Below are 57,671 nucleotides of genomic sequence, written 5' to 3'. Positions count from 1 at the left end.
CGGCGTGCACCGCCTCTACGAGATGCACCGCGCCGGCACGCTGCTCTTCCCGGCCATCAACGTCAACGACTCGGTGACCAAGAGCAAGTTCGACAACAAGTACGGCTGCCGGCACTCCCTGATCGACGGCATCAACCGGGCCACCGACGTGCTCATCGGCGGCAAGATGGCGGTCGTCATGGGCTACGGCGACGTGGGCAAGGGCTGCGCCGAGTCGCTGCGCGGCCAGGGCGCCCGGGTCGTGGTGACCGAGGTCGACCCGATCTGCGCCCTCCAGGCGGCGATGGACGGCTACCAGGTCGCCACCCTGGACGATGTGGTCGAGCAGGCGGACATCTTCATCACCGCCACCGGCTGCTTCGACGTCATCACCAACGAGCACATGGCCCGGATGAAGCACCAGGCCATCGTCGGCAACATCGGCCACTTCGACAACGAGATCGACATGGCCGGCCTGGCCAAGCGCTCCGACGTCGAGCGGGTCAACATCAAGCCGCAGGTCGACCTGTGGCGCTTCGCCGACGGGCACGCCGTCATCGTGCTGTCCGAGGGACGTCTGCTGAACCTGGGCAATGCCACCGGGCACCCGAGCTTCGTCATGTCGAACTCGTTCGCCAACCAGACGATCGCCCAGATCGAGCTGTTCACCAAGACCGAGGACTACCCGATCGGCGTCTACGTGCTGCCCAAGCACCTGGACGAGAAGGTGGCCCGCCTGCACCTCGGCGCGCTCGGCGCGAAGCTGAGCACGCTCACCAAGGAGCAGGCCGCGTACCTGGGCGTTTCCCCGGAGGGCCCGTTCAAGCCGGACCACTACCGCTACTGATCGCACTCCCCGCACCGGGTCGGCTGTTCCACAGCCGGCCCGGTGCGTCGTTCCTTCCCCGCCCCCGCGATCTCGCCCTCGCCCCCGCCCCCGCGATCTTGCGGTTTCGGTTGGTGATTTGCGCCTCTCGACCCCGTATGTCGCCGCAGAAAGTGCAAGATCGCGCGGGCTGTGGGCGAGCGGGGCGGGGGATGGCAGCAACTTCACCGATGTTGCTGCTTCCGGCGCGTCTGAGGCAGCAACATCGGTGATGTTGTGAGGATCTTGGGCGCGGGGCGCGAGGATCTTGGGCGCGGGGCGCGGGGCCTTCCCACGCCGATCTTGCACTTTCTGCGCGGACTTATTTCGCGAAGATGGACATGTCGGCGTCAGTAAGTGCAAGATCGGCGCGAGGGCGCGAGGGCGCGAGGGCGCGAGGGCGCGAGGGCGCGAGGGCGCGAGGGCGCGAGGGCGCGAGGGCGCGAGGGCGCGAGGGCGCGAGGGCGCGAGGGCGCGAGGGCGGTTAGCGGCGGGGAGTGGGGCGGAGCCAGGTCCAGGCGCACCAGGCCAGCCAGCCCAGCGACACCACGGTGGCCAGTGCCCGCTGGCGCAACGCGCTGAGCAGCAGCACCACGGCCAATACCGCGAGCCACGGCAGGAAGGCTTTCACGCCGGGGATCCTCGCACAGCCGAACGGTCAACGGTGTGCGCCCGGTCGTCGAAGGCCAGCTCACGGGAAGAGTGAGGTTGCCAAGAACAACTTGACGAGCCCTGTGAACAGGAGGAAGGTATGGCTGCCCTAAGTTAGCGAAGGCGTGCCTAATGAACACGGAGCGGGGATGTTCGCCACCTACCTGATCGGCCTGCGGGAGGGCCTGGAAGCGACCCTGGTGGTCAGCATCCTGGTCGCCTTCCTGGTGAAGTCGCAGCGCCGGGACCGGTTGCCCCAGGTCTGGGCGGGCGTCGGCCTGGCCGTGGCGCTCTCCGTGCTGTTCGGCTGGCTCATCGAGTACACGTCGACCTCGCTGCTGGCCCGTTCCGAGGATCGTGAGCTGTTCGAGGCGATCACCTCCGTCGCCGCCGTGGTCTTCGTCACCTGGATGATTTTCTGGATGCGCAAGGCGGCCCGCACGATCGCGGGTGAACTGCGCGGCAAGCTGACCGAGGCGCTCGCCGTCGGGTCGCTCGCCGTCGCCGGGATGGCCTTCCTCGCGGTGATCCGCGAGGGCCTGGAGACCGCGCTGATCTTCTACTCCGCCGCCCAGGGCGCGGCCGGGGACAGCGGACCGCTGCTCGCGCTCATCGGCGGCATCGTCACCGCCGTGGTCCTCGGCGTGCTGCTCTACGCCAGCGCCCTCAAAATCAACCTCAGCAAGTTCTTCACCTGGACCGGAGCGCTGCTGATCCTGGTCGCCGCCGGCATCCTCAAGTACGGCGTGCACGACTTCCAGGAGGCCGGTGTCCTGCCCGGCCTCGGCGATCTGGCCTTCGACATCACCACCACGCTCGACCCGAGCACCTGGTACGCGGCGCTGCTGGCCGGCATGTTCAACGTGACCCCCGCGCCCACCGTGCTCGAGACCATCGCCTGGATCGGGTACGCGGTACCCGTCCTGGTGCTCTTCCTGCGCCCGGCTCGGCGTACGCCCGCCTCGACAGCGACCACCGCGGCCCCGGCGGCGCCGGTCGCGGCCGCGACGCCTGAGCCCACGACGCCCGCCAGCACCACCGTCACCGAACGCGGGGCCGACACCGGCGCCGAGGCAGAGGCGGCCTCCGCGCCGCAGCGTGCCTGACCCCACGAGGAGAGACAGCACAGATGCGTACCACTCGATTCTTCGCGCTGGCCGCTGCCGGCGTGCTGGCGACGGCCGGTGTCGCCGCCTGCTCCAAGGGCGACTCCGACAAGTCCGACGCGGCGGGCGGCCCGATCGTGGTCAAGGCCACCGACACGGCCTGCGACGTCGCCACGACCGACCTCGGCGCCGGTACGGCCACCTTCAAGATCACCAACTCGGGCGCGAAGGTCACCGAGTTCTACGTGTACGCCTCCGGTGACCGGGTGATGGGCGAGGTGGAGAACATCGCCCCCGGGCTGAGCCGCGAGCTGCACGTCGAACTGCCCGCCGGCACGTACGAGACGGCCTGCAAGCCGGGCATGAGCGGCAAGGGCATCCGGGGCGCGCTCAAGGTCAGCGGGTCCGCGCAGCCGCTCACCGCCGACGCCGCCCTGGCCGGCGCCACCGACAACTACCAGCGGTACGTCAAGAGCCAGACCTCCGCGCTGCTGGAGAAGACCGAGGAGTTCGTCGCCGCCGTGAAGGCCGGCGACGTGGCGAAGGCCAAGACGTTGTACCCGGTCGCGCGCACCTACTGGGAGCGGATCGAGCCGGTGGCCGAGATCTTCGGCGACCTCGACCCCAAGATCGACGGCCGCGAGGAGGTCATCGAGGAGGGGATGGAGTTCACCGGCTTCCACCGGATCGAGAAGGATCTCTGGCAGTCCGGTGACATCAGCAAGGACGGCCCGATCGCCGACCGGCTGCTGGTCGACGTCAAGGAGATCGTGGCGAAGGCGAACGCCGAGAAGCTCTCCCCGTTGCAGCTCGCGAACGGGGCGAAGGAGCTGCTCGACGAGGTCGCCAGCGGCAAGATCACCGGCGAGGAGGACCGCTACTCGCACACCGACCTGTGGGACTTCGCCGCCAACCTGGAGGGTTCCAAGGCGGCCCTGTCCGCCCTGCGGCCCGCGCTGGAGCAGCGGTCGCCGGAGCTGGTCAAGCAGCTCGACACCGAGTTCGCGAACGTCGAGGCGCAGCTCGGCAAGCACCGCGACGGCGACGGGTGGAAGCTGCACACCGCGTTGAGCAAGGTCGAGCTCAAGGAGCTCTCGGACGGCATCAACGCGCTCGCCGAGCCGATCAGCAAGGTCGCCGCAGTCGTCGCCAAGTGACGCAGGGGGAGTCGAGTCGATGAGCGTACGCAGGTTGACCCGCCGACGGGCCATCACGCTCGCCGGCGCCGGGGTGGCCGGTGTCGCGGGGGTGGCCGCCGGCGCGGGCGCGTTGGTCGGCGACTCGCGTGGCCCGGCCTCGGCCAGTGACCACCCGGCCGGCGCGGTGCCGTTCTTCGGCGAGCACCAGGCCGGCATCGTCACCCCGGCCCAGGACCGGCTGCACTTCGTCGCCTTCGACGTCATCACCAAGGACCGGGCCCGCCTGGTCGGGATGCTCGAGGAGTGGACGGCCGCCGCCGCCCGGATGACGGCCGGCCGGGACGCCGGCGTCCTCGGTGCGGTCGGTGGCATGCCCGAGGCCCCGCCGGACGACACCGGCGAGGCGCTCGGCCTCCCTCCCTCGCAGCTCACCCTGACCATCGGCTTCGGGCCGACGCTGTTCCGCGATGCCGACGGGCGGGACCGGTTCGGCATCGCCGACCGCCGTCCGGCCGCCCTGGCGGAGCTTCCGAAGTTCCCCGGCGACGCGTTGCAGGCCCCGATCTCCGGGGGCGACCTGTGCGTGCAGGCCTGCGCCAACGACCCCCAGGTGGCGGTGCACGCGATCCGCAACCTGGCCCGGATCGGCATGGGGGTGGTCAGCGTCCGCTGGTCGCAGCTCGGCTTCGGCCGTACCTCGTCGACCTCCCGCGACCAGGCGACCGCCCGTAACCTGTTCGGCTTCAAGGACGGCACGGCCAACCTCAAGGCCGAGGAGACCGACCTGCTGCGCGACCAGTTGTGGGTGCAGCCCGGCGACGGGCCGGACTGGATGACGGGCGGGTCGTACCTGGTCACCCGCAAGATCCGGATGCTGGTGGAGACCTGGGACCGGACGTCGCTGGCCGAGCAGGAGGAGATCGTCGGCCGGACCAAGGGCAGCGGCGCCCCGCTCGGGCGCAGCAAGGAGTTCGACGAGCCGGACTTCGCGGCCCGCGGTGACGACGGCAAGCCGCTGATCGCCGAGCACGCCCACGTCGCCCTGGCCCACCCGAGTCGGAACAACGGCGCGCACCTGCTGCGCCGGGGCTACAACTTCGTCGACGGCTCGGACGGTCTCGGTCGGCTCGACGCCGGTCTGTTCTTCATCGCCTACCAGCGGGACCCGCGCCGGCAGTTCGTGCCCATCCAGACCCAGTTGGCCCGCCACGACGTGATGAACGAGTACCTGCGGCACGTCTCCAGCGGCCTGTTCGCCTGCCCGCCCGGGGTGCGCGACGGTGGCGACCACTGGGGCCGGGCGCTCTTCGGCTGATCGCCGCCGCGACCCGTCCGAGCTGCGGTGGCGCCGGACCACGTCGAGGGGGGATCATGGCGCTGTCCGTGCCGGGTGACGCCGGTCCCACCGAACTGAACGGGGATGCAATATTAATCCCATGAGAGCCCGGGTACTGGTGGTCGACGACGACCCCGCACTCGCCGAGATGCTCGGCATCGTGCTGCGCAGCGAGGGTTTCCTGCCCTCGTTCGTGGCCGACGGCGAGCGGGCGTTGGCTGCGTTTCGTGACAGTCGGCCGGACATCGTCCTGCTTGACCTGATGTTGCCCGGAATGAGTGGTATCGACGTGGCGCGGTCGATCCGTGCCGAGTCCGGCGTGCCGATCGTCATGCTGACCGCCAAGAGCGACACCGTGGACGTCGTCCTCGGGCTCGAATCCGGCGCTGACGACTACGTGGTCAAGCCGTTCAAGCCCAAGGAGCTGGTGGCCCGGATGCGGGCCCGGCTGCGCCGCGGCGAGGACGTCGCGCCGGAGATGCTGACCATCGGGCCGCCCGGCAACCAGATCAGCATCGACGTGCCCGCCCACACCGTCAGCCGCAACGACGAGGAGGTGAAGCTGACGCCGTTGGAGTTCGACCTGCTGGTCGCGCTCGCCCGCAAGCCGCGTCAGGTCTTCACCCGCGAGGTGCTGCTGGAACAGGTCTGGGGCTACCGGCACGCGGCCGACACGCGACTGGTCAACGTGCACGTCCAACGGCTGCGCGCCAAGATCGAACCGGATCCGGAGCGACCGGAAATCATCCTCACCGTGCGGGGCGTGGGCTACAAGGCGGGCACCGGATAGCCTGGTCACACTGTGTCGACCTCGCCGCCCCCGCCCCCGCAGACCACCGCAGCCCGCCGGCTCGCCGCCGGTCGGGAGGTCTGGCGTGTGCTGAGCGGCCGGGTCGCGCGACTGCTGGCCCGGGCGCACCAGACCTGGCGGCGTTCGCTCCAGGTGCGGGTGGTCACCATCACGCTGGTCGCCTCCAGCCTGCTGGTGGGCGGTTTCGCGTACCTGATCGCTGACAAGATCACGACGATCCTGCTCGACAACGCGCGCACCGACGTCCAGATACGCCTCAAGGGCGGCGCCGGGTACGCGGCCAAGCAGGTCTCCCTCTACGGCCAGCCGCAGGAGGCGCAGCTCCAGGAGACCATCGAGGGCACGGTCAACTACCTGGCCGGCGGCGATCCCCAACAGACCAGCGGCGTGGTGGTGGCCATCACCGCCGCCGACTACCCGACGATGATCCAGACCCGGACCGCGCCGGCGGCCAACGTGCAGCCCCTGATCAGCAAGGAGCTGCGGGCCGCGGTCGCCAGCGGCCAGGTGGCCAGCCAGATCCAGACCGGCCGGCTCACCGGCGAGCCGACGAAGTACCTGGTCTACGGCTCTCCCGTGCCGACCCGCTTCGGGCAGATCGAGCTCTACTACCTGGTGCCGTTGACCCGTCAGGACACCACCGCCGCGGACGCCCGGGCCACCGTCGTCGCCACCGGTATCGCCCTGGTGATCCTGCTGGGGTTGCTCGCCGCCCTGGTGACCCGACTGGTGGTCAATCCGGTCCGGGTCGCCGCGCGGACCGCCCAGCGGCTCTCCGCCGGCCTTCTCGACCAGCGGATGGTGGTCAACGGCGAGGACGACCTCGCGCTGCTGGCCGCCTCGTTCAACCAGATGGCGACCAACCTGCAACGGCAGATCCTGCGCCTGGAGGAGATGTCCCGGTTGCAGCGCCGGTTCACCTCCGACGTCTCGCACGAGCTGCGGACCCCGTTGACCACGGTCCGGATGGCCGCCGACCTGATCTTCGCCGAGCGCGACGAGTTCGACCCGGCGGTGGCGCGCAGCGCCGAGTTGCTCCAGGCCGAGCTGGACCGGTTCGAGGAACTGCTCACCGACCTGTTGGAGATCAGCCGGTTCGACGCCGGCTTCGCCATGCTGGACGCCGAGCCGACCGACCTGGTGCCGGTGGTGCACCGGGTCGTCGACCGGTTGGCCGGGCTGGCCGAGCGGGTGGGCGTGGAGATCGAGCTGGACCTGCCCAGCACCCCGGTGATCGCCGAGGTCGACCCCCGCCGCGTCGAGCGGGTGCTGCGCAACCTGGTCGGCAACGCCGTCGAGCACGGCGAGGCCCGCCCGGTGCTGATCACCCTCGGCATCGACGAGACCGCCGTGGCGATCACCGTCCGGGACCACGGGGTGGGGTTGAAGGTGGGCGAGGAGAAGCTGGTGTTCAACAGGTTCTGGCGGGCGGACCCGTCGCGGGCCCGCCAGACCGGCGGCACCGGGCTCGGCCTGTCGATCAGCCTGGAGGACGCCCGCCTGCACGGTGGCTGGCTGGAGGCATGGGGAGCGCCCGGCCAGGGCGCCCAGTTCCGGCTCACCCTGCCGGCCCGCGCCGGTGACCGACTCACCACGTCGCCCCTGCGGCTGGTGCCCGCCGACGCGGCGCTGCCGTTCGGCGGTCCGCGCGACGGCGGCCCGCTGGCCATCGGGCCGGGCCCGGCGCCCGCGATCGGCCCGGCGCCAACCGGCAGCGGCGAGCGGGCGGAGGTGCGTTCGTGAGGGCTCGACCACTGCTCGGCGCGTTCGGCGCGGCGTTGCTGCTCAGCGCCGGGTGCGGCATCCCGGCCTCGTCCGACGTGCGGGTCGACGGCAAGGCCGGCACCGCGACCGAGGCCGGATCGAGCAACGGCCGCAGCAGCGAGCCGCCATCGCGGACCGCCAGCGGCAGCGACAACGCGGCCTTCGTGCGGAACTTCCTGTCCGCCGCCGCCGGCGAGCCGGACCGGGCGTACGAGCGGGTGAAGGCGTTCATCGCCCCCGAGCACCGGCCCCGCCTGCAGGACAAGAAGGGCAGCGAGGTCGCGCTGACCGTGGTGCGGCTGCGCGAGACGGTCTTCACCTTCAACAGCGACTCCACCACCACCGTCAAGATCACGGTGCAGCAGGTCGGCGTGCTGCGGACCAACGGCACCCTGGCGCCGCCGGTGGCGACCGAGACGCAGTACGAGTTCCGGCTGCGCAGCGGGGGTCTCGGCGGCGTCGGCAGCGACGAGCGCGCCGGGCAGTACCTGCTCGACCCGCCGAACGTGCTACTGCTCAGTGACGTCGCCCTGCAGCAGTACTACCAGGACGAGTCGATCTACTTCTGGAATTCCGACCGCACCCGGCTGGTGCCGGACCAGCGCTACCTGCCGTACGCGGTGCCGGACGAGCGCCGGGTCAACGAGGTCGTGCGGTGGCTGGTGGGCGGCCCGTCCGACTGGCTGCGGCCGGGTGTCGTCGGTCTGCCGGACGGCACCGAGCTGATCAACAATGCCACCGGCGCGAACAACCGGTGGGAGGTCAACCTGGACATGTCCGGCGACGACCAGAGCCGGGTCGACCAGGTGATCACGCAGCTCGCCTGGTCGCTGGGCGACCTGCCGGGCGAGCTGGAGCTGAAGATCCGGAACAATTCGCAGCCCGTTCAGGACCTCGACGAACGTCGGAAGACCCAGCCGCTATACCCCGTCCGGGAGGACCCGCAGCGGTACGGCGTCTACGAGGGCGCGATCCGTCCGCTCGACTTCGCGGGCGAGCCCAGCGGCGCGGTGCCCCTGACGCCCGAGGTCAACCGCGCCATCGTGTCGGCCGGTCTCGCGCGGGGCGTCAACCGCGTGCTCGCCGCGCTGGTGGTGACCAGCGGCAAGGACCGGCAGCGGCTCGCCGTGGGCGCGGGCGCGGACACCGTGTCCGCGCTCGGCCGCAGCGCCGGGGAGTACGCCTCGATCGGCCGCCCGGTCTGGCTGCGGACCGCCGACACCCGCCCGGCCCAGGGGTTGGTGGTGGCCGACGGCCGCCTGTACCGCTTCGACGAGGCCGCCCGAATGTCGCAGGTGCCGCTCAATCTGCCCACGCCGGACGTCACCGCGGTGGCCTCCGCGCTGGACGGCCAGCGGATCGCGCTGATCGCCGGCGGGCAGCTCTACGTCGCGGCACTCACCCTCGACGGCTCCGGCAGCGGACTGTCCATCGGCCCGCCCCGGGCACTCGTCACGTCCCTGACCAACCTGACGGCGGTGGACTGGATCGGGGAGGACCGGCTGGTGGTGGCCGGTTCGGCCGGCCAGCCGGCGATCTACGAGATCAGCGTGGACGGTGCCCTGGAGACACCACTGCGCACCGACGTGGGCGCCAAGGTCAACCACCTGACGGCGTACCCCACCAACCGCAGCGTGCGGGTGCCCACCGGGGCGTACATGTATGAGGCGAACAAGGTCGCCTACCGCAGCAGCCCGTCCGAACGGATCGTGCCCGAGCAGGTCCGCGACGTACCCACGCCGCCGGCCGGGGTCCGTCCGAGCAACCCGTCGGCCCCGTTCTTCCTCTACTGACGTCGTGCGCGGGCTCTGGGCGGACCTCGCCGACCTGGTCCTGCCCGCGGACTGCGCCGGCTGCCGGGAGCGGCACCAACGGCTGCGGCACGGGGTCTGCCCCTCCTGCGTGACGGCGCTGAGCGCGCTGCGCCCCCGGGCCGCTCGCCCCACACCCGCCCCGCCCGGCCTGCCGCGCTGCGTGGCCCTCGGCCCGTACGCCGGTCCGCTGCGGGAGGCGCTGCTGGCGTACAAGGACCACGGCCGGCACGGTCTGGCCCGTCCGCTCGGCGCGCTGCTGGCCGAGGTGGTCGCGGTGGCGGTCGGCGAGGTGCGCCCGGTGGCGCTGGTGCCGGTGCCGGACACGGCGGCTGCGGCCCGGGCCCGGTACGGCGACCACCTGGACCGGCTGGCCCGGCACTGCGCGGCGCGGCTGGGCCGGAGCGGCTGGCCGGTACGGGTGCACCGGCCGTTGCGGGCGCTGCCCCGGCCCGACTCGGTGACCCTGGACAGCGCGGGTCGTGCCGCGGCCGCCGAGGCGGCGTTCCGCCCCCGCTCCGGCGGCTCGGGTGGGACCGGCCCGGCGGGCAGTGGGCCCGGCCCGGCGGGCAGCGGGCCCGTCGTGGTGCTGCTCGACGACATCGTCACCACGGGTGTGACGCTGGCTGCGGCGGCCCGGGTGCTGACCGCGACCGGATGGCGACCGGGTGTCGCGGCGGTGCTCGCCGCGACCGAGAAAAGACGCCATTCGTAACCCACCGTGTTTCCGTTTCACCCGTTGGTGTATGAGGTGCGAAAAATCCCGGGCGGTCTTGGCGACATGGGGTGACTGCCGGGCGAACAGGAGTTAGCGTTTCGCTGTCAGGGGTAGGAGGTCGTTCCATCCCACCCCCGGCGGTGAGAGGAGGCGTAGCCGTACTGACCGGTCGACGCCAGCGGGCCTTCCTACGGCGCACGACCGGGAAACCGGATCGAAGACGTCCGAACAAGGGAGGTCACGTGGACATCGTGGTCAAGGGCCGCAACGTCGAAGTGCCGGACCATTACCGGGTACACGTAGCCGAGAAACTCGCAAAGGTCGAACGCTACGACCACAAGATTATTCGCATCGATGTCGAGCTGTTTCACGAGCGCAATCCGCGCCAGGCCGATCACTGCCAGCGGGTGGAGATCACCTGCGTCTCCCGTGGCCCGGTGATCCGGGCCGAGGCCTGCACGAACGACTTCTACAGCGCGCTCGACGCCGCCATCGCGAAACTCGACACCCGGCTACGCCGCGCGGCGGACCGCCGGCGCGTACACCGTGGTCGGCACGCGCCGATCTCCGTGGCCGCCGCCACCGCCGACCTGCCGGTCACCGACCTGGTAGCCGCGCCGCTGTCCGCGTCGGGCGTCCGTGCCGGCACCGCCGTCGCGGAGCGCGCCGAGGAGGAGCACGACCAGCCGTGGCACATCGCCCGGGAGAAGGTGCACCCGGCCGAGCCCATGACCATCGACGACGCGTTGTTCCAGATGGAACTGGTCGGCCACGACTTCTATCTCTTCCAGGACAAGGAGACCGGCCGCCCCAGCGTCGTCTACCGACGGCACGCCTACGACTACGGCATCATCTCCCTCGACACCTGAGGCGGGTCCTTCCCGTCGAACACGGGGGTCGTGGCGGTCGCCCGTCACGGCCCCCGTGTTCCGTCAGCGCAGGTCGGCCGGGAGCAGCGCGAAGGTCAGGTCGTCCACGCGTGTGCCGTCCAGGCCGGGCAGGCGTCCGCGTTGCAGGCCCTCGCGCTGGAAGCCGACCCGCTCCAACACGCGGTGCGAGGCGGTGTTCTCCGGCACCGTTCCGGCGATCAGCCGAGCCACACCGACCGGCCCGAACGCCCAGTCGACGAGCAGCCGCAGCGCACGGGTGGCGTACCCCCGGCCGCGCCACTCGGGCAGCAGCGCGTAGCCCACCGACGCCTCGCCGGCTGCCACGTCGGTGTACGACAGCCCGCAACTGCCCGCCGGCTCGCCGGTGGCCGCGTCGATGATCAATAGCCCGGCGATGTCGCCGGTCAACCACGCGCTCTCGGCGAGCCGGCAACGCCGCTGCACCGACTCCCGCGTTGGGGGCACCGGAGGAGCCTGGTTGGCCACCGTGTCCGGCCGGCTGTGCAGGGCATACATCATTTCCGCGTCGTCCGGGCCGCGCCTGCGCAGCGTCACCACCCGATCGGTGAGCACTCCGTCGGGCAGGTCCGGCAGCAGCCGCGGGGTCGGGCCGGGCGGATCCTCGGCGAGGCGTACCCACGCCAGCAGGTCGTACCGGCTGCCGTTCCGGTCCTGACCGGCGGACCGGCGCAGGCCCTCGTAGCGGAAGCCGGCGGCCAGCGCGACGCGCTGGCTGGCCGCGTTCTCCGGCTCGGTGTGCAGCTCCAGCCGGACCGTGCCGGCGGCGAAGGCGTGTTCGGCCAGCGCCCGGGTCGCGGCGGTGGCCAGCCCGCGTCCGCGCGCCGACGGTCGCAGCCAGTACCCGATGTCCATCTGCCGCCGGGCTGGCACCGGGTTGCTCAGGCCGACGCCGCCGAGCAGCCGGTCGGTGGCCGGGTCCGCGATGGCGTACGCGGCGCCACCGCCGGTCCAGACGGCCGGCGCGCCGGCCTCCACCCACCAGCGGGCGTCGACCTCGGTGTACGGGGACGGCATGGTGGACACGAAGCGCTGGCTGAGCGGGTCGGCGCAGCCGTCGACCAGGTCAGCGACGTCGTCGGCGCGGAACGGCCGCAGCCGTACCCCGTACGCCTCGACGACCGGCGGCGCCCCCGTCACGTCAGGTCCTCGGCGAGCAGTGCGCCCACCCACGCGTCGACCCGCTCACCCCGGTGTGGCACCCCACCCCGGGCGGTTCCCTCGACCGTGAAGCCCGCCTTCTCGGCGGCCCGGCGGGACGAGGTGTTGCCGACGTTCGCCTTCCACTCGATCCGGGCCAGGCCCAGGGTGGTGAAGCCCCAGGCGCTGAGCGCGAGCAGCGCGGCCGGCAGGTAGCCCCGCCCGCGCACGGCCGGGGCGACCATGAAGCCCACGTCCGCCAGCAGCGGATCGGCGGGGGAGAGCCGGAGATCCAGCGTGCCGGCGTAGCTGTCGTCCGGGTCGGCGATCACGAAGCAGGCGGAGTCCCCGCGGGCCCAGGCGGCCTGGGCGTAGTCCCGGTACCCCTGGGCGTCGGAGCGGTCGTACGGGTCGGGAACGGTGGTCCAGCGGATCGTCTCCGGGTCCCGGCAGGTCTGCACCACCGCGTCCAGATCGCGCTCCTCCATCGGCCGGAGCCGCAGCTCGCCGCTCGCTGAGGCGGCGAACAGGACGGGTTGCGGGCGACCGAAGACGGCGGCCCGGCGTGCCGCCAGGGTGCCCCGGGCGGCCGGGCCGGTCGACCCGGCTTCGGGCACCTCGCCCGGCAGCAGCGAGCCGATCCAGCCGTCCACCCCGCCGTCCGGTGCCGGGTTCGCCAGCCGTACCCGGCCGTCGATCCGGAATCCGGCCCGGAGCGCGACCAGCCGGGAGGCGTGGTTGCCCACCTCGGCCTGCCAGAGCAGCCGGCGCAGCCCGAGCTTCTCGAACGACCAGCGGGACACCGCCCGGGTGGCCCGCACGGTCACCCCCCGGCCGCGCGCCCACGGAGCCGTCCAGTAGCCGATCTCGCCGGTGCCGGCGCTGTCGATGGAGATCAGCCCGCACGAGCCGAGCAGGTCGCCGGTGGCCGCGTCGCAGACCGCGAACGGCGCTCCGGTGCCGTCCGCCCACGCCTGTGGGCTAATCCGGGTGACGAAGTCGTGGGCGTGTTCGAGGCGGTACGGACGCGGCACGGTGGTCCACCGCTGAATGTCCCGGTCCTGGCAGGCCCGGTGTACGCCCTCGGCGTCCGCCTCCCGCCAGGGCCGCAGCAGCACCCCGTCCTCGATGATCTCCACAGGTTCCACCCGTGCATCGTGCCGGAACGTTCGCCCTGGGCGTAACCGGATAACGTCCCGGGCCCGGCCCGCGCGCGTGTTATGTCGGGTTCGGCGGAACGGACCGCCGCCACCAGTGACCATCGCGCCGATGTTGCGCCTACGATGGTTCGAGACTGTCTAGGGGAGCGTTGATCCGTGTCGATTCTGGAAAAGGTCCTTAACGCGGGCGAGGGCCGCATGGTGCGCCGGCTCAAGGCCATCGCCGCCGCCGTCAGCTCGATCGAGGACGACTACGTCAACCTCACCGACGAGGAGCTGCGCGGCATGACCGAGCAGTTCCGCGAGCGGCTCGCCGACGGCGAGACCCTCGACGACCTGCTGCCCGAGGCGTTCGCGGTGGCCCGCGAGGCGGCCGCCCGGGTGCTCGGCCAGCGGCCGTACGACGTCCAGGTGATGGGCGGCGCGGCACTGCACTTCGGCAACATCGCCGAGATGAAGACCGGTGAGGGCAAGACGCTGACCTCGGTCATGGCCGTCTACCTCAACGCGCTCTCCGGCGACGGCGTGCACGTGGTCACCGTCAACGACTACCTCGCCCAGCGCGACGCGGCCTGGATGGGTCGCGTGCACGAGTTCCTCGGGCTGACCGTCGGCGTGGTGCTGCCCAACCGGCCGGCCGCCGAGCACAAGGCCGCCTACGAGTGCGACATCACCTACGGCACCAACAACGAGTTCGGCTTCGACTACCTGCGCGACAACATGGCCTGGTCGAAGGACGAGCTGGTGCAGCGGGGCCACAACTTCGCGGTTGTCGACGAGGTCGACTCGATCCTGATCGACGAGGCGCGTACCCCGCTGATCATCTCCGGCCCGGCCGAGCACTCGGCCCGCTGGTACGGCGAGTTCGCGGGCGTGGTGGCCCGGCTCCAGCCCGGCACCGACGGCGAGGGCGACTACGAGGTCGACCACTCCAAGCGGACCGTCGCGGTCACCGAGCGCGGTGTCGCCAAGGTCGAGGACCGGCTCGGCATCGACAACCTGTACGAGTCGGTGAACACCCCGCTGGTCGGCTACCTCAACAACGCCATCAAGGCCAAGGAGCTCTACAAGCGCGACAAGGACTACATCGTCAGCGACGGTGAGGTTCTGATCGTCGACGAGTTCACCGGTCGCATCCTGCACGGCCGTCGCTACAACGAGGGCATGCACCAGGCGATCGAGGCCAAGGAGGGGGTGGAGATCAAGCAGGAGAACCAGACCCTGGCCACGATCACCCTCCAGAACTACTTCCGCCTCTACAACAAGCTGTCCGGCATGACCGGTACGGCGCAGACCGAGGCGAGCGAGTTCAACAAGGTCTACAAGGTCGGCGTCGTGACCATCCCGACCCACCGCCCGATGGTCCGCGAGGACCGGCCGGACGTCATCTACAAGACCGAGAAGGCCAAGTTCAACGCGGTCATCGAGGACATCGCGGAGCGGCACCAGATGGGGCAGCCGGTGCTCGTCGGCACCGTCTCGGTGGAGAATTCCGAGATCCTCTCCCAGCTGCTGCGCCGCCGGGGCATCCCGCACAACGTGTTGAACGCCAAGTTCCACGCCCGGGAGGCGGAGATCGTCGCCCAGGCCGGGCGCAAGGGCGCGGTCACCGTCGCCACCAACATGGCCGGCCGTGGCACGGACATCCTGCTCGGTGGCAACCCCGAGTTCCTGGCGGCGAACGAGCTGCGTCAGCGCGGCCTCGACCCGCTGGAGAACGAGGAGGACTACGCCAAGGCGATGGAGGAGGTCCTGCCCACCTGGAAGCAGGCCTGCGACGCCGAGGCGGACGAGGTTGCCGCCGCCGGTGGCCTGTACGTGCTGGGCACCGAGCGGCACGAGTCCCGGCGGATCGACAACCAGCTGCGCGGTCGTGCCGGCCGGCAGGGTGACCCGGGTGAGTCTCGGTTCTACCTGTCCCTCCAGGACGAGCTGATGCGCCGCTTCCGGGCCGGCGCGGTCGAGGCCGTCATGGAGCGCTTCAACATCCCGGAGGACGTGCCCATCGAGTCGAAGATGGTCACCCGCCAGATCAAGAGCGCCCAGGCCCAGATCGAGGGCCAGAACGCCGAGATCCGCAAGAACGTGCTGAAGTACGACGAGGTGCTCAACAAGCAGCGCCAGGTCGTCTACGCCGAGCGGCTGCGGGTGCTCAACGGCGAGGACCTGTCCGACCAGGTCCGCAACATGATCGACGACACCGTCGAGGCGTACGTGCGGGGCGCCACCTCGGAGGGCTACGGCGAGGACTGGGACCTCGAGCAGCTGTGGTCCAGCCTCAAGCAGCTCTACCCGGTCGGCGTGACGATCGAGGAGCTGGAGGAGGAGGCCGGCGGTTCCCGGGCCGGCATGGACGCCGACTTCCTGGTCGCCCGCCTCAAGGACGACGCGAACGCCGCGTACGACCGCCGCGAGGAGGAGCTCGGCACCGAAGGGGTGCGCCAGCTCGAGCGGATGGTGCTGCTCCAGGTGATCGACCGCAAGTGGCGCGAGCACCTGTACGAGATGGACTACCTCCAGGAGGGCATCAACCTCCGGGCGTACGCCCAGCGCGACCCCGTGGTGGAGTACCAGCGCGAGGGCTTCGACATGTTCGCCAGCATGATGGACGGCATCAAGGAGGAGACCGTCGGTTTCCTCTACAACATCGACGTCCAGGTCACCGAGCCGGAGCCCGACGCCGACTCGGAAGAGGTCAAGCTGCTCGACAAGCCGGTCGAGATCCGCGCCAAGGGCCTCAACCAGGCACCACGGCGGCAGGGTCTGCAGTACTCCGCTCCGACCATCGACGGCGAGGCCAGCCCCGGTGCCGTCGCCATCGAGCAGGAGCAGCAGCAGGCACCGGCGCTCGGCCTGGGCCGCCCGGCCCAGGGCGCTCCGGCGGCACCTGGGCAGAGCGCGCCGTCCGCCCCGCAGCGGCCGGCATCGGGGCTGCGTGGCCCGACGCTCCCGACCGCCGGGTCCCGGCGTCCGGCACCCAACCAGGCCGACGCCAGCAACGGCCCGTCCCGCAACGCGCCGTGCCCGTGCGGCTCGGGTCGCAAGTACAAGCGCTGCCACGGCGCGCCCAACGGCGGCAACTGACCGACACCGCGCGTCCCCATGGGCCCCGGCCGACAAGGCTGGGGCCCATCGGCGTCTGCGGCCGGCCGACGTCTGGCCGGGCAGTGTGATCGACTCCGCTTCCGGGAAGTCGGTGTGTCGGCGGCCGGTTGATGCCCCGCTTTCCGGGATGTCGAGTCGATCAGCGGGCGGCGTGCCGGGTCAGAGGACGTGCAGCGCGGTGCACAGCCACCGGCCGCGCCGGTGCTCCAGGCGCAGAGCCATGGCCCAGCTCCGTCCGCCGGGGCCGCTCACCACGGCGGCTGCCTCCACGGCTGCCTCACGGGGCTCGCAGACCCGCAGTCGGAGCAACCGCAGTGCCGGCCGGGTCGCCCGACGGCGTGCCGGCCCGGCCCGCCCGGTGGCCCGGGCGAGTTCGGTGAGCAGTTCGACGGCCCGGGCCGGGTCGAGCAGAGGGCGTACCTGAGCCGGCGAGCGGTAGCCGTTGACCACTTCCAGGCAGGTGCCGACGAAGCGGTGCGCGGCCCGGGTGGCCTCGGACGCGGTCGTCGGCGGCAGGGACACGCCCGGGTGGTTGGCCGCCGGATGCGCGGGCGTGCGGCGGGCGACCGAGCGGCGCACTGGGGGCCGGACCGGATCCGGTCGCGTCGAGGCGAAGAGATCGAGAGCGAGTTGGCCGTGGGTCGGCCCCGGCCAGTACGTCTCGTCCTGGTACGGCGGATCGATCGGCGGAACGGGACGCAGGCGCACGGGTGGTCGGGAGACTCCGGGTCGCCGCTCGCTCATCGTCGCCTCCTCATGATCTTGCGTTTGCTTTCGTTTGCCTCCGACCGCCCTAGATTCTCGGCCACGAAGTGGCCCCGGTCAATGCCTACCAAGGCACAGAAGGCGCTCGGGCTGACATGATCCACTCCGGATCCCGGACCTCGGGGTATCCAGTGGCCAGGGATGGCCCCACTCCGGGGATCTGGAGTCGATCAACCCGTGGGGCGCACGCCGCGCCGGGCGCTACTCGGGGTCGCGGTCGACGAGCGGGTTGCCGCGTACCCAGTCGGCGGTCTCGGCGTACTTCTGCGCGATGTACTCCTCCAGTCGGGCCCGCTCGACCCGCCACTGACCGCGCCCGCCGATCTTGATCGCCGGCAGCTCCCCGCTGCGGACCATGTGGTAGACCTGCGAGTCCGACACGTTCAGCTCGGCGGCCACGTCGGAGAGCAGCAGGAACCTCGGCTCCACAGGAACTCCCGGGGTTGACGTCGTTTGCCTCAGTTTGCCACCGGCAGCGCTCGCCACCCAACCCGCAGCGCGACCGTCGGGTCGGACACACCGGCGGGAAACTTCCACCGGCCGGAGGCGGGGTGTATGACGGTCACGGCGTGCGGCATGATCTGCGCCCGTGCCGGCTACCGTCGGCACGGACTCGAGCGGGGAGACGACCGGTGACCGACGAGCTTGTCCGGGTGTACGTGCCGGCGACCGTACCCATGCTGGCCCGCCTGCGCGAGCAGGGGCTGACCGCCGACAGCGCGCACGCGGTGACGCCGGCGCTGCGCGAGTGGTACGCCGAGGGCGACGAGGAGGAGTTGGAGTACGTCGCGTTCACCCGGGCCGCCCAGGACGCACTGCACCTGCTCCGTGCCGATCCGGCCGCGCCCCGCCGCCGGGTGGTCGTCTCGGTCGACCTGCTGCCCGCCGTGCTCGGCCGTGGCGACGATGAGCTGGGCTCCAGCCTGGTGACGTTGACCGGCACCGTGCCGGTGGGCGCCGTCGCGGCGATCCACGTCGACGGCACGGACGCGGTCGACGAGGTCGCGGCGGCGGCCGACGTGGTGGCCGAGGCCGCCGCCGGTGACCCGGACGCGCAGTTCACGGTCGACGGCGCCGAGGACCACGAGCTGGAGTGGTACGACGTGACGGAGCTGGACCTGCTGCTGCGCACCGCCACCTGACGGCCGGTCGGTCAGCGGGTCGGGTCAGCCGGTGCGGGGTCGGCGGCAGCCTGCGAAGCCGGTGCCGGGTCGGTGTCGGCGGCATCCTGAGCCGCCGCCGGCTCCGTTCCGTGCGCGTCATCGGCCTCCGCCGCGGTGGCCGGAGGCGCGGTGTCCGGGTCGGTGGCCGGCTCGTCGTCGCCGCGCGCCGGGCCGAGCGTCCGGCCGAACGCGACGAGCGCGGTCAGCGCCCCCACGAACAGCACCCAGATGCCGTTGTCCACCCGCGAGGTGCCCAGCGACGTCTGCGCCACCGCGTCGGCCTCGCTGAGCGCGCTGGCCAGGTCCAGCAGTGAGCGGCCACCGATCCGGATGATCACCTCGGCGAGCAGCAGGAGCAGACCCGGTCCGGCGCCCGCGAGCAGGTACGCCGGCCAGCGCAGCGCGGGCGTCAGCGGATCGCGCCGCAGCGCCCGATGCCGCGCCCAGGTGAGGTAGCCGAAGGCGAGCAGTCCGGCCAGCAGGCCGCCGAGCAGCGACTCGGTGCGGGACACCCACTTGGCCGCGTCGACCAGCGACTGCTGGGTGTCGCCCGCGCCGAAGAGGTCGAACAGCGGATCCCGGGCACGGCTGAACGCCACCACGAAGATCAGCGTGCCCAGGGCGGCGGTCACCACCGCGCCGACCGCCGGGGCGGTCCGGGCGCCCGCGATCGCCCCGCCGATGATCGCGGCGGCCGCGGTGGTGCCGGCGATCACGTTCGTGGTCGAGGTGTCGAAGTAGGTCAGGTTGATCGCCACCGCGGCGACCAGCCCGACCAGCATCCCGGCCCCGATCGCGCCGACGAAGCGCAGCGTCGTCCACTCGCCGTACCGGCGGGACAGCAGGTTGCCGAAGGCCAGCGCGGTGGCCGCGCCGGCCACCAGCGCGGCCGAGATCACGCCGGGCAGGGCGAACGCGGACAGGCTGATCGCGGTGATGCCGGCCGCCGCCGAGGTGATGGCCTCCCGGGTCGACCAGAGCATGGCGGCCAGCCAGCCGAGCGCCAGCAGCGCGAGCACCGCCGCGCCGGGCGCCGGGACCGGCCGTGTGGTCGAGGTGGTCGCGTCGACCGCCGGCTGGTCCGACTCCGCGGCTGAGTCGCGGCCGGGCTGCTTGGTCATCGTCTCCCCTTCGAGGCGCCAGGTCACCGACCATTCAGGGTACGCGGACCGCCGCGCCCCCCACCGAACGAGCCACACCCCACGGGTACGCACCAACCAACCCAGCCGAGCCATCAGGCCAAGTCGAGCAAAGTCAACCGGCCCAGGGCGGGACACGGTTGCAGCTCCACAACACGGGGCGGCGCGTCAACACGGGCGGCGCGTCGAGACGTACCCCCGAAGGAACGGCGACGTGCGCGCGGACCGCGACCAACGTCGGGGCTGGGGCGAGCGTCCCCGGCGCAGGGATCAAGCCTGACCGCCCGGAGCCGGGGACGATCGCCCCAGCCCCACCACGGCGAGCCGCGAGCTGGTAAGGAGGGAACGGGCAGCCGGTCCTGAGCAACCGGGAGACGGCGGCGGCAGGGCCAGCACCTTCGCGTGAAACAATCGCGGGAGGTCCCGCCGCTGCTCGGCCACCCCGCGCGGCGTCCGGTGTCCGGCTATCCGGTCGGTGCCCGCGGGTCCGGTTTCGCCACCGCTGTCGAGATCGCCAGGAGCCTTGATGGATGCCGTGTTCTCCGTTCCCGAGCCGCGCAACGAGCCGGTTCGCAACTACGAGCCGGGCAGCGCAGACCGCGAGCGGCTGCAGCGGCGGCTGACCGAGCTGGCCGCCGAGCGCATCGACCTACCGATGACCATCGGCGGGGAGCAGCGGATGGCGGCCGGTGACCCGATCAACGTGGTGCAGCCGCACAAGCACGCCCGCGTGCTCGGCGTGACCGCCCATGCCTCCCACGACGACGCCCGCGCCGCGATCAAGGCGGCCAAGGACGCCGCGCCGATGTGGCGGGCGTTGCCGTTCGAGGAGCGGGCCGCGATCTTCCTGCGCGCCGCCGAACTGCTCGCCGGCCCCTGGCGGGACACCCTCAACGCCGCCACCATGCTCGGCCAGTCGAAGACCGCGATCCAGGCGGAGATCGACTCGGCCTGCGAGTTCATCGACTTCCTGCGCTTCAACGTGCACTTCGCGCGCCGCCTGCTCGAGGAGCAGCCGGCGTCGTCGCCCGGGGTCTGGAACCGCTTCGACCACCGCCCGCTGGAGGGCTTCGTCTACGCGGTCACCCCGTTCAACTTCACCGCCATCGCCGGCAACCTGCCGTCCGCGCCGGCGCTGCTGGGCAACACGGTGATCTGGAAGCCGGGCCCGACCCAGCAGTTCGCCGCGCACTTCACCATGCGGCTCTTCGAGGCGGCCGGCCTGCCGCCCGGTGTGATCAACATGGTGACCGGCCGGGGTGAGGAGGTCTCCGATGTCGTGCTCGCCGACCCGGACCTGGCCGGTATCCACTTCACCGGTTCGACGAAGGTCTTCCAGCACCTGTGGAAGACCGTCGGCGACAACATCGCGCGTTACCGGGGCTACCCGCGGCTGGTCGGCGAGACCGGCGGCAAGGACTTCGTGGTCGCGCACACCAGCGCCGACGTGGACGCGCTGCACACCGCGCTGATCCGCGGCGCGTACGAGTACCAGGGCCAGAAGTGCTCGGCCGCCTCCCGGGCGTACGTGCCGCGCTCGATCTGGGAGGGTGGCCTGCGCGACCGGCTGGCCGCCACCGCCGACTCGCTGACCTACGGCGACGTGGCCGACTTCGGCAACTTCGGTGGCGCGGTGATCGACGACAAGGCGTTCGCGCGGCACACCGCCGCGCTGGAGCTGATCAACGGGGACGCCAGCTGCCGGGTGCTGGCCGGTGGCACGGCCGACGACTCGGTCGGCTACTTCGTCCGGCCGACGCTCTTCGAGTGCTCCGACGTCGCGCACGAGACGTTCACCACCGAGTACTTCGGGCCGATCCTGGGCGTGCACGTGTTCGACGACGCCCGCTTCGACGAGGTGGTCGCGCAGGCCGAGTCGATCGCCCCGTACGCGCTGACCGGGTCGGTGTTCGCCACCGACCGGCAGGTGGTCGACTCGGTCGCCGAGCGGATGCGGTACGCGGCCGGCAACTTCTACATCAACGACAAGCCGACCGGGGCGGTCGTCGGGCAGCAGCCCTTCGGTGGCGCCCGCGCCAGCGGCACCAACGACAAGGCGGGCTCCTGGCTCAACCTGGTCCGCTGGGTGTCGCCGCGGACGATCAAGGAGACCTTCGTGCCGCCGACCGACCACACCTACCCGCACATGGGCTGACCTGCGGTGACCCGCCGGCGGCGCGCGTAGCGCCGTCGGCGGGCGGCCCAGGGCGGCAAGCCATCGATAGTCCTCAACGGACAGTCTGCCGCCGACAGTGCACTTAGGAAGTCCTTCTTGGGTGGCAAACCGCCAAATCCTGGACGCCGGCAGCGCAAAGTGGCAGCGTAACGGGCATGGCGGAATCCGGAGTCAACCCCACGGCGGCGGCCCTTCTCGGGCTGCTCCACGAGGGTCCCATGACAGGCGGTCAGTTGATGGCCGCCGCAGAGCGCCGGCTGGCGCCCTACTGGTCGATGACCCGCAGTCAGGTCTACCGCGAATTGCCGGTCCTGGCCGAGCGGGGCTACGTGCGGCTCGGCAAGCCGGGCCCCCGAATGAGCCAGCCGTACGCGCTCACCGCCAGCGGGAAACGGACGTTTTCCCGCTGGCTGGCGGAGAACCCGGGGCGGGACACGATCCGCAACCCGATCGCGCTCCGGATGGCCTTCGGCAACCTCCACTCGTCCAGCCAGCTCAAGAGCCTGTACGCCTCGGCCAACGAATATCACACCGAGGCCCTCGCCCAGGTGCGGGAACAGGTCAAGAACGCCAAACGGGACGGCGAGACGTACGACGCCAGCGCCCTGGAGTTCGCCGTCGCCTACCACCGGGCGGCCCTGTCGTGGCTGAAGTCCGCCCCCGTCGGGTGACGATCGGCGGATCCGCCGACGGGGAACGCGCTGCTCCGGCCGCGGCACAGTACGCTTGTCTGTCGTGACCGCTGCCGATTACGCCGAACAGCTCAAGGAACTCGACGCGACCCTGCGCAACATCGAGGCCGTCCTCAATCTGGACCGGCTGCACGAGGACAAGGCCCGTCTGGAGCAGGAGGCGTCCGCCCCCGACCTGTGGGACGACCAGGCCAAGGCTCAGCAGGTGACCTCGCAGCTGTCGTACGTCAACGGCGAGATCAGCAAGCTGGGCAGCCTGCGCAGCCGGCTCGACGACGCCGGGGTCCTGCTGGAGCTGGCCGAGGCCGAATCCGACCCGGGTGTGCTGACCGAGGTCGAGGCGGAGATCACCGGGCTGACCAAGGCCATCCAGGAGATGGAGGTCCGCACCCTGCTCTCCGGCGAGTACGACTCCCGGGAGGCGCTGGTCGCCATCCGGGCCGGCGCGGGTGGTGTGGACGCGGCGGACTTCGCCGAGATGCTGCTGCGGATGTACCTGCGCTGGGCTGAGCGGCACGGCTACCCGACGGAGGTCTACGACACCTCGTACGCCGAGGAGGCGGGCCTGAAGTCGGCCACCTTCGCCGTCAAGGTGCCGTACGCGTACGGCACGCTCAGCGTCGAGTCGGGCACCCACCGGCTGGTCCGGATCAGCCCGTTCGACAACCAGGGCCGGCGGCAGACCAGCTTCGCGGGCGTCGAGGTGCTGCCGGTGACCGAGCAGACCGACCACATCGACATCCCGGAGAACGAGGTCCGGACCGACGTCTACCGTTCGTCGGGTCCCGGTGGGCAGAGCGTCAACACCACCGACTCGGCGGTCCGGCTCACCCACATCCCCACCGGCATCGTGGTGACCTGCCAGAACGAGAAGTCCCAGCTTCAGAACAAGGCCTCCGCGCTGCGGGTCCTCCAGGCCCGGCTGTTGGAGCGCAAGCGCCAGGAGGAGCAGGCCAAGTTGGAGGGCCTGAAGGAGAACGCGGCCGGTTCGTGGGGCGACCAGATGCGCTCGTACGTCCTGCACCCGTATCAGATGGTGAAGGATCTCCGAACCGAGCAGGAGACCGGCAATCCGAGCGCGGTCTTCGATGGCGACCTGGACGGTTTCATCGAGGCCGGTATCCGTTGGCGCAAGCAGCGGCAGCTCGCCAGCGACGGTGCGTAACGACTCGCGGGCGGAGCGCGTCGTCGATCTCCAGGTGAGAGCCTGATTCGACGACGCGCGCGCCATCTGCGGGGCGTGGGGCTTGGCTCAGTTGTTACACCGCGTAGACTCACCACCCGTGATTCAGCTTGAGCAAGTGACGAAGACGTACCCGAAGGCGTCCCGGCCTTCGCTCGACAACGTGTCCGTCTCGATCGAGAAGGGCGAGTTCGTCTTCTTCATCGGTCCATCCGGCTCCGGCAAGTCCACGATCATCAAGATGCTGCTGCACGAGGTGACCCCCAACAAGGGACGCGTCATCGTCAACAGCAAGGACGTCACGTCGATGCGCTCCTGGAAGCGACCCCACTTCCGGCGCTCGATCGGCTGCGTCTTCCAGGACTTCCGGCTGCTGCCGAACCGCACCGCCTACGAGAACGTGGCGTTCGCTCTCGAGGTGATCGGCAAGACCAAGGCGGTTGCCCGCCGGGTCGTGCCGGAGGTGCTGGAGCTGGTGGGGCTCGGTGGCAAGGAGCACCGCTATCCGCACGAGCTCTCCGGTGGTGAGCAGCAGCGGGTCGCCGTCGCCCGGGCGTTCGTGAACCGTCCGCTGATCCTGCTGGCGGACGAGCCGACCGGAAACCTGGACCCGGACACCTCGATCGAGATCATGCGTCTGCTGGACCGGATCAACCGCACCGGCACGACCGTCGTGATGGTCACGCACGACTCCAACATCGTGAACCAGATGCGCCGCCGCGTTATCGAGATCGAGAGCGGCCGCATCGTGCGTGACCAGGCCCGCGGCGTCTACGGGTGAACCGGCGCTTCACCCTTCTCGCAGCCTGACGACGAACACCTCATGCCGGAGACCCGGAGGAAATCCCGATGCGCGTGAAATACGTCCTGTCCGAGGTACTGGTCGGACTGTGGCGCAACGTGACCATGACCATCGCGATGATCATCACGATGGCGGTCTCGCTGACCATGCTCGGCGCCAGCGGTCTGATGTACCGCCAGGTTGACGACATGAAGGACCTCTACTACAAGAACATCGAGGTCTCGATCTTCCTGAGCCAGGAGGTGAGCGAGCAGCAGCGCACCGACCTGAACGACAAGCTGAAGAACGACCCCCTGGTCAAGGACGTCATCTACGTCAACAAGGACGAGGCGTACAAGAAGTTCCAGGAGATGTACCAGGACGCGCCGGACCTGGTCAACGCGGTCAAGCCGGATCAGCTTCCGGAGTCGTTCCGGCTCAAGCTGAAGAACCCGGAGCAGTACAAGAACATCTACGACCAGTACAAGGACACCGAGGGTGTCGACGAGATCGTCGACCAGAGCCGGCTCCTGGACAAGATCTTCGACGTACTCACCGCGATCCAGAACATCGCTCTGGCCGCCGCGGTCGTGATGGCCATCGCCGCACTGCTCCTGGTGGCCAACACCATCCAGGTCGCCGCATACAGCAAGCGGCGCGAGGTGGCGGTCATGAAGCTGGTCGGCGCGTCCAACTGGTTCATCCAGGCGCCGTTCGTCCTGGAGGCCGTGGTGGCCGGCCTGATCGGCGCACTGCTCGGCCTGGTGGCCCTGGTGGCAGCGAAATATCTGCTCTTCGACGGGTCACTCAAGGCGTTGCAGGGCCTGCTGTCGCCGATCAGCTGGGGCGACATCCTGGTCGTCTTCCCGCTGATGGCCGTCGTCGGTGGCCTCGTCAGCGCCGCGACCGCCTGGATCACCCTGCGCTTCTACCTGCGGGTCTAGTCGGGTTCGTCTGCTGACCGGGACCCTCCCGCCGCCGGAAATAAACGGCGCGGGAGGGTCCTTGTTACTCCGGTAGCATGATCGGTTGTCCGGCCGGGGTAACCCGCAGTCGGACCAACCAGGGGAAAGGGGGTGGCGCCGATGCCACGGGAAAAGGGGCGCAAGGTGGTCGCCTCCAACAAGAAGGCCCGCCACGACTACTCGATCCTCGACACGTACGAGGCGGGCATGGCGTTGACCGGCACCGAGGTCAAGTCGCTGCGGGCCGGGCGGGCGTCGCTTGTCGACGCGTTCGCCCAGGAGCGCGACGGCGAGCTGTACCTGCACGCGATGCACATCCCGGAGTACACCCAGGGCACCTGGACCAACCACGAGCCCCGGCGTACCCGCAAGCTGCTGCTCAACCGTGGTGAGATCGACAAGCTGGTCGGCAAGACCCGCGAGGGCGGTCTGACCATCGTGCCGTTGCAGGTCTACTTCTCCGACGGCTGGGCCAAGGTGGAGATCGCCCTGGCCAAGGGCAAGAAGTCGTACGACAAGCGCCAGGACCTCGCCAAGCGCGACGCGGACCGGGAGATCGCCCGGGTGTCCGGTCGGCGCGGCAAGGGAATGGACGACTGATTCGTCCAGTTTGTCCAGGTCGGCGCGCCGGGTTGGGCCTCGGGATGAAAGCCGTTGCGGCAGGCGTTAGTCTTGTCAGTGCCGCCACGAGGCGGCCTGTCGAGGGGGTGACTGGTTTCGACTTCGTACGCAGCGACAGGGGAAGCGAGCCGAGGAAGCCGACGTCGTCTCGAGAATCGGTCGTCGGAAACCAATAAGCGCCAAGAACAATCGCGCTGACTTCGCTCTCGCCGCCTGAGGCGAGTAGTGAGTCTGTCGGCCTGGGAACGCCTTCGTCCCAGTTAGCCGGCATCAGCTAGAAGGCTGGCCAATCGGACCCGGTCGCGGGGTCCGTGCGGCGAGATCAATCAGCGACTGGGCCCGTCACACCAACTTGCTCGCGTGAGCGGTGGGGCCGAGTAGAGGCATAGCGAGCTGCGCTCGGAGAAGCCCTGACAAACCGGCGAAGGACCCGGGTTCGATTCCCGGCACCTCCACCACCTCGAAGCGATGCGCCCCGGCCCACCGGCCGGGGCGCATCGTCGTATCCGGCCAAGTCGCCGCCGCCTGGATCGGTCTGTTCGGGCAGAATCCGCGCAAGGGTGTCACCCACACGCGCGAGGACGTGGCGGCCGAACTGGCCGACGTGGTGTTCACCGCGCTGTTGGCGATCGAGAGCCTGGGACCGGTGCCGCGCGCTGTGGTGCGGCGCCGTGCGATGTCGTGATCGACACGAGTTCGCCGACATGGGGCCATTGACCACTCCCTGATACCCCCAGTGCGGCGAACTCGAGTCGATCACCGCGCGGTTCGTGCCTCGGCTGGGCGTGATGTCCGCTCTGGGGCGTTCGTGGTGGCGGGCGGCACCCGTGGGCGGGAAGCGTGGCGGGCCGTGGGCCGTTACATACCCCGACGATCGCAGGAGCACGGGTCAGCGGCCCGCGCGGCCGCCCGCCTGCGGGAATGGCTCCGGCCGCCAAGTCGTTACACCCGGACCGGCCGCCACGGGGCCGCAGGCCGCCAAAGCCCCCGGGAATGACCCCGGCCAGCCGGTCGTTACACACGAACCGCCATGGGCCGCCCCGTGCGGGAATGGCCCCGGTCGTCGGGTCGTTGAACCCGGTCCGCGGCGCCCGAGCCCCCGCTCGCCGGCCGCCGCCCCCCAGACTTTGCAAGCGCCCGGACGAGGTGCTGAACACCCCCGCATCCCCCTGAAACGCGTGGGTGTTTCCTACCCCCGAAGGAGCAACCCCTGATGAACACGATCTTCCGCAAGAGCATGCTGTCTGTTGCTGGTCTCGCGTTCGCCGGAGGCGTCTTCGCCGGCCCCATCGCCGCCCACGCCGCCACCCCGGCCGCCGACGCCAAGCCCGCCGCCGCCGTGCAGACCACTGCGCCGAAGCCGCAGGGCGACCAGTCGCACATCGACCTGAACGACGAGCAGACCGCCAACGCCAAGGCCATCATCGCCGCCACCAAGAAGGCCGGCCTGCCCGAGCGGGCGGCGGTCATCTCGATCGCGACGAGCCTGCAGGAGTCCAAGCTGGAGAACCTCGGCCACCTCGGCGACGCCAACGACCACGACTCGCTGGGCCTGTTCCAGCAGCGCCCGTCCAGTGGTTGGGGTACGCCGGAGCAGATCACCAACCCCGAGTACTCCACGACGGCGTTCCTCAAGGGCCTCAAGCAGGTCGACGGCTGGCAGGACATGCCCCTGACCGACGCCGCGCAGACCGTGCAGGTCTCCGCCTACCCGGACGCGTACGCCCAGTGGGAGCAGCAGGCCACCGACCTGGTCGGCCAGTACTGGAACAGCTGACACCAACACCGATGGCCGGCACCCGACAACGGGTGCCGGCCATCGGCGCATTTCCAGACCCTCGGTCATTTTCTGTTTGGCAGCTGACCCTCGGGCATCACGCTTATCGGAGGGGCGGCCCCGGGGGCGGGGCCACCGCCAAAGACGTGATGCCTGTAGGTCATCAAGATGACGCAGAGGCATCACGCTCATTGGGGTGGTGTCGGCTGATGGCGTGCGGTGGCTTCGAGGGCGGGCGCGCCGTGAGAGGTGGTGATGCCCGTGGGCGGAGCGGTTGATCCGCTGCACTTCGCTGATGTGGGGGCATCCCGACGTCCGGATACGCCTACCTCGGCGAGCTGGCGTCGATCAGCGCGCTCCGACGCGACGCCGCCGGGTAAGCCGCTGCCTACGTCGCCGCCTACGCTGCGGCTGTGGCGAACCAGGGACTGCGTCTGTCGGTCGGCGCGTCAGCCGGTCAACGCACGCTCGCGATGGTGACGGGCGTGCTCGTCGCGGCGGTCGGTGCGGCATTCGTGCTGGGGCCCGTGCTCGCCGGCGGGCTGATTCGTCGCCTCACCGGCCCCGGGGACGGGTTCGCCACCTATGAGGAGGCCCGCGATCTGCCGCCCGGCATGCTGCCGCCCGCGCTGCGGGAGTCCGGAGGCGGGTCGGGGCGGGGACTGTTCCTCGGGCTGTGTGGGCTCCCGTTCGTCCTGCTCGGTGTCTACCTGGTGCTGCGGGTGCTGCGGACGGCCGCGTGGTTGGACGGGAGCCGGGTGCACCTGCGAGGCGCGCTGCGCAGCCGCACCGTCGATCTCGCCACCGCCCGGATCGACCCCGAGTCGTACCGCGGAACGGAGGGTGGCCCGCCCGCCGTCGTCGTCCACGATCGGGTCAGCGGGCAGCGGGCCACGATCCCGCTTCGGGGCATGGGTCTGCCGGTCCTGCCGCCGTCCGAGCTGCGCGCGCTGGCCGACGCGTTTGTCGCGGGTGGGCCCGAGGTCACACCCGACGCTCGCGCCGTCGCCGCCCACCTGCGCCGACTGGCGGACGCCTGAGCGGCCCGTCGGAGCGCACGTCGCCAGGGCCCGCTGAGGCCGGAGTAGACGGCTGTGACGCCTGGGGCAGATGAGCACCAACAGCCCCCTGGACAGGGCGAACGGGCATCGTTCACCATCACGGTATGGGGTAGCGGCGCGGTGCGGGAGGTGCCATGGTCACCGGTGGAGTCCAGCAGCCGTCGGGCGCGACCCGTCCGCATCCGTCCGGGCCGCTTTCCACCGGGCTCGCCGCCGACCTGCACGCCCTGGCCCGGGCCGTCGCTGTCACGGCAGCCGAGCCGCGGTGGCGCGAGACGGTGCTGCTGCGCCTGCGTCCGGTCGGGCAGGGGTTCGCCGAGCACGTGCGGGTCACCGAGGGGCCGGCCGGCCTCTACCGGGAACTGCTCACCCACTCGCCCCGCCTCGACCACGGTATCCGGTCGCTGACCCGGGAACACGCCGCGATCGTCGCCGCGATCCTGGCCGTGCAGCGGGTCGCGGAACGGCCCGAGGCCGGCTCGGACGAGCTACGCCACCGCGCGGGGCACCTGCTGCGGGCGCTCGCCCGGCACCGGCGGCGGGGCGCGAACCTGCTCTGGCAGGCGTACCAGACGGATCTGGGTGGGGAGACCTGAGTCGACGGCGGAACCCCCGGGCCGCCGGCACCGTCGAACCTGGCATGCGTCGACCGGTCCTGTTGCTCGTCCTGCCCCTGCTGTCCATGGTGGCCTGCGCCGCGCCCGTCGCCGACTCCGGCGTCGGTCCCACCGCGTCGACCCCCCGTGCGTTCGACGACCGGGCCGCCGCGGTCGCCGCGGCCTGGCGGCCCGGTCCCGGTTGGCACGACGGGTACGTCCCCCTCCAGGGACCGACCGTGCTCACCGGCGACCCGCGGTTCACCCCGGACACCGAGACGGCCTTTCGTGCCGGCTGGTACCGCGCGCAGGTCGCCATCCCGTCGACAGCTGTCAGTGGCGAGGTCCGCTTCCCGGACGGCCGGTTGACGCTGCCGCTGATCACCGCCGCGGAGGCGTACCGCCAGCTCGACCAGGGTGACCCGCTGCCCTGCCCGGGTCGGCCGAAGCGACCCGGACTGCCGACCCCCGGCGATCCCACCGTCGAGCCCGGGCCGGACGGCTGGGCCACCAGCACGACGCAGACGGCCTGTCTGCCGCTGACCGTCACCGGGGTGACGCTCGGCGCCGTGCCGGTCCGGACGAGTCGAGGCGAGGCGCAGGTCCCGGCCTGGTTGTTCACGGTCGAGGAACTGGCCACGCCGGTGGCCCAGCTCGCCGTCGCGCCGACCGCTGTCACACCGGTCCCCTCGGTGGCCCCGCCGACGCAGCCGCCACCGGACGGCGTGGTCGCGGCACAGGACCTCGCGGCGGTGGACGGCGCGCGGTTGACCGTCCGACTGGGCGTCGGCTCCTGCGACACCGGCATCACCCCGCTGGTGTCGGAACGGCCCGACGCGGTGGTGGTCGGTGGCACGGTCGTCCGGTCCACCGGCGTCTGCAACGCCATGCTCAAGCTGGAACCGGTCGTCGTCACCCTGACCGAGCCGCTGGGGGCGCGGCCGGTGCTGGACGTGGTCAGCGGCGCCCCGCTGACGCTCGCCCCACGGTGACCGCCGGGCGCCTGGTCAGAGGATGGTCGGCACGTCGGTGCTGATCGGCACCGGCAGCACCGTGGGGCCGGTGGCGCGCAGCCCGGCCGCGAGGGCCGCGCCGAGTTCGTCGGGAGTCCGCACCACCTCGGTCGCACAGCCGTAGCCGGCCGCGATCGCCGTGACGTCCAGTCCCGGCAGGTCCAGCCCGGGCACGCCAGGGGTGTCCTTCAGCTCGGCGAACGCCTTGAGGATCGCGTACTGCTGGTTGATCGGGACGACGACCACGACGGGTAGCGACAGGCGCGCGGCGGTCCAGAGCGCCTGTACGGAGTAGTGGAACGAGCCGTCGCCGATCACCGCGACCACCGGCCGGCCGCGCCCGGTGTCGCGCTCGGCCAGCGCCACGCCGATCGCGGCCGGCAGGCCGTAGCCGAGGCCGCCGCTGGCCATCGTGAAGTACGACGCGGGTCGGGTGATGCGCAGGTTGCGGCGCAGCGCGGCCAGGTTGGACGGTGACTCCTGGACCAGTACGCCGTCGGCCGGCCAGTGCGCGGCCAGCGCGGCGAACATCGCGTCGGCGCTCAGCGGCGCGGTGATCTCCGGCGGCGTCGGGGCGGCCCGGGGCGCGGGCGGCTGCCGGTCGGCGGCCGGGACCAGGTCGAGCAGGGCGGCCAGGGCCAGTCCGGGGTCGGCGAGCAGGCTGTCGCCGACCGGGGCTCGGGCGGCCTCGTCCGGGTCGTCCGTGACGTGCAGCAGTCGGGCGCCCTCGGGCAGGTGGTCGCCCGGTACGTGCGGGTAGTAGCGGAACACCGGCGCGCCGACGACCAGGACGGTGTCGTGCCCGTGCAGCGCCTCGGCGAGCGGGCCGATGGCGAACGGCAGGACCCCCCGGAACTGCGGGTGGTCCTCCGGGAACACGGCCCGCTCCGGTGCCGGGGCCGACCAGACCGGTGCGGCCAGTCGCTCGGCCAGCGCGACGGCCGTCGACCAGCTCTCGGAACGGTCCACGCCGGGTCCGAACACCAGGACCGGGTCGCGGCTGTCGGCCAGCGCCCGGGCGAACATCGCCAACCGCTGCGGGTCCGGCGCGAAGCGGGTCGCCACCGAACGCGGCGCGGGCGGCGACTCGGCGGGCTGGGCCCAGTCGTCCATCGGCAGGGAGAGGAAGACCGGCCCGACCGGGGGCTGTACGGCGGTCGCGTACGCCCGCAGCAGCGCCGCCGGGATGTCCTGCGCGCGGACCGGCTCGTAGCTCCACTTGACGTACGGCTCGGGCAGTTCGACGGCCCGGCGGTTGGTCAGGCGGGGTTCCAGCAGCAGCATCTCCCGGGTCTGTTGACCGGCGGTGACGATCAGTGGCGTCTTGTTGTGCCAGGCGGTCACCAGGTTGCCCATGCCGTTGCCCAGGCCCGGCGCGGTGTGCAGGTTGACGTGTGCGGGACGGCCGGCGGCCTGGGCGTACCCGTCGGCCATCGCCACAGCCGTGGCCTCGTGCAGCGCGTGGACGTAGTGGAAGTCGGCCGGGAAGTCCCGCAGGAACGGCTCCTCGGTGGAGCCGGGGTTGCCGAAGACGGTGGTCATGCCCAGGGTGCGGAGCACGTCGTACGTCGCGTCCCGGACCGTTGCCATCGTCGCCTGCCTCCGCTCGCGCGCAGGGGCGACCGTGGGCCGCCCTCCCGATCAGCCGAATCTATCGGGATGTGACAGACGTTTCGGGCTTTTCCGGCGTCCGGGGAGGTCGTCCGAGAGCGCTCAGGGGAGCGCGAAGGGCAGTTTGATGCCGTCCAACGCCCGACCACACGCGCAGTCCTGCTCGGCGGGGAGCGCGGCCAGCGCGTCCAACAGCACGTCCCGCAGTCGGTCGGTGTTGGCCGCGAACACCCGGAACACCTCGTCCTGGGTCACCGTCTCGCCCGCCTGCACCCCGGCGTCCAGGTCGGTGATCAGCGCGATGGAGGAGTAGCAGAGCGCCATCTCCCGGGCGAGCACCGCCTCCGGGTGGCCAGTCATGTTCACGACAGTGCCCCCGATCGAGGCGTACCAGCGCGACTCGGCACGGGTGGAGAACCGGGGCCCCTCGACCACCACCACCGTCCCGCCGTCCACTGCCGTGACGTCCCGCCCGGCCGCCGCGGTGAGCAGGGCGTGCCGGCCCTTCGGGCAGTACGGGTCGGCGAACGGCACGTGCACCGCGCCCTCGTCGTAGTAGGTCTGCACCCGACCGTTGGTGCGGTCGACGAGCTGGTCCGGCACCACGAACGTGCCCGGACCCAGCTCCGGCCGCAGCCCACCGACCGCGCAGGGCGCCAACACCTGGCGTACGCCGAGCGAGCGTAGCGCCCACATGTTGGCCCGGTACGGGATCCGGTGCGGCGGATACCGGTGGTCGGATCCGTGCCGGGGCAGGAACGCGACCCGTCGCCCGGCCACCTCCGCGATGGTCACCGCGTCCGACGGTGGACCGTAAGGGGTGCCCAGCTCATGGGGGGTGCCGTCGAGGAGCGCGTACAGACCCGAGCCGCCGATCACCGCGAGGTCTGCCGTCGGTGTCATGGAACCTCCGTCGCAACTGTCCGATCACCCGCCGCTCAGACCTTAGCCAGCGCCCGGGACGCAGGCTATGGTGCCAGGCATGGCGTTGACAGCGCGGCTGACACCGATGCACCGTGCGGAGGCGGCGGATGACGGATCCCGGGTGCGGGCTCACGGCTGACGGGTAGGTGGGATGCAGGGAGAGGGCCAGGCGATCGGCGGACGAGCGATGGAGTCGATGACCGGGCGGCTGCTGGTCGCGACTCCGGCGCTCAAGGACCCGAACTTCGACCGTACGGTGGTGCTGCTGGTCGCCCACGAACCGGGCGGCGCGCTCGGTGTCGTCCTGAACCGGGCGACCGAGGTGCCGGTGGCCGAGGTGCTGGGCGACTGGAGTGACCTGGCGCGCCACCCGGCGGTGCTCTTCGAGGGCGGCCCGGTGCAACCCGACTCGGCGATCTGCCTGGCCCGGATGCGGCAACCACTACGGCGGCTCAAGGGCTTCCACCAGGTGTCCGGGGCGGTCGGCACGATCGATCTCTCCGTCGACCCGGAGAAGCTGCGGGAGAGCATCGGCGGTATCCGGGTGTTCGCCGGCTACTCCGGCTGGGGCAGCGGCCAGTTGGAGCAGGAGATCGCCGATGGGTCCTGGTTCCTGCTGGACGCCCTGCCCGGCGACGCCTTCGTCGACCGCCCGGACGACCTGTGGCCGATGGTGCTGCGCCGGCAGGGCGGGATGATGGCCGCCGTCGCCCACTTCCCGCCGGACGTGGCGCTGAACTGACCCGGTCGGGTGGGGACCCCCGCGAGATGACCATGCTGGCGGGTCTGTGTATAGTTTCCGAGTGCCCGGGCGACCGGGACGACAGCAAGGGGCCGTGGCGCAGCTGGTAGCGCACCACACTGGCAGTGTGGGGGTCAGGGGTTCGAGTCCCCTCGGCTCCACCCTTGTTTTGCAGGTCAGCGGCCTGGTCGGGAATACCGATCGGGCCGCTTTCCTGTTTCGGGTCGGACATCTCGCCCGATCGAGGCGGTCAGGGGAGCCCGAGGCGGCACCGTCGGTAGCCGGACGGTGAAGGTCGCCCCGGCGCCGGGCCTGCTGTCGGTGGAGATCGTCCCGCCGTGGCTGGTGACCACCTCCCTCACCAGGGCCAGGCCCAGACCGAAGCGGCGGTCCGCAGCCCCGGCACCGCGGTGGAAGCGGTCGAAGAGGTGTGCCGCGTCGGCGGGGTCGAAGCCGGCGCCGCTGTCCGTGATCACCAGGTCCGCACCCCGGCGGGAGGTGTGCAGGGCGACGTCGATGCGACCGCCGCTCGGGGTGTGGGTGAGGGCGTTGGCGAGCAGTTCGCCGACCACGCGGCGCAGGGCCGAGGCGATGCCGCAGACGAGAACCGGGGTGTCCGGGACGCTCATGTGCAGCTGGACACCCTGCTCGGCGGCACGGTCGGCCTCGCAGTCGACGGCCTGCGCGGTGAGCAGGGCCAGGTTGACGGGCTCGGAGGGGTGCCGGTCGACCGGGGTGGCGGCGAGGCGGGCGGAGAGCAGCAACTCGTCGACGATTTCACCGAGGCGGCCGGTGGTCTCGATCAGGCGGTCGTAGTCGGCACGGTCGGCACCGGCGCGGCGGGCCAGGATCTGGGCGCGGGTATGGACCTGGGCGATGGGGGTGCGCAACTCGTGGCTGGCGTCGGCGACGAACCGGCGTTGCCGGCCGAGCGCCTCGGCGAGCGGCGCCACGGCTCGGCGGCCCACGGCGATGCCGGTGAGCGCGGCCGCGGCGAGGCCGACGACGGCGGCGAGGAGGAAGGCGGCGAGCAGGTGCCGCCGGTCGGAGAGCTGGAAACGCGCGTCGAACACCGCTTGCACGACTCCCGTGCCGCGGGGCTGGGTGCGGACGTAGTACGTCGTGCCGTTGCGTTCGACCTTGTCGCTGTGGACCTGTCGATCGACGGCCGCCGCGTCGATGGCGGACCGCAGCGGGAAGCCCGGCGGGGGTGGGTTGCGGCCGAGGTCGATGCGGCCGCCGTCGTACAGGATGATCCAACTACAGGCCGGCGGTCCGTTGATGGTGCCGTGGACCACGCCGTAGCTGAGCTCTCGCTCGATCTGTCCCTGCTGGTTGTGCAGCAGGGCGGTGTACGAGATGGCGGCGCCCAGGGCGAGCAGTGCCGTCATGGTGAGTCCGACGAGCAGGCTGACCCGCGTCCTGGCCCGGCGCAGTATGGCGTCCTCGGAGCTCACAGAGTTCCCAGCCGGTAGCCGAGACCGTGGACGGTCCGGATCACCGAGCGGCCGAGCTTGCGACGCAGGTAATAGACGTACGTGTCGACCAGGGACGCCGCGGCCGCCTCGTCGAAGACCCGGCTGCGCAGCTCCGAGCGGGAGTGGACGGCGAGCGGCCGGGCCGCGAGGACCCGGAGCAGCTCGAACTCGCGCGCGGAGAGGGCGATCCGGGTGCCGTCGGGCAGGACGGCGTCGCGCGCGGCGAGGTCGAGCTGGCCCGACCCGAACCGCAGCACCTCGGTGGAGTCGGTGATCCGGCGGCAGAGTGCCCGGACGCGGGCGCTCAGCTCGTCCAGGTCGAAGGGCTTCGTCAGGTAGTCGTCGGCGCCCGCGTCGAGGCCGGCGACCCGGTCCTCGACGGTGCCGAGCGCGGTCAGCAGCAGCGCCCGGGCGGCCACCGCCCGGGATCGCAGCCGGACGACCAGGTCCAGCCCGTCGAGGGCGGGTAGGCGTCGGTCGATCACCATCACGTCGTACGGCCGGGTGAGCCCCAGATGCAGGCCGCGCTGCCCGTCGGGGGCCTGGTCGACGACGTATCCCTCGCCGGTCAGCGTCTCGGCCACCATTCCGCGGAGCTCCGAGTCGTCCTCGACGAGCAGGAGTCGGGTCATGGGTAGATAGTGACACCGACACATCGACATGTCTCTATGTTCCGGAAAACTTGTCGCCTCAAACAAACAATCTACCGGCTCCCGGCGGTCACGAGGGCCGGCGCGGGGACGCGAGTGCGGGCCTCGCGCCGCTCGATCCAGCTCAGCAGCGGCGTCGTCATCAGCGTCGTGACGAGCGCGACCAGCACCAACACCGTGAACAGCGACGGATTCACGATGCCCGCCTCCAGACCCACGTTGAGCGCGATCAGCTGCATCAGACCCCGGGCGTTCATGAGAGCGCCGACGCGTAGTGCGACCCAGTTCGGCTCACCGCGCATCCGGGCCGCGGCCCAGCAGGCGCCGTACTTGCCGACGATCGCCACCGTCACACAGGCGGCGGCGAATCCCAGTACGGCCGGATCGCCCAACAGCGCGAACTCGGTCCGCAGCCCGGAGTAGGTGAAGAACAGCGGCAGGAACACCGTCGCGGCGATCGGCGACAACGTGTCGACCACCTTGTCGGTCTGTTCGGAGTGCGGCATCACCACGCCGACCGCGAAGGCGCCGAAGACCGCGTAGAGCCCGATCTCGTCGGTGTACCAGGCGACCAGGAAGAGCAGCGCGACCGTGCCGAGCAGCCGCGCACGGTCGCCCGGGAACCCCATCACGTAGCCGGTCACCCGCCGCCCGCCCAGCCACAGCACCACCCCGAACAGCACCGCGCCACCGGCGGTGACCAGGGCCGGGCCGGCGGCGCCCGAGGCGAACGCCAGCACCACCGCCAGCATGATCCACGCGACCATGTCGTCGATCGCCCCGCTGGCCAGGGCGAGCATCCCGTGCCGGGTGCCCGTCTGGCCGCGCTCGGTGATGATCCGGGCAAGCATCGGGAAGGCGGTGATCGCCAGCGCCACGCCGACGAACGCCGCGGACACACCGAGCGACACGTCGTCCGCGCGGATCGGTACGAAGCCCGCCACGCCCAGCACCAGCAGGACGCCCAGCGCCAGCGGCGCGGCGACGCCGGCGAGCGACACCGCTCCCGCCGTGCCGGCGAGGTTGGTCAGCCGGTGGGAGGTGAAGGCGTACCCGGCCTGGAACATGAACAGCACCAGGCCGACCTGGCCGACCACGTACAGGATCGGCAGCAGCGGCGCGGGGAAGAGGGCGGCCTGCGCGTCCGGCCAGAGCAGGCCGAGCAGCGAGGGGCCGAGCAGCACCCCGGCGAGCATCTCGCTCACGACGGGGGGCTGGCCCACCTTGCCGAGGAGCCAGGCGACGAGCTTGCAGAAGAGCAGAATGACCGCGACCGCGATGAAGAACCGCGGGGCGAGTTCGGTGGGCGTCATGAGCCGGCCTCCTCGAAGAATCGGGTGCACAATTTCTGTCGTCGGGCGTCGACGACCATCCACGTCCCGCACACCAGCTGCTTGACCGAGCGGCCCACGTCGAAGAGTCGGTCGCGCTGCCGCATCAGGGCGAGCCGTCCGCGGCCGGGGCCGGGGAGGCCCCGGGGCGTCAGGTACGCCGGACCGCGGCTGGGCAGCGAACGGGTGTGCGCTGCCGAGGAGCTGACCGAGAAGCGCCGCAGCACCTCCCGGGTCGCCGCGCGGAGCTGGACGGGCGCCGAGCCGCGCGCCGGACAGGCCCGGTTGGCGGTCACGCCGTACGGGATGAAGTGGGCGTCCTGTCGACGCAACGACAGCCAGCGGTCCGGGTCGAACTCGTCGTCGGCGGCGGGACCGGTGCGGTGGTAGGCCCGGTAGTTGAAGAGCAGCACCGATCCGGTGCGCAGGACGTGATCTCCCACCGTGATGGGTCCGGAGGTGATCCGGTGCGCGATGCCGAAGAGGGGGTGCACCCGGAGCGCCTCGTCGATGACCCGGTCGAGCGATGAGTCCGACGTGTCCGTGACGTCCCCGGCGCACAGCAGGATGTGCGCCATGGCCTCCGACATCTGCACCACCGCCGTGGTGAAGAACGTGCCGTGCACGTACCAGGCGGTCTCCTGGGCGGTGAACGGTGGCGGCAGCACGACCGGGCACGTCCCCGCCTCGATCCGGTCCAGCAGGTAGCGGGTCAGCCGAAGCCGCCGGGACATGTGCCGCAGACTCATCCCCTTCAGTGCGGTGGCCACGTCGTCCGCGTTCGCCACGATGAGATCGCGGACGTCGCGTGGGCACGGCGCGTCGAACACCACCTCGTACGAGACCTCGGCCCAGATCGGCATCATCAGGTCACGTAGCCGTACGTGGCTGATCCGGTCGGCCGGGAGCGCGTCGAGGATCCGCCGGGTCGCGGCCGTCACCAGCTCCTCGGAGCGCGCGTGCGAGCGGGCGAGCACCCGTCGGGTCGTCCGCGCGACCGTCTTGTACCGCTCGCCAGGCTCGAGGTGCTCCTGGTGCATCTGCGGACCGGGCGCGAGCCAGTACCAGAAGAGGTCCGACAGGCCCGCCCCACGGCTGCGCCCGTCGGCGGCCGGATCGCTGTAGACCCGCTCGAAGTCCTCCGGCCCCACCAGCGGCCCGGGCACCGGGATGCCCTCGGTCCCGTTGACCCGCTCGAAGATCCACTCCCGGAGGTCGACCACGGCCTTCACCGGGTCACCACCAGATCGGGCGTCAGGTCGGCCGGTCGCCGCGCTCCGGTCAGGGCGAGTGCCTCATCCAGCTCGGTGGTGAGTCGTTCGAGAACCTGCCGTACGCCCACCGACCCGCCCGCCGCGAGACCTCGTACCACCGGACGCCCCACCAGCACCGCCCGCGCCCCAAGCGCCAGCGCGATCACCACGTCGCCGCCGCTGCGCACACCTCCGTCGAGCAGCACCGGAAGCCGCCCCTGCACGGCTGCCACCACCGAGGGCAGCGCGTCGAGCGTGGGGACCGCCCCGTCGAGCTGTCGTCCGCCGTGGTTGGACACGATCACGCCGGCGGCGCCGTGCTCGACCGCGAGGCGGGCATCAGCGGGATGCAGGATGCCCTTGAGCAGGATCGGTAGTCCCGTGACACCGCGCAGCCACGCGATCCGATCCCACCCCGCCGTCGCGTCCATCGCGATCGGGCGCACCCGGCCGGCCGCGTCACGCATGTTCTCGCAGGCGTAGCCGGGCGGCAGGTCCGTGAAGCCGTTGCGCAGGTCCCGCTCGCGCCGCCCGAACACCGGGGAGTCCACCGTCACCACCAGCGCCTGGCAGCCCGCCGACTCGGCCCGCTTCACCACGTACTCGGTGAAGTCGAGGTCGGGTTGCGGGTACAGCTGAAACCAGAGCGTGCCGCCCGCCGCCGCGATCTCCTCGACCGGCTGGGTTGCCGCCATGCTCACCACCATCGCCGTGCCGGCCGCCGCGGCCCCCCGCGCGGTGGCCGCCTCGCCGTCGCGGTGCGCGAGCCGATGGAAGGCCGTCGGAGCGACCAGCACCGGTGCGGTGAGGCGGGTGCCGGCCACCTCGGTCCGTAGGTCGCGCTCGCCGGTCGCCCGGAGCACCCGTGGCACGAGCCACCGTCGCGCGAAGGCCTCCTCGTTGGCGGCCAGGGTGCGCTCCCGCCCGGCACCGCCCTCGAAGAAGTCCCGGTGGACGGGGTCCATGTCAGCCCTCGGCACCGGACAGGCAACGGCGGATGAACTCCTCCAGCGGCCGTACGTGGACGTCGGGCCGATCCCACCGGTTCTCCAGGTTCTCGGCGAGGTGGTGCGTGCCGATCACCTTGCCGTCGCGGTGGTGACGGACCACCGGGTGCAGGTACGCCGCGTCGTGCGCCTGCCCGACGGCATCCTGGGCGACCCGGGACACGGTGATGTCGAACGGGTCGACCTGGTCGTGGTCGGGCCCGTACTCCAGCGTGACGACGAAGGCCTGGTCGTACTCGTGGTCGGCGGTGCGCAGGCCGGTCGACACGAAATAGTCCACCGGCACCTCCTCGTGGTAGCGGGCCTCTGCTCCGGCGACGGTGAGCACGTCGGCGAGGAACCCGAACTGCTGCCACAGGGCCGAGCTGCGGTTGACCCGCTCGACGACGGCCGCGGTCATGGCCGCCGGCTCGGCCGCGAGCTTGTTCGACGGCCACTCCGTGGCGTCGTACCGACGGGCGAGGATCCGGTGCAGTGCCCGTACGGCGTAGCGGAAGCCGTGCACGAAACCGCTCGTGGACTTCTTGAAGTCGCGTTCCTGCGAGATCGTTCCGGCGAAGAACAGCCCCGGCACGTTCACCGACTCCCACGCTTCGGTCTGTGCCGGGAACCGGTCCCTGATCGCGAGTCGGGGCCGGGCCGAGGAGTCGAAAATCGAGTCGTCGAACCGGAATCCCGTACACGCCAGCACCCGGTCGTAGTGCAGTTCCTTCACGACCTCGTTCGCCCGGGAGAAGCTGAACGTGACCTTGTAGCCCGTACCGTCGCGCTCGATGCTCTTGATCGTGCCGTCGAGGATCGCGTTCGCCGACTTGAGCTGATAGGTGTCGAGGAAGTTGTTGTTCACCGCGCGCAGGTGCCCGACGTAGTGGGTACGCCACGCCATCCGGACCGAGCTGGGCCCGGCGACGTGGATCAGCGTGGTGGTCTCCATGAGGTTGTCGGCGGTCTCGAAGGCGGAATTGCCCTTGCCGATGATCAGCACCTTCTGGTCGAGGTAGTCGCGTGGCTCGACGCTCATCACGTCGTACCCCTCGGCCAGTTCGAACCCGGGGATGTCCGGCTCGTAGGTCTTCGAGACGCCGGTGGCGACGATCACCGCGCGGGCCTCCCAGCGCTGGTCGCCGGCCTCGACCGTGAACACGTCGTCGTGCTTGGACACCCGGGTCACCCGGGTGCCGTACCTGACCTTGACGCCCGTCTTGGCGGCGAAGTCCGCGAGGTACCGCACCATCACGTCGGCGTCCGGGAAGTACCGCTCGGTGTACTGCGTGAACAGCAGCGCCGGATCGTCGGTGAGCAGGGAGTTCCAGTCGAGCCGCAGATTCAGTTCGGGATCGTCCGTGCCGGTGTGCGGTTTGTTGATCGAAATGAGTGTGCGGTGCCGCGGATAGGTGGCGAAGAAGGCGCCCGGCCCGTCGGCGCCCTCCAGCACCAGATAGTCGCGCGTGCCGTCGGCCTCGAACAGGGCGGCGAGCTGAAGACCGGCCGGACCGGCCCCGATGATCAGGTAATCAAGCATCACGGCGCTCACCGTACGAGTGGGAATTCAGAGATTTTTCAAGTTCTTCCACGATCGCGGCCGCCGTTCGCACGTCCCCGTCCAGCGGCCGGTCCGGGTCGATCGGTGGGATCGCCTCCTCCAGCGCCCGCAGGGCCCGGTCGCAGCCCACCGCCGTGGGCCGGCGCGCCCCCACGTGCACCGCCTGGCGTAGCCCCAGCGCGAGCGAACCGGTGATCAGGCGCAGGAGTTCCGCCTGGTCCAGGGCGCGCAGCGCGGCCTGCGTGCCGAGCGGGATGACGTCCTGGTTGTGCAGGTTGGTGGGGAGGCTCTGGGCGCTCGCGGGTACGGTGTCCCGCCTGATCTCGGTGATGAGCGCCGTCGACGCGAGTTGGACGCCCTGCAGCCCGTGCTGCTGGCCCGGCCCCGCCGCGAGCATCGGCGGCAGTCCGCCGTTGCGGCCCGGATCCACCAGCAGGTCGAGCTGTCGCTCGGCGAGGTTGCCGACCTGGGCGATCACCATGGACAGGACGTCGGCGGCGAAGGCGGCGGGCTGACCGAAGAAGTTGCCGCCGTGCACGACCTTGTCGTCGTCCGGAAAGAACAGCGGATTGTCACTCACCGCGCCGAGGTCGGCCGCCACGACGCCGTCGGCGTAGCGCAGGGCGTCCTCGGCCGCCCCGAGCAACTGCGGCGCGCAGCGGATGCTGTACGGCTCCTGCAGGGGTCTGCTGCCGGACGGCCGCAGGCCGGCGCAGGTCGCCCGCATCGCGGTACCGACGTCGACGGCGCCCCGATGGCCGTAGGCGTCCAGGAGGGCGGGGTCGAGGAACTGCGGATCGCTGCCGAGCAGGTCGGCGAGGAGGCAGCTCAGCGTCTGCACCACCCGGTGCGAGGTGCGGACCCGGTCCAGGGCGAGGGTCAGCGCGGCGGTGGTCAGCGACGTGCCGTTGACGAGCGCGAGCGCGTCCCGGCCGTCGAGCGGCAGCGGCTCCAACCCGGCCTTCGCCAGGGCCTCCGCAGCGGGCATCCGGACGCCGTCCAGATAGGCGTGTCCACGCCCGCGCAGCGCGTTGGCGGCGGCGCCGAGCGGGATCAGGTCACCGCTGGCGCCCACCGAGCCGAGCCGGGGCATCGCCGGCGTGAACGTCGTGCCGAGCATGGCCGCCAGCGCGTCGATCACATGTGGCGAGACCCCGGACGCGCCCCGGGCCAGGGACCAGGCGCGGACCAGCAGGGTCGCGCGTACGACATCCGGGGCGAGGTCGGGTCCCTGACCCGCGCCGAGGTGGGCGAGGGTGTTGTCGGCCTGGTCGCGTTGGTCGGCTCGGCCCGCGTACCCCACTAGCGCCCCGAAGCCGGTGGTGGCGCCGTAGATGGCCCGATCGTCGCCGAGTGCCTTGCCGAGGAACGTCCGGCCGTTCGTCACCCGGCCGCGCACCTCGTCACTGATCACGAGCGTCACCGGCCCGGCCGCGCGGCGCAGGTCGGCGGGGTGCAGCGGTGCTGCCAGATCCACCTGAATCGTCATGGCAGCGGATGCTAGGAACAGTTTCTCAGAGCGCTCTGAAATCGCCTCAGTACATTGCGCCGCATGACGCACGATTGCCTGATCATCGGAGCCGGACCGGCGGGATTGCAGCTCGCGGCCCTGTTGGAGCGCGACGGTCACGACTATGTGGTGCTGGAGGGTGGTCCCCGGCCGGGCATGTTCTTCGAGACCTATCCCCGGCACCGCCAGTTGATCTCGATCAACAAGGTGTGGACCGGCTCGGAGGACCCGGAGTTCAATCTACGGTCGGACTGGAACTCGCTGCTGTCCGACGATCCGGCGCTGCTCTTCAAGAACTACAGCACGCGCTACTTCCCGGCCGCGGACGATCTCGTACGCTATCTCGGCGACTTCGCGCGGGGTCTGCGCGTTCGTTACGACACCCGGGTGACAGCGGTGTCGAAGGCCGGTGACGTGTTCACGGTGCGGGCCGGCGACCAGGTCTTCGAGGCGCGGAGGGTCATCGTCGCCACCGGTGTCTCCCAGCTCTACGTGCCGCCGATCGAGGGCGTGGACCTGGTGGAGCGTTACGACACGGTGAGCGTCGACCCCGCCGATTTCGTCAACCAGCGGGTGTTGATCGTCGGCAAGGGCAACTCGGCATTCGAGACCGCGGACGCGCTGATCGAGACCGCCGCGACGATTCATGTCGCCGGGCCGCACTCCATCAAGCTGGCCTGGCAGACCCATTACGTCGGGCACCTGCGCGCGGTGAACAACAACTTCCTGGACACCTATCAGTTGAAGTCGCAGAACGCCGTCCTGGACGGCACGGTGGAGCGGATCAGTCAGCGGGAGGGCGGCGGTTTCCGGGTGCTCTTCCGGTACGCCCGGACGGTCGAGAATCTGCGGGAACTCGAGTACGACCGGGTCATCCTCTGCACCGGCTTCCGCTTCGACGACTCCCTCTTCGCCGAGTCGGCCCGGCCGGAGTTGGTCATCAACGACCGGTTCCCGGCACAGACGTCGGCCTTCGAGTCGGTGAACGTTCCCGGCCTCTACTTCGCCGGCACCCTCAGCCAGCAGCGGGACTTCAAGAAATCCACGAACGGCTTCATCCACGGCTTCCGCTACGCCACCCGCGCGCTGCACCACATCCTGCGCCAGCGGCACCACGGCGAGCCCTGGCCGTCCCGGCGGATTCCGCTGACGCCGGAGGCGATCGCTGCCTCGATCATCGCCCGGATCAACGTGACCTCGGCGTTGTGGCAGCAGTTCGCCGTGCTCGGCGACGTCATCACCGTCCAGGACGAGGTCGCCCGCTACCGCGAGGAGGTGCCGGTCGCCTACCTACGGGACGCGGAGCCGGACGTGTTCGCGTTCGTGGTCACCCTCGAGTACGGCCCCGACCACGACCATGTCGACCCGTTCGACATCACCGTGCCGCGCCCGGCCGAGAACGACGCGACGGCCGCCCACGACGCCACCTATCTCCACCCCGTGGTGCGGGTGTGGCGCGACGGGCAGGTCGTCGCCGAGCACCACCTGGCGGAGAACCTTGAGAACACCTGGAACCTGCCGACCGTGCACCAACAACCCCTCGAGGTGTTCGTCAAGGGTGTCCTCGCCGATGCCCGCTGACGTCTGGCCGCAGCCCGTCCTCGACCTCCTGGCGAGCGGCGGGGACCGGCCGGTCTTCGAGGACGGGTCGGTCGTCACGACCGCGTCGGAGATGGCGGGCCTCGTCCGGCGCATCGCGGCCGGGCTGCGCTCGTCCGGCGCGGGGCCCGGAGTGGGTGTCACGCTCGACCTGCCGGTCGACGCCATCGCCTTCGCCGCCACGGTTGCCGCCTTCGCCGTGGGGGCGCGGGTGTCCGGGTGGCGTGCCGACCTGAGCCCGACGCAACTGTCCGGCGCCCTCGTGGTCGACCCGGCCCGGCTGGCCTCGTTCGTCGAGCAGCCGGACGACGGGCTGCCACTCGTCGCGGCGGGACGGGCCGAGGATCCCGCACGGATCATCTGGACCAGTGGGAGCACCGGAACTCCGAAGGGTGTGGTGCAGACGTACGCGGCCATGTCGGCGTCCTGGGTCCCCTATCCGGACCGGTGGCCGCCAGCCATCGCCGAACTGGCCACCCGGATGCAGCGTTACCTGGTCTTCGGATCGCTGGCCAGTCAGGTGATGCTGGAGTACGGCATCCTCGCCCTCGTGGCGGGCGGCACCCTCGTCGTGGCGCCCCGGCCGGTCTTCCCGGACGCCCTGGTCGAGCACCGGGCCACGGCGAGCGTGATCACGGTCGGCAAGCTGTACCAACTGATTCGGGACCAGCGCTCCCACCCGGTGGACCTGCGGCACCTGCGGGCGCTGATGGTCTCCGGGTCGCCACTTGCGCCGGGCCGCCTGGCGGAGGCGCTCGACGTGCTGGGTCCGGTGCTCTTCCACGGCTACGGGCAGACCGAGACGTCGATGATCTCGATGGTGACCCCCGCCGAGATGCTGGCCGACCCCGCCACGCTCGCCACCGTCGGTCGTCCGGCCGTCGAGGTCTCCCTTCGCGACGGCGAGATCTACGCCCGCACACCCACGCAGGCGTCGTCGTACTGGCAGGACCCGGACGAGTCGGCCGAGGTGTTCGTGGACGGCTGGGTGCGGACCCGTGACCTGGGGGAGTTCGACGCCAACGGTTACCTGCGGCTGCTCGGGCGCACCCGGGACGTAATCATCGTCAACGCGCAGTTGGTCCACGTCGGGGTGGTGGAGCGGGCACTCGCCACCGACCCCGCGATCGCCGAGGCGTACGTCGTCGGGGATTCGGACGAGATGACCGGCGAGGCCGTGCACGCGTTCGTGGTGCCGGCGGCCGACCGGACGCCCGATCCGGACCTGTTGCGCAAGCTCGTGGCCGTGCAGGTGGGCGAGCTGGCGGTGCCCCGCACCGTCACGGTCATCGACCGGGTCCCACTCGCGGCCAGCGGCAAACCCGACAAGAGTCGACTTCGACGGCTGCGATAGCGAGACGCCCGGACCGGGGGACCGGTCCGGGCGTCGCACCGTCTGCCGGGCTACTGACCGTAGCGCGCCCGGATGTCGTACTCGTAGGAGGCCTTCTGCCAGATCACCGAGAAGCGGCCCGTCGGGCTGGACGCCGGCTGCGCGTACCGCCCGTCCGGGGTGATGGTCTCGTCCGCCCCGACCGTGCCGTCCGAGCCGATCGTCCGGGCGTGCACCTGAGTGGTCGAGAAGTCCGGGCTGGGTGCCTGCCAGGTGACCAGGCCGTCGCCGTCGTCGTCCAGGGTGATCTTCGGCCAGTCGCCGACGCCGAGCCGGGTGACCGTGCCGAGCACGCCGGTGGAGGAGATCGAGCGGGCGAAGACCTGCGTGCCGTCGGGCGTCCAGCGGCCCCAGGTCAGCACCGCGTCGCCGTCCTGGTCCCCGGCGAGCTCGTCGAAGAGGCTCAGCTCGTGGGCGGCCGGCGAGACGCTGAGGACGCCGCCCAGCGTGTCGGTCTGGCTGAGGTGCCGCACGCGCAGGCGCGGCGGCTCGCCCGCCTTCGACCACCGGTAGCTGATCACCGCGTCGCCGTCCCGGTCAACGGCGAGCGAGATACTGGCGTACCGCACGTCGGTGGCGCGCCCGGCGATGACGCGCAGCGGCCCGACCCCCTCCGGGCGCACGCGGCGCGCGACCACCCGCTCGTAGCTCTCCGTCCAGGCGACGACGGCGGTCCCGGTGCGGTCGATGCCCACCACCGGCTGGTCCACGCCGACACCGAGGGTCAGCTCCGGGCCGAGGGAACTGTCCGCGCCGAAGTAGCGGGCCTTCGTCGTGTACGTGCCATCGCGGATCTCGGTCCAGGTGACCAGCGCCAGTCCCGACGGGTCGACGGCGACGGCCGGACTGGCCCCGTACCAGGTTGCGATCATCTGGAGCGGACCCAGTTCGCCGCTGGCGGACACCCGCCGGCCGGCCACGAGGCCGTCCTGTGTCCACACCACCGCCGAGTCACCGTCGTCGTCGGACGCGACCTTGGGCCAGAAGGCGGACGGGCCGAGCGGCGAGAGCGTCTGGACCGGGCCGGCTGTGCCGTCGACCGAGACGAGCTGTGCCTGCACCTGGTCGTTGCAGCTGCTCGCGTTGTTGTCGCAGCCAGCCCAGGCGAGCAGCGAGTCGCCCTGCCGGTCAACCGCCACGAAGGGCTGGTCCAGCCCACTCCAGCCCTCCTCCGAGACCACCTGGATCGGCGACCAGGTGGCCGCCCACGCGGGTGCCGGAACGGCGGCCAGCACGGCCAGCGCTCCGACCAGACCGGCGGCGAGCCGACGCGTACGCCGTCGGCTGGCTGTTCTCTCTGTTCCGTGCACCGTCGCCCCCTCGATCGATGAACATGCTTGATCAAGGGGCATGATGCCATCGACCGGACCGCTCCGCGCGGCGAGAACCGAGACGCGAAACGCCCCGACCGGATGATCCCGGTCGGGGCGTTGTCGATGATATGTCCGGTATGGGGTTGGTCAGCCCTGGCGGCTCTTCCACTGCGGGTTCGCGCGGTTCACCACGACCACCCGGCCGCGACGACGGACCACCACCGAAGCGGGCTTCTGCTTGAGCGCACGCAACGAGCTACGTACCTTCATGTCTGCCTCCTCGGCCTGGGGGTCTGGCCTCTATCGGTACCGGTTATCGGAACGCCGGGGACCGCCCCGCGATTCCCGGCCTCCCGGCGTCGAACCTTTGACCTCCCGCGTCCGTACCAGTGGCGGGAGGTCAAGCCATGCGCGTGCGTCGGATGCTCGTCGTGGTGCTGGTCGCTGTGGCGGCGGCACCGCTGGGCGCGGTGCCCGCAGGGGCGCACGGCGCCCCCACCGACCCGGTCAGCCGGGCGGCGGCCTGCGGGCCCGAGGGCCGGTACGCGTCCACCGACGCCTGCCGGGCGGCCGTGGCGGCCGGCGCGGCGGTGCGGGAATGGGACAACGTACGCGTCGCGGCCATCAACGGTCGGGACCGGGAACGGATCCCGGACGGCGAGCTGTGCAGTGGGGGACTCTCCGCGTACCGGGGGCTGGACCTGCCCCGGACCGACTGGCCGAGCACCCGGTTGACCACCGGCGCGACGTTCACCTTCCGATACCGGACCACCATCGAGCACCGGGGCACCTTCCGGCTCTACGTCACCACGCCCGACTACGACCCGCGTAAGCGGCTGACCTGGGCGGATCTGGAGCCGCGTCCGTTCCTGACCCGGACCGACCCGCCGGTGCGGGCCGGCGCGTACCAGTTGGCCGGACGACTGCCGACGGGCCGCACCGGCCGGCACCTGATCTACACGATCTGGCAGAACTCCAACACCCCGGACACCTACTACTCCTGCTCGGACGTGGTCTTCGCCGCCCCGGGCGGGACCGGGACGCGCGCGTCGGCGCGTACCCCCGCGAGCCGGCCGGTCGCCACCGAGTCGGCGGTGGCGGCGGCGGCCGACCCGGGCGTGCCGGTGGCGTCGGTGCGCGACCTCGACGGCCGGTGGCCGGTCCTGGCCGGCGTCGCCGTGGTGCTGGTCGTGGCGGTGCTGGTCGGCGTGGGTCGGCGGCGGCGCGACACCGTCGCCCCGACGGGACCACGGTGCGAGGTGCGCAACCACCGGGCGGGGCGGCGCCGGATCTGGTGACCCGGCCCGCCCGCGATCCGAGGATCAGCCCAGCAGGCGGTCGATCTCGGTCAGGTCCTCCGCGCCGAGGTCGAGGTTGTGCACGGCGGCGACGTTGGTCTCCAACTGCTCGACGCTGCTCGCCCCGATGATGAGGCTGGTCATCCGCGCGTCGCGCAGCGCCCAGGCCAGCGCGAGCTGGGCCAGGGACTGACCGCGCCGCTCGGCGATCGCGCCGAGCCCCCGGATGGTGGCCATCTTCTCCTCGCCGAGGTCGCTCTCGTTGAGGAAGACGCTGGTCCGCACCCGCGAGTCGGCCGGGATGCCCTTCAGGTACCGGTCGGTCAGCAGGCCCTGCGCGAGCGGGCTGTACGCGATGCAACCCGCGCCGACCTGCTCCAGCGTGTCGAGCAGGCCGTCATCCTCGGTCCAGCGGTTGAGCATCGAGTACGACGGCTGGTTGATCAGCAGCGGCGTGCCCAGCTCGCGCAGGATCGCCGCGGCCCGCGCGGTCTGCTCCGAGTTGTAGTTGGAGATGCCCACGTAGAGCGCCTTGCCGGAGCGGACGATCGCGTCCAGCGCGCCCATCGTCTCTTCCAGCGGGGTGTCCGGGTCGAACCGGTGCGAGTAGAAGATGTCGACGTAGTCGAGGCCCATCCGACGCAGCGACTGGTCGAGCGACGAGATCAGGTTCTTGCGCGAGCCCCACTCGCCGTACGGGCCGGGCCACATGAGATAGCCGGCCTTGCTGGAGATGATCAGCTCGTCCCGGTACGGCTTCAGGTCGGTGGCGAGCATCCGGCCGAAGTTCTCCTCCGCCGAACCGGGCGGCGGGCCGTAGTTGTTCGCCAGGTCGAAGTGGGTGACGCCGAGGTCGAACGCGCGCCGGACGATGTCCCGCTGGCGCTCGTACGGGCGGTCCGGGCCGAAGTTGTGCCAGAGCCCGAGGGAGACGGCGGGCAGCCGCAGGCCACTGCGTCCGCTGCGCCGGTAGGTCATGGTGTCGTAGCGGTCTTCCGCGGCGAGGTAGGTCACGATCATGAGCCTAGCCCCGGTCCGGCCTGCCCGAGATCGGGCGTGGAAAGCCGGACATCGGGGTAGTTTCGACCCGACGACCGGCCCAGCACCGCGGAAAGTGAGCGACGTGGACGACATCACCGCACTGATCCTGGACGACCACGCCGCCTTCCGGCGCGGCTTCGCCCGCCTCGACGACGCCCGCGACGAGCAGGAACTGCTGGCCATCTGGGACGCCCTCGCCCTGCACCTGGACATCCACGCGGAGGCGGAGGAGGCGATCCTCTACCCGCACCTGGTCAAGCACGGCGACGACGGCGAGGACGAGACCGAGGACGCGATCGGCGACCACAACAAGATCCGGGACGCCATCGCCGAGTCCAAACTGCACCCGGTCGGCTCGAAGCCCTGGTGGGACGCGGTCGGTACGGCCCGCCGGGAGAACAGCGAGCACCTGGCCGAGGAGGAGGACGAGGCGCTGCCCGACTTCCGCCGGCACGCCAGCTTCGAACTCCGCGCCGAACTGGGACAACGCTGGCTGACCTTCTACGGCGAACACAAGAACGGGCGCAACCTGCCGTTCCGCGACAAGGACCCGCAGGGGTACGTGGCCGACCACCGCTGAGATCTCCCCGCCGCGGGGGAGTCGCGTACCGGCCCCACGGCAGCAGAATGACCGGATGACCCTCCGCGCGGCGCTCGCCCCGCTGGTCGCCGGCAGCACCTGGCGACGCGGCGTGTTCCTGCTGCTCGGTGGCGTGCTCGCGCTGCCGTACGGGGTCCTCGCGGTGACCTTCGCGCAGATGCTCACCGACTCGGAGATCCCCCGTCCGCTGGTCTACGTCCTGCTGGTGGTCGCGGCGCTGATCGCCGTGGTGCCGCTGCTCTTGGACGGCAGCCGGGCCCTGGAGATCGCCGCCGTACGGGCGCTGCTCGGCGTCGACCTGCCCGACCCGGCGCCGGGACACCGGGGCGACCGGGAGAGCCGCCTGCGCAGCGCGCTGTGGATCGCCACGCACCTCATCGTCGGGGCGCTGGTGATGACCGCGCTGTTCAGCGCCCTGCCGATGGCGCTGGCGTTCATCGCCCAGCAGTTCGGGGTGGGCGACGAGCTGACCAGCCGGGAACAGTTCGGGCCGCTGGACGGTCGGGACAGCGGCTGGCTCACCCTCGCCGGTATCGCCCTGCTGGTCGGCCTCGGCTACGCCGTCGCCGGGCTCGGCGCGCTCGCCGTCTCGATGGCCCCGGTGCTGCTCGGCCCCGCCCAGGCCGAGCGGATCGCCGCCCTGGAGGCGCGCGCCACCCGGCTCGCCGAACGCAACCGGCTGGCCCGGGAGCTGCACGACTCGGTGGGTCACGCGTTGACCGTGGCGACCCTGCAGGCGGGAGCGGCCCGCGAGGTGCTGGACACCGACCCGGAGTTCGTCCGGCGCGCGCTGACCGCCATCGAGGACGCCGGCCGGACCGCCATGGAGGAGTTGGACCACGTACTGGGGCTGCTCCGCGAGACCGGCGGCGACCGGCCGTCGGTCGCGCCGCAGCGTACGCTGGCCGACCTGGACCGGTTGGTCACCGACGCCCGCGCGGCCGGGCTGACGGTGTACGACCGCCGCGCCGGCGACCCGGCGGCGGTACCCGCCGTGGTCAGCCGGGAGGGTTACCGCATCGTCCAGGAGGGACTGACCAACGCGGCCCGCCACGGCCACGGGCCGGTGACGTTGCGGCTGGACCTGCACCCGGACGCCCTGGAGTTGGAGATGGCGAACGCTCTGCCCCACCCGCGCCGCGCCGATCTGAGCCACCCTTCGTCCGCGACTGCGGGGCTCGCAGAACCGGCTCACTCCTCGCGCGCACCGGGGCGGGGTGGACGCGGGCTGGACGGCATCCGGGAACGCGTGCTGCTGCTCGGCGGCCGGCTCACCGTCGGCCCGGACGGCGACCGGTGGCTCGTGAAGGCCCGCCTGCCGTACGAGGAGGGGTGATGAGCACCGGCGTGCTGATCGTCGACGACGACGAACTGATCCGGGTCGGACTGCGGGCCATCATCGACGCGCAACCCGACCTGCGGGTGCTCGCCGAGGCCGCCGACGGCGCCGAGGTGCCACCCCTGGTCGCCCGGCACCGCCCGGACGTGGTGCTGATGGACGTCCGGATGCCCGGCATCGACGGCATCCAGGCCACCCGGCACCTGCTGGCCACCTCCGCCGACCCGCCTCGGGTGTTGGTGGTCACCACGTTCGCCAACGACGAGTACGTCTACGAGGCGCTGCGCGCCGGCGCGTCCGGCTTCCTGCTGAAGCGGGCCCGCCCGGCGGAGGTCGTCGAGGCGGTACGGGTCGTCGCGGCCGGGGAGTCGCTGCTGTTCCCGGCCGCGATCCGCCAGCTCGTCGGGGCGTACGGGCCGACGGGTGGGGACCGCCTGCGCGCCGCGCGCCTCACCGAGCGGGAGGCCGAGGTGCTGCGGCTGATGGCGACCGGCCGGTCCAACCCGGAGATCGCCGCGCACCTCGTCGTCGGGGTGGAGACGGTCAAGACGCACGTCGGCAACGTGCTGGCCAAGCTGGGCGTCCGTGACCGTACCCAGGCGGTCATCGCCGCGTACGAGTCGGGCTTCGTCACCCCGTCCGGCTGACCGGCCGTTCCCTCGCCGGTTTCCCCGGCCTTTCCCTCGGCGGTTCCTCCCGCCTTTCCCTCGGCCGGGGGAGCGGGTTCACCGCCGCCCGGGAGGGAACCGGTCGCCGATCGGCCGAGGCTGGGAGCATGACGACGATCGATGACATACGAACCCCTACCGACTCCCGCTGGCCCGACCGACTCGCCCCGCTCGCCGCCGGCTGGCTCGGCCTGTGGGGCGTACTCGCCCTGGTCAGCACGCTCACCGGCGCCGGCTACCCGTTCGGCCCGAACGACCCGCACGGCGGCGACGTCAGCCTGCTGCGCCTGGTGCCGGTGGAGGTGGCCACCCCGCTCTTCGCCGGTGTCCTGCTGACCGCCGCCGTGGCCGCCCTGGCCATGAGCCGCCCGGCGGTCCGCCCACCCGGCCCGCTGCGGGCGCTGCTCGCCGGCTACGGCTGGGCGGTCGCGTTCGTGCTCGCCGTGGTCGTGCCGGACGTCCGCGTGCTGGTCATTCTCGGCTACCTGCCGATCCTGATCGTCGGCGCGCCGTTCGGCTGGCCCCCGGTCGACTACTCCGACATCTTCAACTGGGCACTGTTCGGCCGCTTCGCCGCGCTTCTCGGCGGGTTGCTGCTGGCCGGGGCGGTGCTCGCCTGGCAACGCCGTACCGCCGGGGCCTGCGTCTCCTGCGGCCGGGACGGCGCCGACCGTGGCTGGACCACCCCGGCCGCCGCCGCGCGCTGGGGCCGGTGGGCCGCCGGCATCGCGGCGATCATTCCATTGACGTACGCGGCGATCCGGTTCGCCTGGGCGGCCGGCATCCCGCTGGGGATCTCCCGGGAGTTCCTGACCGAGATGCAGGACAGCGGACTCGTCTGGGCGGGGTTCGGGCTGGCCGCCTTCGCCACCGCCGGCGCGATCCTCACCCTCGGCCTGGTGCAGCGCTGGGGTGAGCGGTTCCCCCGCTGGATGGTCGGGCTCGCCGGTCGGCGGGTGCCGGTGACGCTGGCCGTGGTGCCGGCCACCCTGGTCGCCATCTCCGTCACCGCGGCGAGCCTCGGCCTGCTCAGCAACCCCAAGTTCTGGGAACTCACCGGCGGGACCAGCCTGACCGGGGCGCCGATGCTCCTCTGGCCGGTGTGGGGCGTGGCGCTCGGCGCGGCCGCGTACGCGTACCACCTGCGTCGCCGGGGTGCCTGCCGGCGCTGCGGCCGGGGGTGAGGGTGGCCGTGGGGGTGCCACCCGAAGCCGGCGGCGCCCCCGAAAATGTGAGCTAGCGTTACTCGGGTGACTGCGCCTACCCCGGTAATCCCGGTTCCACCGGCCGACCTGCCCGGCACGCTCGGCGCGCTACGGGCGGCCGGTCACCAGTACCGCACCGTCAAGCAGGAACTCCGTGACAACCTCCTCGCCCGGATGCGCTCCGGCGAGACCCGTTTCCCCGGCATCGTCGGCTACGACGACACCGTCCTGCCCGAGGTCGAGCGGGCTCTGCTCGCCGGGCACGACATGGTGCTGCTCGGCGAGCGCGGCCAGGGCAAGACCCGACTGATCCGCGCCCTGGGCTCGCTGCTCGACGAGTGGACCCCCGTCATCGCCGGCTCGGTCCTCAACGAGCACCCGATGCGCCCGCTCACCCCCGCCTCGGTCGCCCAGGTCGCCGAGGCCGGCGACGACCTGCCGATCGGCTGGCTGCACCGCTCGATGCGCTACGGCGAGAAGCTGGCCACCCCGGACACCAGCGTCGGCGACCTGATCGGTGACGTCGACCCGATCCGGATCGCCCAGGGCCGCACCCTCGGTGACCCGGAGACCATCCACTTCGGGCTGGTGCCGCGTACCAACCGGGGCATCTTCGCCGTCAACGAGCTGCCCGACCTGGCCGAACGCATCCAGGTGGCGCTGCTCAACGTGCTGGAGGAGCGGGACATCCAGGTCCGCGGCTACCAGCTCCGGCTTCCGCTGGACCTGCTCCTGGTGGCCAGCGCCAACCCGGAGGACTACACCAACCGGGGCCGGATCATCACCCCGCTCAAGGACCGGTTCGGCGCGGAGATCCGTACCCACTACCCGGTCGACCTGGAGTTGGAGCTGGCGCTGATCCGTCAGGAGGCGGACCTGGTCGCCGCCGTCCCGGAGCACGTGCTGGAGGTGCTGGCCCGCTTCGCCCGCGCCGTCCGGGAATCCCCGTCGGTTGACCCGCGCTCCGGCGTCTCCGCCCGGTTCGCGATCGCCGCCGCCGAGACCGTCGCCGGAGCCGCGCTGCGTCGTGCCGGCCTGCTCGCCGCCTCGGACGATTCCGACGGTCGACCCGAGGCCGCCGTCGCCCGGGTCGGTGACGCGGTGTCGGTGACCAGCACGCTGCGTGGCAAGGTGGAGTTCGAGAGCGGCGAGGAGGGGCGGGAGATCGAGATCCTCGCCCACCTGCTGCGGACCGCGACCGCCGAGACGTTCCGGGCGCACCTGGCCGGCCTCGACCTGTCCGGGTTCACCGCCCTCGTCGAGGACGGGACGGCGATCGAGACCGGCGAGCTGGTCGGCTCCACCGAGCTGCTGCGCCAGGTGGGCACCGTGCCCGGTCTCGCCAAGGTGCTGGACCGGCTCGGCCTGGGCGACGCGCCCACCCCGGAGGAGGCCGCCGCGGCCGTCGAGTTCGTGTTGGAGGGGCTGCACCTGACCCGCCGGCTCGGCAAGGACGTCACCGAGTCCGGGCGCACCGTCTACGGCGGCCGGGGCTGACCGTGGCCGGCAACCGGTTCCGGTACGGCCAGTGGAACGGCGGCCCCGATCCGCTGGCACCCCCGTACGACGTGCGCGAGGCGGTGGACGCGGTCGGCGCCGAGGTGCTGGCCGGCGGAAGCCTGCGGCAGGCGCTGCGCGACCTGCTGCGCCGTGGCCCGCAGGGGCGGGGCGGATTGGACGACCTGGCCGCCCGGGCACGACGGCTGCGCCGCGAGGCGCTTCGTCGTGGCGACCTCGACGGCGCGGTGACCCGAGCGCAGGCCCTGCTCGACCAGGCGCTCGCGGCCGAACGTGACGAGCTGCGCGGGCGCGACGACGACAACGCCCGGTTCGCCGAGGCGGTGCTGGACAATCTGCCCCGCTCCACGGCCCGGGCGGTCCAGGAGCTGTCCGGCTACCAGTGGGCCAGCGAGGACGCCCGGCGGTCGTACCAGCAGATCCTGGACCAGCTCCGGGACGACGTGCTCGGTCAGCGGTTCGCGGGACTGCGGGACGCGGTCCGCGCGTCCGCCGATCCGGCCGCACAGCAGCGGCTCGCCGAGATGATGCGGGACCTGAACGACCTGCTGGCCCGGCACGGCCGCGCGGAGGACACCACCGACGCGTTCGCCGAGTTCATGCGCCGGCACGGCGACTTCTTCCCGGAGCAGCCGGAGACGGTCGACGAGCTGATCGACGTGCTGGCCCGCCGTTCGGCGGCCGGCGAGCGGCTGATGAACTCGCTGTCCGAGCGGCAGCGCGCCGAGCTGGCCGGCCTGATGCAGCAGTCCCTCGGCGACCGCCTCGCCGGTGAGCTGTCGGCGCTCGACGCGAACCTGCGGGCGCTGCGGCCGGACCTGCGCTGGGGACGCGGCGAGCGGGTCCGGGGCGACCAGCCGCTGGACTACGCCGACGCGGCCGGCGCGCTCGGCGAGATCGGCGAGCTGGACGACCTGCTGGACCAGCTCGACCAGGAGCACCCGGGAGCCACGCTAGACGACGTGGACGTCGACGCGGTGGCCCGGACGCTGGGCCGGGACGCGGCCGACGACGTCCGCCGGCTGCGCGAGTTGGAACGCGAGCTGCGCCGGCAGGGCTGGGTGGGCCGCGACGCGGACGGGCTCACGCTCAGCCCGAAGGCGCTCCGCCGGCTCGGCGGCACCGCGCTGCGACGGGTCTTCGCCGACCTGACGGCCGGACCGCGCGGTCAGCACGACCTGCGCTCGGCGGGTGCCGCCGGCGAGGTCAGCGGCGCGTCCCGCCAGTGGGAGTACGGCGACGAGCAGCCGCTGGACGTGGTCCGCACGCTCACCCGGGCGGTACGCCGGGCCGGGCCGACCGTCCCGGTGCAGCTCGCCGTCGAGGACTTCGAGGTGGTGGAGACCGAGAAGCGCGCCTCGGCGGCGGTGGTGCTCTGCGTCGACCTGTCGTACTCGATGATCTCGCAGGGTCGTTGGGGACCGATGAAGCAGACGGCGCTGGCGTTGGCGCACCTGATGGAGACCCGCTTTCCGCAGGACGCCCTGCAGATCGTGGGCTTCGGTCGGGAGGCGACGACGCTCACCCAGCAGGAGTTGGCGGCCGTGGAGCCGGACCTGCAACAGGGGACGAACCTGCAACACGCGCTGCGGTTGGCCGCTCGGCACCTGCGCCGGCATCCGGACGCCGAGCCGGTGGTGCTGGTGGTCACCGACGGGGAGCCGACCGCCCACCTCGATCCGGACGACGGGGAGGCGCTGTTCCACTGGCCGCCGCTGCCGGAGACGATCGAGGCGACGGTCCGCGAGGTGGACCGACTCAGCCGTTACGGCGCCACGCTCAACCTCTTCATGCTCGGTGACGATCCGGGCCTGCGCCGCTTCGTCGACGCGGTGGCGAGACGCAGTCGTGGCCGCATGTTCACCCCCGACACCGACGACCTGGGCGAGTACGTCGTCTCCGACTACCTCCGCTCCCGCCAGTCCCGCCGCTGACCCGCTCGGCCCCCTCGGCCTCCTTGTCGATCATGGAGTTGTGGTGGGTGGCAGATGCCGCTCGTCCGGGTGAACCGGGCACCACAACCCCATGATCGGCGGGGTGGGGCGGGTGGGGTGGGGGTGTGGCGGGAACTGGTGGGCTGCGGCGGGCCTATGACGGGGTGTTTGGGGAGATCGACGGGGCGGCGTTCGGGCCTGCTCCTCGGGGGCAGTTGAGTGCTGAGCAGATCGTGGCGCACCTGGTGGCCAACGACGAGCTGATGATCCAGGCCAGCGAGGCGTTGCTCGCCGGATCGCCGTTCGCCTACTACGAGCTGGAGGAGGACATCCACCGTCCGCAGCTCGACGCGTTGGCCGCCGAGCACGGCGGTCTGCGCGGCCTGGCGGCGCTGCTGCACGAGACCAGCGACCGACTGTGCGGGTTGGTCGACCAACTCGGCCTCGCGGCGGAGGCGCCGGTGGAGACACACCTGCGCGAGGGGTTCGACCTGATCGTCGACGAGCCGCTGCCCTGGTCCCGCACGCTCGATCTGCACGCCAGGGTCCACCTCCCCAAACACCAAGCCCAGCTCCACCTGCTCCGCACCTGACCCGAACCCATCCCAGACCGCGCCGATCTTGCACTTTCTGCGGCGATAAAGGTGCACAAGAAGGGCGTTCCGACGACACAAAGTGCAAGATCGCGGGGGTCAGGGTGTTGTCAGCTCTTCGCGGGGGTGGAAGGTGCGGCGGTACGTGGTCGGGGCGACGCCGATGCGCTGGTGGAGTTGTTGGCGGAGGGCGGCTGTCGTGCCGAAGCCGCAGCGGCGGGCGATCTGGTCGACGGTGAGGTCGGTCGTCTCCAGCAGCAGTCGGGCATGGTCGGCGCGCTGACGCAGCAGCCACTGCGCCGGGCTCAGCCCGGTCTCCAACCGGAAACGTCGGGTGAAGGTGCGCACGCTCATCCGGGCCTGCTCGGCGAGGTCGCGCAGGGCGATCGGCTCGTGCAGCCGCTGCCGGGCCCACTCCCGGGCGGCGGCAGTGCTCGCATCGGTGGCCCGGGGCACCGGCTGCTCGATGTACTGCGCCTGCCCACCGTCGCGCCACGGCGGCATGACGCAGCGCCGGGCCGCCCGGTTGGCGATCTCGCTGCCGTGGTCGAGCCGGATGACGTGCAGGCACAGGTCGATGCCGGCGGCCACTCCGGCCGAGGTGAGCACCCGGTCGTCGACGATGAAGAGCACGTCCGGGTCGAGGTCCACCCGGGGGTGCAGGCGGCGGAAGGGCTTGGCGTACGCCCAGTGGG

At 71.5% G+C, this 57,671-nt stretch carries 51 protein-coding genes, 1 tRNA gene and 1 other RNA gene (2 of these 53 only partly in view); 34 read left to right on the top strand and 19 right to left on the bottom strand.

The annotated features are described in order from the left end of the window. Positions 1–826 carry the 3' portion of an adenosylhomocysteinase gene (gene ahcY, locus AC3EN4_RS05020; protein ID WP_422738427.1) on the top strand. The gene continues 674 nt to the left of window position 1, outside the view, so only the last 826 of its 1,500 coding nucleotides appear in the window; its start codon lies off the left edge, out of view; the stop codon is at positions 824–826. A gap of 502 nt (positions 827–1,328) precedes the next feature. On the opposite strand, the gene AC3EN4_RS05015 is transcribed toward ahcY, so the two are convergent. Then, entirely contained in the window at positions 1,329–1,475 is a 147-nt protein-coding gene (locus AC3EN4_RS05015; protein ID WP_422738428.1) for a hypothetical protein, read from the bottom strand. Between the two features lie 169 nt (positions 1,476–1,644). Between AC3EN4_RS05015 and efeU the strand changes: the two genes are divergently transcribed. From efeU to hpf, 8 genes are all read left to right on the top strand, one after another. Then, complete coding sequence (gene efeU, locus AC3EN4_RS05010; protein WP_435204731.1) at positions 1,645–2,601, top strand: iron uptake transporter permease EfeU; 957 nt, start codon at positions 1,645–1,647, stop codon at positions 2,599–2,601. Between the two features lie 23 nt (positions 2,602–2,624). After that, positions 2,625–3,758, top strand: coding sequence for an iron uptake system protein EfeO (efeO, locus tag AC3EN4_RS05005; protein WP_435204730.1), 1,134 nt, complete (start codon positions 2,625–2,627; stop codon positions 3,756–3,758). 19 nt (positions 3,759–3,777) lie between these two features. Beyond that, positions 3,778–5,055 carry an iron uptake transporter deferrochelatase/peroxidase subunit gene (efeB, locus tag AC3EN4_RS05000; protein WP_422738430.1) on the top strand — a complete coding sequence of 426 codons (1,278 nt, stop codon included), beginning with the start codon at positions 3,778–3,780 and terminating at the stop codon, positions 5,053–5,055. A gap of 121 nt (positions 5,056–5,176) precedes the next feature. Continuing rightward, a complete protein-coding gene (gene mtrA / locus AC3EN4_RS04995) occupies positions 5,177–5,866 on the top strand; it encodes an MtrAB system response regulator MtrA (protein ID WP_355052014.1) in 690 nt (229 codons plus the stop codon). 12 nt (positions 5,867–5,878) lie between these two features. Next, positions 5,879–7,630: an MtrAB system histidine kinase MtrB gene (gene mtrB / locus AC3EN4_RS04990; RefSeq protein ID WP_435204729.1), complete on the top strand. Its 1,752-nt coding sequence runs from the start codon at positions 5,879–5,881 to the stop codon at positions 7,628–7,630. Beyond that, positions 7,627–9,444 carry an LpqB family beta-propeller domain-containing protein gene (locus tag AC3EN4_RS04985; RefSeq protein WP_435204728.1) on the top strand — a complete coding sequence of 606 codons (1,818 nt, stop codon included), beginning with the start codon at positions 7,627–7,629 and terminating at the stop codon, positions 9,442–9,444. The genes mtrB and AC3EN4_RS04985 overlap by 4 nt, the downstream gene beginning before the upstream one ends. 4 nt (positions 9,445–9,448) lie before the next feature. Further along, complete coding sequence (locus tag AC3EN4_RS04980; RefSeq protein WP_435204727.1) at positions 9,449–10,177, top strand: ComF family protein; 729 nt, start codon at positions 9,449–9,451, stop codon at positions 10,175–10,177. Between the two features lie 245 nt (positions 10,178–10,422). Continuing rightward, positions 10,423–11,049 carry a ribosome hibernation-promoting factor, HPF/YfiA family gene (gene hpf / locus AC3EN4_RS04975; protein WP_435204726.1) on the top strand — a complete coding sequence of 209 codons (627 nt, stop codon included), beginning with the start codon at positions 10,423–10,425 and terminating at the stop codon, positions 11,047–11,049. A 63-nt stretch (positions 11,050–11,112) separates the two neighbouring features. Here hpf and AC3EN4_RS04970 read toward each other — a convergent pair whose 3' ends face one another. Together AC3EN4_RS04970 and AC3EN4_RS04965 are read right to left on the bottom strand one after the other, a co-directional pair. Then, positions 11,113–12,228, bottom strand: coding sequence for a GNAT family N-acetyltransferase (locus AC3EN4_RS04970; RefSeq protein WP_435204725.1), 1,116 nt, complete (start codon positions 12,226–12,228; stop codon positions 11,113–11,115). Next, positions 12,225–13,376 (bottom strand): GNAT family N-acetyltransferase, encoded by a 1,152-nt coding sequence (locus tag AC3EN4_RS04965; protein ID WP_435204724.1) that lies wholly within the window; start codon positions 13,374–13,376, stop codon positions 12,225–12,227. Before AC3EN4_RS04965 ends, AC3EN4_RS04970 begins: the two co-directional genes overlap by 4 nt. Before the next feature lie 168 nt (positions 13,377–13,544). Between AC3EN4_RS04965 and secA the strand changes: the two genes are divergently transcribed. Then, positions 13,545–16,472 carry a preprotein translocase subunit SecA gene (gene secA, locus AC3EN4_RS04960; protein ID WP_422738437.1) on the top strand — a complete coding sequence of 976 codons (2,928 nt, stop codon included), beginning with the start codon at positions 13,545–13,547 and terminating at the stop codon, positions 16,470–16,472. A 180-nt stretch (positions 16,473–16,652) separates the two neighbouring features. Here secA and AC3EN4_RS04955 read toward each other — a convergent pair whose 3' ends face one another. Together AC3EN4_RS04955 and AC3EN4_RS04950 are read right to left on the bottom strand one after the other, a co-directional pair. After that, on the bottom strand, positions 16,653–17,237 hold the full coding sequence (locus AC3EN4_RS04955) for an Rv3235 family protein (protein WP_435204723.1): 585 nt from the start codon (positions 17,235–17,237) through the stop codon (positions 16,653–16,655). Between the two features lie 222 nt (positions 17,238–17,459). Then, the gene (locus tag AC3EN4_RS04950; RefSeq protein ID WP_053657286.1) at positions 17,460–17,687 is read right to left on the bottom strand and encodes a helix-turn-helix transcriptional regulator; all 228 of its coding nucleotides are present in this window, start codon (positions 17,685–17,687) and stop codon (positions 17,460–17,462) included. A 203-nt stretch (positions 17,688–17,890) separates the two neighbouring features. Here AC3EN4_RS04950 and AC3EN4_RS04945 point away from each other — a divergent pair, with 203 nt between their 5' ends. Further along, complete coding sequence (locus AC3EN4_RS04945; protein ID WP_435204722.1) at positions 17,891–18,400, top strand: DUF6912 family protein; 510 nt, start codon at positions 17,891–17,893, stop codon at positions 18,398–18,400. 11 nt (positions 18,401–18,411) lie between these two features. Here the strand turns inward: AC3EN4_RS04945 and AC3EN4_RS04940 are convergent, their stop codons facing one another. Continuing rightward, positions 18,412–19,542 carry a hypothetical protein gene (locus AC3EN4_RS04940; protein WP_435204721.1) on the bottom strand — a complete coding sequence of 377 codons (1,131 nt, stop codon included), beginning with the start codon at positions 19,540–19,542 and terminating at the stop codon, positions 18,412–18,414. A gap of 544 nt (positions 19,543–20,086) precedes the next feature. On the opposite strand from AC3EN4_RS04940, the gene pruA reads away from it, so the two are divergent. The 11 genes from pruA (at position 20,087) to AC3EN4_RS04885 (ending at position 30,404) form a co-directional block, all read left to right on the top strand. Then, positions 20,087–21,715 carry an L-glutamate gamma-semialdehyde dehydrogenase gene (pruA, locus tag AC3EN4_RS04935; protein ID WP_435204720.1) on the top strand — a complete coding sequence of 543 codons (1,629 nt, stop codon included), beginning with the start codon at positions 20,087–20,089 and terminating at the stop codon, positions 21,713–21,715. A 176-nt stretch (positions 21,716–21,891) separates the two neighbouring features. Then, positions 21,892–22,407: a PadR family transcriptional regulator gene (locus AC3EN4_RS04930; protein ID WP_007455856.1), complete on the top strand. Its 516-nt coding sequence runs from the start codon at positions 21,892–21,894 to the stop codon at positions 22,405–22,407. A 64-nt stretch (positions 22,408–22,471) separates the two neighbouring features. Beyond that, the gene (gene prfB, locus AC3EN4_RS04925) at positions 22,472–23,593 is read left to right on the top strand and encodes a peptide chain release factor 2 (RefSeq protein WP_422738442.1); all 1,122 of its coding nucleotides are present in this window, start codon (positions 22,472–22,474) and stop codon (positions 23,591–23,593) included. A gap of 118 nt (positions 23,594–23,711) precedes the next feature. Then, positions 23,712–24,392: a cell division ATP-binding protein FtsE gene (gene ftsE / locus AC3EN4_RS04920; RefSeq protein WP_007455859.1), complete on the top strand. Its 681-nt coding sequence runs from the start codon at positions 23,712–23,714 to the stop codon at positions 24,390–24,392. A gap of 68 nt (positions 24,393–24,460) precedes the next feature. Continuing rightward, on the top strand, positions 24,461–25,336 hold the full coding sequence (gene ftsX / locus AC3EN4_RS04915; protein WP_422738443.1) for a permease-like cell division protein FtsX: 876 nt from the start codon (positions 24,461–24,463) through the stop codon (positions 25,334–25,336). A 141-nt stretch (positions 25,337–25,477) separates the two neighbouring features. Continuing rightward, positions 25,478–25,957, top strand: coding sequence for an SsrA-binding protein SmpB (smpB, locus tag AC3EN4_RS04910; RefSeq protein WP_354817929.1), 480 nt, complete (start codon positions 25,478–25,480; stop codon positions 25,955–25,957). 103 nt (positions 25,958–26,060) lie between these two features. Further along, positions 26,061–26,436, top strand: a transfer-messenger RNA (tmRNA) gene (gene ssrA, locus AC3EN4_RS04905). Between the two features lie 755 nt (positions 26,437–27,191). After that, positions 27,192–27,755, top strand: a complete 564-nt coding sequence (locus AC3EN4_RS04900) for a hypothetical protein (protein ID WP_435204719.1) — start codon at positions 27,192–27,194, stop codon at positions 27,753–27,755. Between the two features lie 413 nt (positions 27,756–28,168). Beyond that, positions 28,169–28,795 (top strand): hypothetical protein, encoded by a 627-nt coding sequence (locus tag AC3EN4_RS04895; RefSeq protein WP_435204718.1) that lies wholly within the window; start codon positions 28,169–28,171, stop codon positions 28,793–28,795. Positions 28,796–28,950: 155 nt separating this feature from the next. Beyond that, positions 28,951–29,412, top strand: a complete 462-nt coding sequence (locus tag AC3EN4_RS04890; RefSeq protein ID WP_435204717.1) for a hypothetical protein — start codon at positions 28,951–28,953, stop codon at positions 29,410–29,412. A 44-nt stretch (positions 29,413–29,456) separates the two neighbouring features. Then, on the top strand, positions 29,457–30,404 hold the full coding sequence (locus AC3EN4_RS04885) for a hypothetical protein (RefSeq protein ID WP_435204716.1): 948 nt from the start codon (positions 29,457–29,459) through the stop codon (positions 30,402–30,404). 15 nt (positions 30,405–30,419) lie between these two features. On the opposite strand, the gene mdlC is transcribed toward AC3EN4_RS04885, so the two are convergent. Next, positions 30,420–32,015: a benzoylformate decarboxylase gene (gene mdlC, locus AC3EN4_RS04880; RefSeq protein WP_435204715.1), complete on the bottom strand. Its 1,596-nt coding sequence runs from the start codon at positions 32,013–32,015 to the stop codon at positions 30,420–30,422. A 123-nt stretch (positions 32,016–32,138) separates the two neighbouring features. Continuing rightward, a complete protein-coding gene (locus AC3EN4_RS04875) occupies positions 32,139–32,939 on the bottom strand; it encodes an S-methyl-5'-thioadenosine phosphorylase (RefSeq protein ID WP_435204714.1) in 801 nt (266 codons plus the stop codon). A gap of 172 nt (positions 32,940–33,111) precedes the next feature. Between AC3EN4_RS04875 and AC3EN4_RS04870 the strand changes: the two genes are divergently transcribed. Together AC3EN4_RS04870 and AC3EN4_RS04865 are read left to right on the top strand one after the other, a co-directional pair. Beyond that, entirely contained in the window at positions 33,112–33,702 is a 591-nt protein-coding gene (locus tag AC3EN4_RS04870; RefSeq protein ID WP_234583082.1) for a YqgE/AlgH family protein, read from the top strand. An 88-nt stretch (positions 33,703–33,790) separates the two neighbouring features. Beyond that, positions 33,791–33,863: transfer RNA gene (locus AC3EN4_RS04865), tRNA-Ala, on the top strand. A gap of 15 nt (positions 33,864–33,878) precedes the next feature. Here the strand turns inward: AC3EN4_RS04865 and AC3EN4_RS04860 are convergent. The 7 genes from AC3EN4_RS04860 to AC3EN4_RS04830 form a co-directional block, all read right to left on the bottom strand. Further along, positions 33,879–35,159: a sensor histidine kinase gene (locus tag AC3EN4_RS04860; RefSeq protein WP_435204713.1), complete on the bottom strand. Its 1,281-nt coding sequence runs from the start codon at positions 35,157–35,159 to the stop codon at positions 33,879–33,881. Then, entirely contained in the window at positions 35,156–35,812 is a 657-nt protein-coding gene (locus AC3EN4_RS04855) for a response regulator transcription factor (protein WP_435204711.1), read from the bottom strand. The genes AC3EN4_RS04860 and AC3EN4_RS04855 overlap by 4 nt, the downstream gene beginning before the upstream one ends. A 71-nt stretch (positions 35,813–35,883) precedes the next feature. Then, positions 35,884–37,143: a cation:proton antiporter gene (locus AC3EN4_RS04850; protein WP_435204710.1), complete on the bottom strand. Its 1,260-nt coding sequence runs from the start codon at positions 37,141–37,143 to the stop codon at positions 35,884–35,886. After that, on the bottom strand, positions 37,140–38,393 hold the full coding sequence (locus AC3EN4_RS04845) for a cytochrome P450 (RefSeq protein ID WP_435204709.1): 1,254 nt from the start codon (positions 38,391–38,393) through the stop codon (positions 37,140–37,142). The genes AC3EN4_RS04850 and AC3EN4_RS04845 overlap by 4 nt, the downstream gene beginning before the upstream one ends. Further along, positions 38,390–39,379 carry an alpha-hydroxy acid oxidase gene (locus AC3EN4_RS04840; RefSeq protein WP_435204708.1) on the bottom strand — a complete coding sequence of 330 codons (990 nt, stop codon included), beginning with the start codon at positions 39,377–39,379 and terminating at the stop codon, positions 38,390–38,392. The genes AC3EN4_RS04845 and AC3EN4_RS04840 overlap by 4 nt, the downstream gene beginning before the upstream one ends. Before the next feature lies 1 nt (position 39,380). Continuing rightward, positions 39,381–40,943, bottom strand: coding sequence for an FAD-dependent oxidoreductase (locus tag AC3EN4_RS04835; protein WP_435204859.1), 1,563 nt, complete (start codon positions 40,941–40,943; stop codon positions 39,381–39,383). Beyond that, positions 40,936–42,453, bottom strand: a complete 1,518-nt coding sequence (locus AC3EN4_RS04830) for an aromatic amino acid ammonia-lyase (protein WP_435204706.1) — start codon at positions 42,451–42,453, stop codon at positions 40,936–40,938. Before AC3EN4_RS04830 ends, AC3EN4_RS04835 begins: the two co-directional genes overlap by 8 nt. 63 nt (positions 42,454–42,516) lie before the next feature. Between AC3EN4_RS04830 and AC3EN4_RS04825 the strand changes: the two genes are divergently transcribed. Further along, complete coding sequence (locus AC3EN4_RS04825) at positions 42,517–44,055, top strand: NAD(P)-binding domain-containing protein (protein ID WP_435204705.1); 1,539 nt, start codon at positions 42,517–42,519, stop codon at positions 44,053–44,055. Next, on the top strand, positions 44,045–45,427 hold the full coding sequence (locus tag AC3EN4_RS04820; RefSeq protein ID WP_435204704.1) for a class I adenylate-forming enzyme family protein: 1,383 nt from the start codon (positions 44,045–44,047) through the stop codon (positions 45,425–45,427). Before AC3EN4_RS04825 ends, AC3EN4_RS04820 begins: the two co-directional genes overlap by 11 nt. Before the next feature lie 50 nt (positions 45,428–45,477). Here the strand turns inward: AC3EN4_RS04820 and AC3EN4_RS04815 are convergent, their stop codons facing one another. After that, positions 45,478–46,776: a hypothetical protein gene (locus AC3EN4_RS04815; protein WP_435204703.1), complete on the bottom strand. Its 1,299-nt coding sequence runs from the start codon at positions 46,774–46,776 to the stop codon at positions 45,478–45,480. Positions 46,777–46,926: 150 nt separating this feature from the next. Further along, the gene (locus AC3EN4_RS04810) at positions 46,927–47,049 is read right to left on the bottom strand and encodes a 50S ribosomal protein L36 (RefSeq protein WP_435204702.1); all 123 of its coding nucleotides are present in this window, start codon (positions 47,047–47,049) and stop codon (positions 46,927–46,929) included. A gap of 137 nt (positions 47,050–47,186) precedes the next feature. Here AC3EN4_RS04810 and AC3EN4_RS04805 point away from each other — a divergent pair, with 137 nt between their 5' ends. Beyond that, on the top strand, positions 47,187–48,077 hold the full coding sequence (locus AC3EN4_RS04805; RefSeq protein ID WP_435204701.1) for a lytic polysaccharide monooxygenase auxiliary activity family 9 protein: 891 nt from the start codon (positions 47,187–47,189) through the stop codon (positions 48,075–48,077). Between the two features lie 24 nt (positions 48,078–48,101). On the opposite strand, the gene mgrA is transcribed toward AC3EN4_RS04805, so the two are convergent. Continuing rightward, positions 48,102–49,097, bottom strand: a complete 996-nt coding sequence (gene mgrA / locus AC3EN4_RS04800; RefSeq protein ID WP_435204700.1) for an L-glyceraldehyde 3-phosphate reductase — start codon at positions 49,095–49,097, stop codon at positions 48,102–48,104. Positions 49,098–49,200: 103 nt separating this feature from the next. Between mgrA and AC3EN4_RS04795 the strand changes: the two genes are divergently transcribed. From AC3EN4_RS04795 to AC3EN4_RS04765, 7 genes are all read left to right on the top strand, one after another. Continuing rightward, positions 49,201–49,698, top strand: coding sequence for a hemerythrin domain-containing protein (locus tag AC3EN4_RS04795; protein WP_435204699.1), 498 nt, complete (start codon positions 49,201–49,203; stop codon positions 49,696–49,698). A 55-nt stretch (positions 49,699–49,753) separates the two neighbouring features. Beyond that, positions 49,754–51,055, top strand: a complete 1,302-nt coding sequence (locus AC3EN4_RS04790; RefSeq protein WP_435204698.1) for a histidine kinase — start codon at positions 49,754–49,756, stop codon at positions 51,053–51,055. Further along, a complete protein-coding gene (locus tag AC3EN4_RS04785; protein WP_435204697.1) occupies positions 51,055–51,705 on the top strand; it encodes a response regulator transcription factor in 651 nt (216 codons plus the stop codon). Before AC3EN4_RS04790 ends, AC3EN4_RS04785 begins: the two co-directional genes overlap by 1 nt. Before the next feature lie 128 nt (positions 51,706–51,833). Next, the gene (locus AC3EN4_RS04780; RefSeq protein ID WP_435204696.1) at positions 51,834–52,910 is read left to right on the top strand and encodes a hypothetical protein; all 1,077 of its coding nucleotides are present in this window, start codon (positions 51,834–51,836) and stop codon (positions 52,908–52,910) included. A gap of 66 nt (positions 52,911–52,976) precedes the next feature. Then, the gene (locus tag AC3EN4_RS04775; RefSeq protein WP_435204695.1) at positions 52,977–54,428 is read left to right on the top strand and encodes a sigma 54-interacting transcriptional regulator; all 1,452 of its coding nucleotides are present in this window, start codon (positions 52,977–52,979) and stop codon (positions 54,426–54,428) included. Positions 54,429–54,430: 2 nt separating this feature from the next. Then, positions 54,431–56,383: a vWA domain-containing protein gene (locus AC3EN4_RS04770; RefSeq protein ID WP_435204694.1), complete on the top strand. Its 1,953-nt coding sequence runs from the start codon at positions 54,431–54,433 to the stop codon at positions 56,381–56,383. 125 nt (positions 56,384–56,508) lie between these two features. Continuing rightward, the gene (locus tag AC3EN4_RS04765) at positions 56,509–56,976 is read left to right on the top strand and encodes a hypothetical protein (RefSeq protein ID WP_435204693.1); all 468 of its coding nucleotides are present in this window, start codon (positions 56,509–56,511) and stop codon (positions 56,974–56,976) included. Between the two features lie 99 nt (positions 56,977–57,075). Here AC3EN4_RS04765 and AC3EN4_RS04760 read toward each other — a convergent pair whose 3' ends face one another. After that, positions 57,076–57,671: the 3' portion of a GlxA family transcriptional regulator gene (locus tag AC3EN4_RS04760; protein ID WP_435204692.1), read on the bottom strand. 394 nt of this gene lie beyond the right edge of the window; only the last 596 of its 990 coding nucleotides appear in the window; its start codon lies off the right edge, out of view; the stop codon is at positions 57,076–57,078.

This window comes from Micromonospora sp. bgisy143 (assembly GCF_057708145.1).
This window is presented reverse-complemented; position numbering and strand designations above follow the sequence as displayed.

Coding starts and splice junctions, on each gene's coding strand:
- AC3EN4_RS04835 (WP_435204859.1), bottom strand. CDS start 40,943: ATGCTTGATTACCTGATCATCGGGGCCGGTCCGGCCGGTCTTCAGCTC.
- AC3EN4_RS04890 (WP_435204717.1), top strand. CDS start 28,951: ATGGTCACCGGTGGAGTCCAGCAGCCGTCGGGCGCGACCCGTCCGCAT.
- pruA (WP_435204720.1), top strand. CDS start 20,087: ATGGATGCCGTGTTCTCCGTTCCCGAGCCGCGCAACGAGCCGGTTCGC.
- AC3EN4_RS04785 (WP_435204697.1), top strand. CDS start 51,055: ATGAGCACCGGCGTGCTGATCGTCGACGACGACGAACTGATCCGGGTC.
- AC3EN4_RS04790 (WP_435204698.1), top strand. CDS start 49,754: ATGACCCTCCGCGCGGCGCTCGCCCCGCTGGTCGCCGGCAGCACCTGG.
- AC3EN4_RS04850 (WP_435204710.1), bottom strand. CDS start 37,143: ATGACGCCCACCGAACTCGCCCCGCGGTTCTTCATCGCGGTCGCGGTC.
- efeB (WP_422738430.1), top strand. CDS start 3,778: ATGAGCGTACGCAGGTTGACCCGCCGACGGGCCATCACGCTCGCCGGC.
- AC3EN4_RS04940 (WP_435204721.1), bottom strand. CDS start 19,542: ATGACCAAGCAGCCCGGCCGCGACTCAGCCGCGGAGTCGGACCAGCCG.
- AC3EN4_RS04820 (WP_435204704.1), top strand. CDS start 44,045: ATGCCCGCTGACGTCTGGCCGCAGCCCGTCCTCGACCTCCTGGCGAGC.
- smpB (WP_354817929.1), top strand. CDS start 25,478: ATGCCACGGGAAAAGGGGCGCAAGGTGGTCGCCTCCAACAAGAAGGCC.
- AC3EN4_RS04900 (WP_435204719.1), top strand. CDS start 27,192: ATGAACACGATCTTCCGCAAGAGCATGCTGTCTGTTGCTGGTCTCGCG.
- AC3EN4_RS04855 (WP_435204711.1), bottom strand. CDS start 35,812: ATGACCCGACTCCTGCTCGTCGAGGACGACTCGGAGCTCCGCGGAATG.
- AC3EN4_RS04955 (WP_435204723.1), bottom strand. CDS start 17,237: ATGAGCGAGCGGCGACCCGGAGTCTCCCGACCACCCGTGCGCCTGCGT.
- mdlC (WP_435204715.1), bottom strand. CDS start 32,015: ATGGCAACGGTCCGGGACGCGACGTACGACGTGCTCCGCACCCTGGGC.
- mtrA (WP_355052014.1), top strand. CDS start 5,177: ATGAGAGCCCGGGTACTGGTGGTCGACGACGACCCCGCACTCGCCGAG.
- AC3EN4_RS04885 (WP_435204716.1), top strand. CDS start 29,457: ATGCGTCGACCGGTCCTGTTGCTCGTCCTGCCCCTGCTGTCCATGGTG.
- AC3EN4_RS04780 (WP_435204696.1), top strand. CDS start 51,834: ATGACGACGATCGATGACATACGAACCCCTACCGACTCCCGCTGGCCC.
- efeU (WP_435204731.1), top strand. CDS start 1,645: ATGTTCGCCACCTACCTGATCGGCCTGCGGGAGGGCCTGGAAGCGACC.
- AC3EN4_RS04810 (WP_435204702.1), bottom strand. CDS start 47,049: ATGAAGGTACGTAGCTCGTTGCGTGCGCTCAAGCAGAAGCCCGCTTCG.
- AC3EN4_RS04840 (WP_435204708.1), bottom strand. CDS start 39,379: ATGGACCCCGTCCACCGGGACTTCTTCGAGGGCGGTGCCGGGCGGGAG.
- AC3EN4_RS04930 (WP_007455856.1), top strand. CDS start 21,892: ATGGCGGAATCCGGAGTCAACCCCACGGCGGCGGCCCTTCTCGGGCTG.
- AC3EN4_RS04875 (WP_435204714.1), bottom strand. CDS start 32,939: ATGACACCGACGGCAGACCTCGCGGTGATCGGCGGCTCGGGTCTGTAC.
- AC3EN4_RS04825 (WP_435204705.1), top strand. CDS start 42,517: ATGACGCACGATTGCCTGATCATCGGAGCCGGACCGGCGGGATTGCAG.
- ftsX (WP_422738443.1), top strand. CDS start 24,461: ATGCGCGTGAAATACGTCCTGTCCGAGGTACTGGTCGGACTGTGGCGC.
- AC3EN4_RS04830 (WP_435204706.1), bottom strand. CDS start 42,453: ATGACGATTCAGGTGGATCTGGCAGCACCGCTGCACCCCGCCGACCTG.
- AC3EN4_RS04870 (WP_234583082.1), top strand. CDS start 33,112: ATGCAGGGAGAGGGCCAGGCGATCGGCGGACGAGCGATGGAGTCGATG.
- efeO (WP_435204730.1), top strand. CDS start 2,625: ATGCGTACCACTCGATTCTTCGCGCTGGCCGCTGCCGGCGTGCTGGCG.
- mgrA (WP_435204700.1), bottom strand. CDS start 49,097: ATGATCGTGACCTACCTCGCCGCGGAAGACCGCTACGACACCATGACC.
- AC3EN4_RS04805 (WP_435204701.1), top strand. CDS start 47,187: ATGCGCGTGCGTCGGATGCTCGTCGTGGTGCTGGTCGCTGTGGCGGCG.